The organism is Pseudomonas sp. CH235 (assembly GCF_004368175.1).
In the GTDB taxonomy this organism is placed as follows: Bacteria; Pseudomonadota; Gammaproteobacteria; order Pseudomonadales; family Pseudomonadaceae; genus Aquipseudomonas; species Aquipseudomonas paraglycinae.
Map to the genome: position 1 here is coordinate 111,359 of NZ_RRZJ01000004.1, position 56,598 is coordinate 167,956.

Here is a 56,598-nt window from a genome sequence, read left to right on the forward strand (position 1 = left end):
CTTTTCGACGGACCTGAAGGTTGAATGCAGCACCGGCGCACGCGCCGGATCGACAGGACGCACCGCCAGCCTGCCTTTTTTCAGGTCGACATCAAAACCGATATGGCGCGGCGGGCTAGCGAGAGGGTCTTCGTTTTTATGTTTGCCTTGCAGCCAGAGCAGGTCGGTGCCGTCACCACCGGACAGCTCACTGACGGTGGTCGGGTCATCAGACAGCGCTTCGGAAGCCGACTGAAACAGAAAGGAGTCATCCTTGTTGCCGCCGTCCAGGGTTTTACGGCCACTGGCATAGCTGAAGAAATTCGGCTTGTCCTCGACGCCTTGCACCGTGTCATGGCCGCCGCCCAGATTCCAGAAGACCCCTTTCGCCGGGTCGCTTTTCCCACTGGCGATGACAGCGTCGGAGTCGGGTAATCCTTTCCTGGCGTCGTAGGTGTCATCCGTGTCGCTGACGACAGGGCGGTTTTCGCTGGTATAGGGCGTTTCGCCTTTGCTTTCATCCCATTGCAAACGATGGAGGCGAGTGGGCTGCAACGTAACCTCGAAACGGCCATTGACGATCACATCGACGCTTTCCTTGAACTCATTGTCGAGCCAGCCGAGACTGCGCGTCTTCAAGGCTTTGGCGTAGTCGCTTGTGGTCTTGGCGACCAGGTAGCGCTCCATCAGCGCCTTGTCCTGGCTTTGTCCGGTGAACGCGAACCAGCCGGCACGCCAGCGTTCGTGCACGGTCAGTTCGATGTAATCGTCGATGTCGTCGACCATGCGCGCGGCGCCGTAGATTCGGGCACCGACAATCATGATCGCCGCTGCTGCGATCCCCACCGGGCCAGCCGCCTGAAAACCCATCAGTGCTGCGCAGCCAAGGGCAATGGACAGGGCACCGCTGAACACGCTCAAGCCGCCGGTGACGTACAGATCCTGAGCTTCCTTGCCCTGGGCCCTGGCCGCATCGTTGAAGGATTTGATGGCGGTGTAGATGTCGAAGGGCAACGTCAGCACGCTGGCGATCAGGCCTGCGCCCCGGCACAGCCATTTGCCCATGGTGGTCTTGCCGAATTGCTCAAGGGCCATGGAGCCCTGACGGATCATCTGTTCGCCGGTCTTGTTCAGCGCATATTCGAGGCCCAGTGAAGTGATCTCGGCGAGAGCGCCGCCCACATTGATCAGCACTTCTCCCATCTGACCTTTCTTGAGGCCGTCGATGGCGCCCATGTAGGCGCTGTACAAACCGTAGGCCTGCAGCCCGGCGCCCATACTGGTCATGCCGCGACTCTTGGCTTTGTCTACCCAGCCCGGCAAATGTTCGGGCAGCGGGCTTCTGTGGATATCCAGGTGTTGGGTGGCGGTCAGCAGTTTGCTGATTTTCTGCATGGGGTGCCCGGCGTCACTTGTGGACATTTCACGCAGAAGCGGTGCTGCTCCCGGAGAACGGAGCGTGACGATTTCGTAGAGCAATTGCGGGACCCGTTGGTGCTCCTGACCATCGACTGACTTGATCCGCTGCTCAACCTGGGCGGGATCGAATTGCAGCCCATCGATAAAGGCCTGATCGGGCTCGGGGAAGTACGTGTTGGCTGCTGTAATGGCCTCGCCGTTGACCCGGGCACCCAGCGCCTGAAGTGTCTGGCGGCTCACGGTCAGTTCGCCAAATCGCAGGGGCCCGAACAGTTTGTCCAGATCGTTCAGGTCCGACATTTTGCCGGACGGTACATCGGTTTCCGCCGTTGCTGAATTTGATGGAGTGATAATGTCGGAAATTGTTATGGAGGCTGTAAGAATAGTTTCAGGATTGATGTTAAAGGGTTTGGCCAAAATCAATACTCTTTGATGAAGTGTCGGGTGACTTTGGCATGAAGGATGGTTGTGTTTGGTTGTTATTGTTTTGCTGATTGTATTGTTGTTTTTTGTATTGCCTTTGAAGTGGTCTGTCGGGTGTTTTTGATTTAGCGTTGAACCCGACTCGCAGGAAGCGGGTTTCATGAACAAGGAGAGCGATGTGACAATTTATGAAGATGAATGGGCGTTCTGGGATGATATTGCCGGGAAGTATATTTTTAAACATGCAGGCGTTGATCTGAATACCGACATTGTCCTCAAGGCCGCCGGCTACTACGCGGATTCCATGGTGCTTGAGCGCCGCAAACGCAGACGTGTGAAGAACGATCCGGCCCAGGTTGCTGGTAAATGAAATCCTGTCTGTTGTTCAGTCCGTTTTTAACAAGAAGAGAACCTTCACATGTCTGATGGCAATAATATTACCTTCACGGGGCAACTGTTCGCGGATGGACTTCCGCTGGTGCTCAATTATCAAGTCATGGAACAACGTTTGAAGCAGCCGCGGATCACCACGGGGCAGAGGTTGAATGCGGAGATTTCCCTGAATGACGAAATCAGTTCGCCAATCGTGACACTCGCGGATCATGACGATGCCGAGCCGCTGTTATTGGAGTTTGTTCCGGATTATCAGGGGCGATATGCCCTTAATGTCAAAACGGCCGGTCGTTACTTTAATTGGCAGCTGCGACTTGATCAAAGTACAAGGCATCTTCTGGCCGCGAAAAGTGGTGGTAGTTACTTTGAGCTGGAAACGTATGCCGGAAAGCTCAAGTCGTTTGGTGACTTGCCGTCCAATCCGGTTTCTGTGGCGCTGTTCAGCGTAGAGAAGAAGATGCGCCTGTTTCAGCATGAGACAAAGGAAGGGCTCACCTACTTCCTGGACAAGAATCCGAACGACACCGGGCACAATGCCTACAACCCTTCGTCGGTATCGTTCGTTTTGAGGAGCAATCCTTCGCTGCTGTCTGCCGTCGCCTAGTACGAATAGCGCAGCATGGTATGCGGCAAGTGTCGCAGCACGAAGAAACCGAACAGGGCGACCAGCGCCGGCAACACCAGCCACCAGACTCTCTGCGGCATGGCGCCGAGCGGTGATTGCCGCTGGCTGAGCCAGAGCCCGGCGGCACACACGCACGCGGCAAGCATGGCGCCGGCCAGCACATCCGTCGGCCAGTGCGCGCCCAGATACACCCGCGACAAGGCAATCGCCAGTGCCGGAATGCAGCCGATCAGCAACCATGTCAGTCGCAGTCTCGGCGGTTGCCCGCGTCCGGCGAGTACGGCCAGGGTCAGGAACAGCGCGAACGATCCGGACGCATGGCCGCTGGGCATGCTGTAGCTGGTGAGCGGATCGGTCAGGACTTCCGGGCGCACCCGGGCGAAAAACATCTTGGTGCCGGTGTTGGCCAGGGCCGTGACGAGCAGGGTGCCGCCCACGAAGATCGCGTGGCGCCACTGACGGCACAGCAACAGCAGCGCGGTCAGCAGGGCACTGAACAGCAGCATGTTGCGGAACTCGCCGATCAGGGTGAACACCACCGCCACCTCATCCAGCGCCGGGCGGCGGTGTTCCTGCACCAGGGTCATGACGCCCTGATCGAGGGCGGTCAGATACGGGTAACCGATGAACAGGCCGATCAGGATCAACAGGCTCATGCTGCTGATCCAGATCGTCGCCCGCCGATGGCGGCGCAGGCTGCTGTTGGCGCTCAGGCCGACCATCACCGCGATGCTGCCGGCGACAATCCCGGCCTGCAGCCAGAAACCTTCCGGCAACGGCAGGCGAATCGCCGCCCCGGTGGCCCAGCCCGGCAGCAGGTAGGCGAGGCTCCAGCCGGCCGCTGCCAGCAGACTCACGGCCGCGAAGCGCGGGAAGGGCATGTCGCACATCCCGGCGACCATCGGCAGCATCGGCCGCAGCGGGCCGATGAAACGTCCGACCAGCAGGCTGGCGATGCCGTAGCGTTGGAAGTAGGTTTCCGCGCCGGCCATCCATTCCGGGTGATGGCGCAGGCCCGGCAGACGCCGGATGTTCTGGTGGAAGTGGCGACCGAGGAAATAAGAAATCACATCGCCGAGAATCCCGCCGAGGAAACCCAGCAACAGGGTTTCGCTCAATGACAATGCACCGCTGCCGGCCAGCACCGCCACAGCAAACAGCAGCACCGTGCCGGGCACGATCAAACCGGCAATCGCCAGGCATTCCACGCAGGCCACGACAAACACTGCAGCGGCCAGCCACTGCGGATTGGCGGCCAGCCACCCGGTCACGCTATCGAGCCATGGGCCCATACAAACCACTCCATTTCATTGATGTCCCTGATCGGCGAGCCGAAGGGTGTGCATTCACAGCAAAAAATAATCGCGACCTTCGACCTGACCCCGGCGCAGCGGGTTCCGCGTGCACCACTGGGCATAGGCGGCATCGACGAAGCGATACATCAAGTGTTCGTCACGGCCATGGGGAATGCCCAGGCGGGTGGTCTGAATCACATGAGTTGGCGCAGGGCCGGTGTCTTCCACCAGCAGAATTTCGTGGTCGAAGCGCTTGGCATCCCACACCGGCACTTTCAGCCCCAGCGCCTTGCACAGCAACGTCTGCCCGGCACAGAGTTTCTGCGACGGGCGCGGTCGGCCTTGGGCGTCGGGGTTGTTCAACAGCATCTGCGCCAGACTGGCCGGGCCGCTGATCTCGTCGACCCACGGATAGGCCGATTTGATCAGCACCGCATTGCCCGGGCCCTGCGCGCTGAAGTTCAGCGAATCGCCGCCACGGGCGTAGTACATATAGATGTGGCCGCCGTCCAGAAACAAAGCCTTACGCTTTTCTGTGTAGCCGAGGGACGCGTGGCTGCCTTTTTCTTCGCAGTAATACGCTTCGGTTTCGATGATTCGGGCGCTGAGCCACAAATCGCCGACGCGGTGGCGGATGACTTTGCCGAGCAGATCGCGGGCCAGTGTCTGGGCGTCGCGGTCGAAAAAGGCGTCCGCAAGGCCGACAGGCTGGCGCGCGGAGGTGGCGCGAACGGTCAGGTTGGACATGGCAAACAATGTTTATCCAGGCGAAGGAGGTCGTGATGATAACAATTCACGGCTTAATCCCGGCTGAACGTCGGCAAATCGCCGTCCATTTCGACCATCCGCCCGTCACCGCTGTTAGTCCCGGGACGCGACAGCTATAATCTGCCGCTTTCCTCTTTGCCAAGACCCCAGCAGACCATGACTGAGTCCGTTCTTGACTACATGACCCGATTGGGTCGCGCCGCCCGCGAAGCTTCCCGCGTCATCGGCCGTGCCAGCACCGCGCAGAAAAACCGCGCCCTGCTGGCTGCCGCCAATGCCTTGGACGCCGCCCGCGCCGAGCTTGCGGCAGCCAATGAACAGGATCTGGCCGCCGGTCGCGCCAACGGTCTGGAGCCGGCGCTGCTGGAACGTCTGGAACTGACCCCGGCGCGCATCGACGGCATGATCGTCGGTCTGCGTCAGGTCGCAGCGCTGCCGGATCCGGTCGGTGCAATCCGCGACATGAGCTTCCGTCCGTCGGGCATTCAGGTCGGCAAGATGCGCGTACCGCTGGGCGTGATCGGGATCATCTACGAATCCCGTCCCAACGTGACCATCGATGCCGCGAGCCTGTGCCTTAAATCCGGCAACGCGACCATCCTGCGCGGCGGTTCCGAAGCGATTCATTCCAACCGCGCGATTGCCGCCTGCATCCAGCGTGGCCTGGCCGAAGCCGAACTGCCGGCCGCCGTGGTGCAAGTGGTGGAAACCACCGACCGCGCCGCCGTCGGCGCGTTGATCACCATGCCCGAGTACGTCGACGTGATTGTGCCGCGCGGTGGTCGGGGCCTGATCGAGCGCATCAGCCGTGACGCCCGGGTGCCGGTGATCAAGCATCTTGACGGCATCTGCCACGTCTATGTCAGCGAACACGCCGACCTGCCGAAAGCCCAGCGCATCGCCTTCAATGCCAAGACCTACCGCTATGGCATCTGCGGTGCGATGGAGACCTTGCTGGTCGATCAAAGTGTTGCGAAGGATTTCCTGCCGTCGATGGCGAAGCAGTTCCGCGAAAAAGGTGTCGAGCTGCGCGGTTGCGAACGCACCCGGGCGATCATCGAGGCCGTAGCGGCAACCGAGGAAGACTGGAGCACCGAGTACCTGGCGCCGATTCTGTCGATCCGCGTGGTGGATGGCCTGGATCAGGCCATCGAACACATCAACCATTTCGGCTCCCACCACACCGACTCGATCGTCAGCGAAAACCTCGCCGACACCCGCCAGTTCGTGGCTCAGGTCGACTCGGCGTCGGTGATGATCAACACCCCGACCTGCTTCGCCGACGGATTCGAATACGGATTGGGTGCCGAGATCGGCATTTCTACTGATAAGCTGCACGCCCGTGGCCCGGTGGGCCTGGAAGGACTGACCTGCGAGAAGTACATCGTGGTCGGTGATGGCCAGTTGCGCGGCCAGGCGACGGTCTGACTTGTCCGACCTCGACCTGAAAGCGCCGAAACCCGGCAAGAGGTCCCGTCCCCGGCGCATTGGCGTTCTGGGCGGGACGTTCGACCCGGTGCACGTCGGCCATTTGCGTGGCGCGCTGGAAGTCGCCGAAGCGCTGGGGCTTGATGAGCTGCGCATGATGCCCAGCGCCCGGCCGCCGCACCGCGATACGCCGCAGGTGTCGGCGCAGGACCGGCTGGCAATGGTTGAATGTGCGGTGGCCGGTGTGCCGCCGCTGGTGGTGGACGCCCGCGAATTGCAGCGGGACAAACCGTCCTGGACCATCGATACCCTGGAGTCGCTGCGTGCCGAAATGGCCGCCGAGACCCAGGTTTTTCTGCTTCTGGGCTGGGACGCATTTTGCGGCCTGCCCACTTGGCACCGCTGGGAAGAGTTGCTCCAGCATTGCCACATCCTGGTGCTACAGCGCCCGGACGCCGACAGCGAACCGCCGGATGCCTTGCGCAACCTGCTGGCAGCGCGTTCGGTGAGCGACCCGCTGGCCCTGAAGGGGCCGAGCGGACAGATTGCATTCGTCTGGCAGACACCGCTCGCGGTTTCCGCCACCCAGATCCGTCAACTGCTGGCCAGCGGTAAGTCGGTACGTTTCCTGGTGCCCGACGCGGTCCTGGCCTACATCGATGCGCACGGTCTGTACCGTGCGTCGAACTGAACAAGGCGTGCTTCACTGATACGAATCCACGTGTCGCCAAGCCGCCGAAAATATGAGCAAAACGAGTTTTATATGACTGACAAAGACCAAACCAAAGTAAAGCGCAAAGGCACATTCAAGAGCGCCCCGCTGCCAGAACCGGTCAACACCAACGAACCGCTGAAGGGCGACGAGCTGGTCAAGGTGGCCGTTGCAGCCCTGGAAGACGTGAAGGCCCAGGATATCCAGATCATTGATGTGCGCGACAAGCAGAGCATCACCGACTACATGATCATCGCCACCGGTACTTCCAACCGCCAGATCAACGCGATGCTGGACAAGGTTCGCGAAGAGGTCAAAAAGAACGGCGCCAAGCCGCTGGGCGAAGAAGGCAAGGGCGACAGCGACTGGGTGCTGCTGGACCTGGACCTGGTGATCGTGCACATGATGACCGCCTCGGCACGTCAGTTCTACGACCTGGAGCGCCTGTGGGCCGGTGCCGAGCAAAGCCGTGCGGCGGACGCCAAGCACCACAGCCCGGAAAACACCCACGAGCATTTCACCAAGCTCAACAAAGACCAGCTGTAAGGGATTGCTGTGCGACTGCGACTGATCGCCGTCGGTTCACGCATGCCCAAGTGGGTGGAAGAAGGCTGGCATGAATATGCCAAGCGTCTTCCGTCCGAGCTGGCGCTGGAACTGGTGGAAATTCCGCTCAATACCCGTGGCAAGAACGCCGACGTGGCCCGCTTCATCCGTCAGGAAGGCGAAGCCATGCTGGCCAAGGTCGGGCCGAACGAGCGGATCGTCACTCTCGAAGTTCATGGCAAGCCGTGGAGCACCGAGCAACTGGCGGTCGAACTCGATCGCTGGCGCCTGGACTCGCGCACGGTCAACTTCATGGTCGGTGGCCCGGAAGGGCTGGCGCCGGAAGTGTGTGCCCGCGCGGATCAGCGCTGGTCGTTGTCGCCGCTGACGCTGCCGCACCCGCTGGTGCGCATCCTCATCGGCGAGCAGTTGTATCGTGCCTGGACCGTGCTGTCCGGCCACCCTTACCACAAGTAATCCGCCCTCATGTCTCAGCCGATCCGCATCAAGGACCACGAAAAAGACGCCCGTCTGGTGCGTGGTCGCGTCGTGTTCGGCGCAATTGCGGTGGTGGCGCTGATCTGCGTGCTGATTGCGCGGCTGTATTACCTTCAGGTGATTCAGTACGAATATCACTCGACCTTGTCGGAAAACAACCGGGTGCATGTCCAGCCGATCCCGCCGACCCGTGGCCTGATTTTCGACCGCAACGGCGTGGTGGTGGCGGACAACCGTCCGAGCTTCAGCCTGAGCATGACCCGCGAGCGCTCCGGCGACTGGCAGCAGGTGCTCGACGTAATCGTCGAGGTCTTGCAGCTGACGCCGGAAGACCGGGTGATCTTCGAAAAACGCATGCGTCAGGGTCGCCGGCCGTTCGAACCGGTGCCGATCCTGTTCGAGCTGAGCGAAGAGCAGATCGCCCGGATCGCGGTGAACCAGTTCCGTCTGCCGGGCGTCGAGGTGGTCGCGCAACTGGTGCGTCATTACCCGCAGGGCGCGCATTTCGCGCACTCGGTGGGTTACATGGGGCGGATCAACGAGAAAGAGCTGAAGACCCTCGATCCGGTCAATTACAGCGGCACCCACCACATCGGCAAGACCGGCATCGAGCGCTTCTATGAAGCCGAGCTGCACGGTCAGGTGGGTTACGAAGAGGTCGAGACCAACGCCCGTGGCCGCGTCCTGCGCGTGCTCAAGCGTACCGATCCGGTGCCGGGCAAGGACATTGTCCTGAGCCTCGACATCAAATTGCAGGAAGCTGCCGAGGCCGCGCTTGGCGGTCGACGTGGGGCGGTGGTGGCGCTCGATCCGAAAACCGGCGAAGTGCTGGCGATGGTCAGCCAGCCGAGCTTCGACCCGAACCTGTTCGTCACCGGCATCAGCTTCAAGGCTTACGCCGAGCTGCGCGATTCGATCGACCGGCCGCTGTTCAACCGCGTGCTGCGCGGCCTGTACCCGCCGGGCTCGACGATCAAACCGGCGGTGGCGATTGCCGGTCTCGATGCGGGCGTCGTGACAGCGTCGAGCCGGGTGTTCGATCCCGGTTATTACATGCTGCCCAACTACGATCACAAGTACCGCAACTGGAACCGTACCGGCGACGGCTTCGTCGACCTCGACACGGCGATCATGCGTTCCAACGACACCTACTTCTATGACCTGGCACACAAGCTGGGCATCGACCGGTTGTCGGCCTACATGAACAAGTTCGGCATCGGCCAGAAGGTCTCGCTGGACATGTTCGAAGAGTCCCCCGGCCTGATGCCGTCCCGCGAGTGGAAACGCGCGACCCGGCGTCAGGCGTGGTTCCCCGGCGAAACCCTGATTCTCGGGATCGGCCAGGGCTACATGCAATCGACCCCGCTGCAACTGGCCCAGGCCACGGCGCTGGTGGCCAACAAGGGCGTGTGGAACCGCCCGCACCTGGCCAAATCCCTCGAAGGCGTGAAACCGGTCGATGAGAATCCGATGCCGGACATCATACTGCGCGATCCGTCGGACTGGACCAAGGTCAACCATGGCATGCAACAGGTGATGCACGGTGCACGGGGTACGGCGCGTAAAGCGGCCATCGGCGCGCAATACCGGATCGCCGGCAAGTCCGGTACGGCGCAGGTCGTGGCGATCAAGCAAGGTGAAAAGTACGACCGCTCCAAGGTTCAGGAACGCCACCGCGACCACGCCTTGTTCGTCGGTTTCGCGCCGGCGGATGACCCGAAAATCGTGGTGTCGGTGATGGTCGAGAACGGTGAGTCCGGTTCCGGCGTCGCTGCACCGGTGGTGCGGCAGGTCATGGATGCCTGGCTGCTGGATCAGGACGGACGGTTGAAGGCCGAATACGCCAGCCCTATCAGTGCGGAGGCTACGGCCCGTGATGAATAATTTCGATCGCATGCTCTCCAGCGAGGATGTGATGCGTCGCCGGGCGACGCTGTTACAACGTTTGCATATCGACGGTCCGTTGCTGGTGCTGCTGCTGATTCTCGCGGCCGGCAGCCTGTTCGTGCTGTATTCGGCCAGCGGCAAGAGCTGGGATCTGCTGGCCAAACAGGCCACGTCGTTCGGCATCGGTCTGGTGTCGATGATTGTCATCGCCCAGTTCGAGCCAAGGTTCATGGCGCGCTGGGTGCCGCTCGGCTACGTGATCGGGGTGGTGCTGCTGCTGGTGGTGGACATCATGGGCCACAACGCCATGGGTGCCACCCGCTGGATCAACATTCCCGGGGTGATCCGCTTCCAGCCCTCGGAATTCATGAAGATCCTGATGCCGGCGACCATCGCCTGGTACCTGTCCAAACGCACGCTGCCGCCGCAGCTCAAGCATGTCGGCATCAGTCTGCTGTTGATCGGCGTGCCGTTCGCCCTGATCGTGCGTCAGCCGGATCTCGGCACTTCGCTGCTGATTCTGGCCGGCGGCGCCTTCGTACTGTTCATGGGCGGGCTGCGCTGGCGCTGGATTCTCAGCGTGCTGGCGGCGGCGATTCCGGTGTCGGTGGCGATGTGGTTCTTCATCATGCACGACTACCAGAAGCAGCGGATCCTGACGTTCCTCGACCCGGAAAGTGATCCACTCGGCACTGGCTGGAACATCATCCAGTCGAAAGCCGCCATCGGTTCCGGCGGCGTATTCGGCAAGGGCTGGCTGCTGGGCACCCAGTCGCACCTGGACTTCCTGCCGGAAAGCCACACCGACTTCATCATCGCCGTGCTCGGCGAAGAGTTCGGCCTGGTGGGCATCTGCGCACTGTTGCTGATCTATCTGTTGCTGATCGGTCGCGGCCTGGTGATTACCGCCCAGGCGCAGACGCTGTTCGGCAAATTGCTGGCCGGCGCTCTGACCATGACGTTTTTTGTTTACGTTTTCGTCAACATCGGTATGGTCAGTGGCCTGCTGCCGGTGGTGGGGGTGCCGTTGCCGTTCATTAGCTACGGCGGAACTTCGCTGGTGACGCTGCTGTCAGCGTTTGGGGTTTTGATGTCGATCCATACCCATCGCAAGTGGATCGCACAGGTTTGAATAAGGTGAAGAGTTCAATGCAAGTAATGCGTGACTGGGCGACACGATACGCACCGTGGCTCGGCCTGGTAGGCATCCTTGGCAGCGCGCAGGAAGCGTTGGCCGGCGATTACGAAGGCTCGCCCCAAGTGGCCGAATTCGTCGGTGAAATGACCCGCGACTACGGTTTTGCCGGCGAACAGCTGATGGCTGTGTTCCGCGAGGCCCAGCGCAAACAGGCGATTCTCGACGCCATTTCCAAACCGGCCGAACGGGTCAAGCAGTGGAAAGAATACCGGCCGATGTTCATCACCGACGCGCGCATCGCCCGCGGTGTGGACTTCTGGCGCCAGCATGAGGCGACCTTGGCCCGCGCCGAGCAGGAATACGGCGTTCCGGCCCAGGTGATCGTGTCGATCATCGGCGTTGAGACCTTTTTCGGACGTAATACCGGCAATTACCGGGTGATCGATGCCTTGTCCACGCTGGGTTTCGACTATCCTCCCCGTGCCGAATTTTTCCGCAAGGAGCTGCGTGAGTTCCTGCTGCTGGCGCGCGAAGAGCAGGTTGACCCGCTGACCCTCAAGGGTTCCTACGCCGGGGCGATGGGCTTGCCGCAGTTCATGCCGAGCAGTTTCCGTGCCTACGCGGTGGATTTCGACGGCGACGGCCACATCAATATCTGGAACAACCCGGATGATGCGATCGGCAGCGTTGCCAGCTATTTCAAGCGTCACGGCTGGGTCGCCGGTGAACCGGTGGTCAGTCGCGCGGATGTCCGTGGCGAGCAGGTGGATGAAGGCCTGACCACCGGCATCGAGCCGACGAAAACCGTCGGGGAGTTGCGAGCGCTGGGCTGGTCGAGTCATGATGCGCTGCGCGATGACATGCCGGTCACCGCATTCCGCCTCGAAGGCGACAATGGCCCGGAATACTGGATGGGCCTGAAGAATTTCTACGCGATCACGCGTTATAACCGCAGCGTGATGTACGCCATGGCCGTACATCAACTGTCTGAACAGCTGGTACAAGCACGGGGCGTCAAGTAATGCGGGCATTGCCTATCAATAAACCCCTGAAGCTGGTGGCTTTCGCTGCGTTGGCGGTGCTGGTCGCCAGTTGTTCGACCAGCCGTTCGCCGAGCCAGAAGCCGACCACCGCCGTTCGCTCGCAGCCGGGCCTGGACATCAACCGGGCCCACAAGGACGGCGCGCCGTGGTGGGACGTCGACGTATCGCGCATCCCGGATGCCACGCCGACCCTGCACACCGGCCCGTACAAGGCCAACCCGTACACCGTGCTGGGCAAGACCTACTTCCCGTTGCAGGAATCCAAGACGTACGTGGCTTCCGGCACCGCGTCCTGGTACGGCACCAAGTTCCACGGTCAGAACACCGCCAACGGCGAGGTCTACGACCTGTACGGCATGAGTGCCGCCCACAAGACATTACCGCTGCCGAGTTACGTTCGGGTGACCAACCTGGACAACAACAAGAGCGTGATCCTGCGGGTCAATGACCGCGGGCCGTTCTACTCGGATCGGATCATCGACCTGTCCTACGCCGCCGCCAAGAAGCTCGGTTATGCCGAAATCGGTACCGCGCGGGTCAAGGTCGAAGGCATCGACCCGCAACAATGGTGGGCCGCCAAGGGCCGCCCGGCGCCTTTGATGCTCAACGAGCCGCAAGTCGCGCAGAATAGCGCCCCGGTGATCACGGCGTCGGCCGGTACCGTCGAGCAATGGACTCCGCCGCCGCAGCAGCACGCCGCGGCCGTCGTGCCAGTCCAGCTCGATGCAAAAAAAAACGCTTCTGCACCAGCGTCTGGCCAGTATCTGCAGGTGGGCGCGTTCGCCAACCCGGACGCTGCAGAACTCCTGAGGTCGAAGCTCAGCGGGATGGTGAGCGCTCCGGTGTTCATCAGCTCGATCGTGCGCAATCAGCAGACCCTGCACCGGGTTCGCCTGGGACCGATCGGTTCGCCGGGTGAAATTGCCCAGGTACAGAACAGCGTGCGCCTGGCCAACCTGGGTTCGCCAAGTGTGGTCACCGAGTAAACGTAGGACTTGATTGACGGTTCACCAGCGATTGGGGGGTGAACCAGGTTGTTGGCTCGTCGAAGAACAAAAGCCCGGCAAGGGTGACTGGAGTGAGCAACTGAACACGCGATGGCCCGTTAGAAAGCCATCTGATTAATTTTGCCCGCAAGGGCAGTTTCCATTAGCGATTTCGAGAGACGGATGAACATCACCACCTTTGCCAAACGCCTGTGTCTGCTAGTCCCGCTGCTCCTCTCGCCTGCCGCGTTCGCGGCCGAGATGATGCCGTCGCCACCACAACTGGCCGCCAAATCCTACGTGCTCATGGATGCCAACAGCGGCAACGTGCTGGTGGAGAACAACGGTGACCAGCGCCTGCCACCGGCCAGCCTGACCAAGCTGATGACTGCGTACATTGCCACGCTGGAAATCCGTCGCGGCCAGATCGGTGAAAACGACCCGGTGACCGTCAGCGAAAACGCCTGGCGCACCGGCGGTTCGCGGATGTTCATCAAGGTCGGCTCACAAGTCACTGTCAGCGACCTGCTGCACGGCATCATCATCCAGTCCGGCAACGACGCCAGCGTCGCGGTGGCTGAACACATCGCCGGCAGCGAAGACGCGTTCGCCGACCTGATGAACAAGACCGTCGCCGATCTGGGCATGACCAATACCCACTTCATGAACCCGACCGGTCTGCCGAACCCTGAGCACTACTCGTCGGCTCACGACATGGCGATCCTGGCGCGCGCGATCATCCACGAAGACCCGGCTCACTACGCGATCTACTCGCAGAAAGAGTTCTTCTGGAACGGCATCAAACAGCCTAACCGCAACCTGCTGCTGTGGCGCGACAAGACCGTCGATGGTCTGAAAACCGGTCACACCGACGAAGCCGGTTACTGCATGGTGTCCTCGGCCGTACGTGACGGCATGCGCCTGATCGCCGTGGTGTTCGGCACCAACAGCGAAGTGGCCCGCGCCGCCGAGACCCAGAAGCTGCTGACCTACGGTTTCCGCTTCTTCGAAACCCAGACCTTCTACCAGAAGGGCACCGAACTGGCTCAGGCCCCGGTGTGGAAAGGCACCACCAGTCAAGTCAAGGCCGGCCTGGCACAAGACCTGACCATGACCCTGCCTAAAGGCCAGCTGAAGAAGCTCGCTGCCAGCATGACCATGAACCCGCAACTGACCGCGCCAATCGCCAAGGGCGACGTGATCGGTAAAGTCGAAGTGAAACTGGACGACAAGGTGGTGCACAGCGCCGACCTGATCGCCCTGGACGCTGTCGAGGAGGGTGGTATCTTCCGCCGCATGTGGGATAGCATCCGTCTATTCTTCTACGGCTTGTTCAACTGATTCGAGTTGACCTGCATGGCCCCGTTCCGGTCCGGAGCGGGGCCTTGTTCGTTACCGGGCTTACGCTTACGAGGCCGTTACGCCATGACCGATACCGAAGTAAAGGCGCCAAAGATCGAATTTCCCCAGGTTGATTATCCGGTTAAGGTGATCAGCGATACGGGCGTCGGCAACAAAGACAGGATCATCGACATCGTCAAGAAACACGCCAAGATCAACGATGAGCGTGTCGACGAGCGTCAAAGCAGCAACGGCAAGTACACCACCATCCAGTTGCACATCGTCGCGACCGACCAGGATCAGCTGTACAACATCAACAGCGAACTGCGGGCCACCGGTTTCGTGCACATGGTGCTGTGATGCCGGGCACGCTGGGCTTTCGCGAGCTTGGCCAGATGGCTTACGAGCCGGTCTGGCAGGCCATGCAACGTTTTACCAACGAGCGTGGCACCACGGCCCCGGACGAAATCTGGCTGGTGGAACACCCGCCGGTGTTCACCCAGGGCCAGGCCGGCAAGGCCGAGCACCTGTTGCTGCCGGGGGATATTCCGGTGGTGCAGGTCGACCGCGGCGGTCAGGTGACCTACCATGGCCCAGGCCAGTTGGTAGCCTATCTGCTGCTGGACGTGCGCCGACTCGGTTTCGGCGTGCGCGATCTGGTCAGCCGCATGGAGCGCTGCCTGATCGAACTGCTGGCCAGCTACGGCGTGACCGCCGTGGCCAAGCCGGATGCTCCCGGCGTCTACGTCGACGGAGCGAAGATCGCTTCTCTGGGTTTGCGGATTCGCCATGGTTGTTCCTTTCATGGCCTGGCCCTGAACGTGGACATGAACCTGGAGCCGTTTCGACGGATTAATCCCTGCGGCTATGCCGGGCTGGCGATGACCCAGCTGAGCGAGCACGCAGGATCGATTGAATTTGCCGAGGTAAGTGCCCGGCTGCGCGCGCAGCTCGTCAAACACCTCGACTATGCTGAGCAGACGACCCTGACGGGCGGAATCGACTGATATGACTACTGATGCAGTGCAAACCATGATCCCGACGCTCGACGTGACCGAGCGCCCGGCCCCGCGTCCCAAGGTTGAAGCCGGCGTCAAGCTGCGCGGCGCCGAGAAGGTTGCACGCATCCCGGTGAAGATCATTCCGACCACCGAACTGCCGAAGAAACCCGACTGGATCCGCGTGCGCATACCGGTTTCGCCGGAAGTCGACCGCATCAAGAGCCTGCTGCGCAAGCACAAGCTGCACAGCGTCTGCGAAGAGGCCTCCTGCCCGAACCTGGGCGAGTGCTTCTCCGGCGGCACCGCGACCTTCATGATCATGGGTGACATCTGCACCCGTCGTTGCCCGTTCTGTGACGTTGGCCACGGTCGTCCGAAGCCACTGGACGTCAACGAGCCGGAAAGCCTGGCCATCGCCATCGCCGACCTGAAACTCAAGTATGTGGTGATCACCTCGGTTGACCGCGACGACCTGCGTGACGGCGGTGCCCAGCACTTTGCCGACTGCATCCGCGAAATCCGCAAACTGTCGCCGAACGTGCAGCTCGAGACCCTGGTCCCGGACTACCGTGGCCGCATGGACATCGCCCTGGAAATCACCGCGGCCGAGCCGCCGGATGTGTTCAACCACAACCTGGAAACCGTACCGCGCCTGTACAAGGCTGCGCGTCCGGGTTCGGACTACCAGTGGTCGCTGACCCTGCTGCAACGCTTCAAGCAGATGATGCCGCACATCCCGACCAAATCCGGCCTGATGCTGGGTCTGGGCGAGACCGACGACGAAGTCATCGAAGTCATGAAGCGCATGCGCGAACACGACATCGACATGCTGACCCTGGGCCAGTACCTGCAACCGTCCCGCAGCCACTTGCCGGTGCAGCGTTTCGTGCACCCGGACACCTTCGCCTGGTTCGCCGAGGAAGGTTACAAGATGGGCTTCAAGAACGTCGCGTCCGGCCCGTTGGTGCGTTCTTCGTACCACGCCGACGAACAGGCGAAACTGGTCAAGGCCGAGCTGCTCGGTTCCTGATTCAGCGCTGAATAAAAAATGCCCGCCGGGGTTTATCGCCCGGCGGGCATTTTTTTGCCTGGCTTACACTCGTTACTGACCTTTCCTGCAATTTGCGGCGCGGCCGAGCCTCTTCTGTTTGTCGCCGTTCCTGACTACTGTATGAGCATGACTTCACACAGGGAGATCCATGGATGACCGTTCGACCGACCCACACCCTTTTTCCGCACAAGCCCGTGCCCGCGCTGCCGTCGGAAGGGCTGATAGGCGTCATTGCGCCCGCCGGCCCCGGCACGCTGGATACCGAAAAGGCCGTTCAGTGGATGCGCGCCCGGGGTTACGGTTTGCGGGTGTTCCCTGGCGTCTACGAGAAGGATGGCTATCTGGCCGGCAGCGACGAGGTGCGGCTCAACGATCTGCACGCGGCGTTCGCTGACGAGGAGGTGGATGCAATCATTTGCCTGCGCGGTGGTTACGGCACGCCAAGGTTGCTGGACCGGATCGACTACGACTTGCTGAGCCGCCATGCCAAGCCCTTCGTCGGTTACAGCGACATCACCGCACTGCATCTGGCCATCAGTCGCTACGCCGGGTTCGTGACCTTTCATGGGCCGTTATTGAATGCCGATCTGCTGGGTGACAAGGAACCGCCGACGGTGACGTCGTTCTTCGCCATGCTGCGCGGTCAGTTGAAGGCCGGCAGTGTGCTGAGTCATCCGGCGGCTTATCCATTGACCACCGTGGAGCCCGGCATTGCTCACGGGCGTTTGCAGGGTGGCAATCTGGCGATGATCGCCGCGACCCTGGGCACGCCTTACGAAATCGACGTCGAAGGGGTGATTCTGCTCATCGAGGACATCAACGAGCCGCTGTACCGGATCGACCGCTTGCTGACCCAGATGCGTCTGGCGGGCAAGTTGGCCAGATTGCGTGGCGTGCTGGTCGGGGATGTGGCGGGCGTGGATGTCGAGGCCTTGAACCGCTTGCTCAAACAGACCTTTGAACCACTGCGGATTCCGGTGCTGTCCGGCTGGCGCAGCGGACACTGCGATCCGAACCTGACGCTACCGCTGGGGGCGCTGGTTCGACTGGATGCGGGTAAGAAGGAATTGATGCTGGAGCAGGATGTGGTGATTCGCTGAGCGAGTCACAAAAGAAGACCGCCGCCTGAAGAGGCGGCGGTCTTTTTGTTTTTACTGGTTGCGCAGGCTTTCCAGCAGCTTGTGCGTCGGATAACCGTCCGCCGGCCAGCCGAATGACTGCTGCGCAGCGCGAATCGCCTTGCGCGTATTGGCACCGATGATGCCGTCGGCGGTGCCTGCGTCGTAGTTGCGCGCGGTCAGCAGGTTTTGCAGTTCGATCCGTTCGGTGCGGCTCAACGGCAGATCGTCTTTTGGCCAGCTGCCATTGATCAGGCCGGCACCGTTGAAGCGCTCGGACAACAGGCTGACGGCCAGTGCGTAGGACGACGAGTTGTTGTATTTGAGGATCGCCCGGAAGTTATCGAGGATCAGGAACGCCGGGCCGCGGTAGCCGGCCGGCAGCAGCAGGGCGGCGGACAGTTGCTCGGAGCCGGCCGGCACCTGGCCGCCGTTCGGCAGGATCACACCCAGTTGCCGCCATTCGGCGACGCTCTTGCGAATTGCGCCGTCGGCCAAGGTGTAGTTGAAACCGCTCGGCAGCTGCACTTCGAAGCCCCACGGCTGGCCACGCTGCCAGCCGGAGCTTTGCAGGTAATGCGCGGTGGAGGCCAATGCGTCAGCGGGGCTGCCCCAGATGTCGCGGCGACCGTCACCGTCGAAGTCCACGGCATGAGTGTTGTAGGTGGTCGGGATGAACTGGGTCTGGCCCATGGCGCCGGCCCAGGAGCCGAGCATTTTCTCCGGCGTGATGTCGCCCTGTTGCAGGATCTGCAGCGCCGCAATCAGCTGCGCATGGGCAAAGCCCGGGCGGCGGCCTTCATAGGCCAGGGTCGCCAGCGAGTTGATCACCGACTTGCTGCCCTGGAACTGGCCGAAGTTGCTTTCCATTCCCCACACCGACACCAGTGCCTGACGATCGACGCCGTAACGCTGTTCGATGCTTTGCAGAATATCGGCGTACTGGCTGATCAGCGCCTGGCCTTTGCGCACGCGCAAGGGCGAAAGGGCGCCGTCCAGGTATTCCCATACCGGCCGGGCGAACTCCGGCTGGCTGCGGTCGGCGCGAATCACGCTGGCATCGAAACTGACATTGGCGAACGCGCGGTCGAACAGGTCGGCACGAATGCCGGCAGCCAGAGCTTCCTTGCGGAAACCGGCCTGCCATTCGGCAAAGGTCTGGGTCGGTTGCAGGTCGAGGTTGTCACCGGACGGCACTACCGGCGGGATGACCGCTGGGGCTGTGGCAACGGGAACGGTCTGAAGCGGTTGAGCGTCGGCGGCGGTGGGTTTTTCCGCGCAGGCGACGAGCAGTACGAAGCTGGAGGCAGCGATCAGTTGGCGCAAGGGCCAACGACGGGAAAGACTGAGGGGCATGCACGGGTCCAGGGAATACGAATCAGGTGCAGACCTTAACATGAGGAAGGGGTGCTGCGCTTTAAGCGGCCAGAAAGTAAGAAGCCTCCCAGCTGTCAGACTGGAAGGCTTCGCGGCGGTAGCTGCCTTTACCCTTGGTTGGTCGTTCCTGGCGGCTGCGGAACAGGGGTTGGGCGACGATGGATTTGGCCTTGTTGTGGCCATGTTTCGCTGGCTTTTTACTCATGATGATTCTCTCGATTGAGTGAGGTTTTGCGCGGCAGATAATCTGCCGATCCAGAGCGTCTGTCTATAGGACCGACGGTGGGATGTTCTGTAGGAAATGGACTCGGTAAAAAAACGGGATCACAGCGCGCGATCCCGGATTTCATTCGGCAGGCAAGGTCAGACGCTGACCGGCCATCAGCAACGCCAGTCGGCTCAGACTCATCCACGGCGAGCCCGCCGCCTGGCCCTTGATCTGTGCATCGATGCGCTGGGCTTCGAGCAGCAACTGCGCCCAGCGTTGCGCCGAGTAGCGTTGCAGGGCCTTGCTCATCAGCGGTTTACGCTTGTCCCAGACCGGCGGCTTGGCCTGACTGAAGCACTTGTCCAGCGGTGTGCCCTGACTGTATTGCAACGAGATGTTGGCCAGCAGGCGCAACTCACGGGCCAGGGCCCAGAGAATCACCGGCGGCTCGACCCCTTCACCGCGCAGCCCTTCGAGCATGCGCAGGGCGTGGGCTGGTTCGCCGTTGAGCACCGCGTCGGTCAGGCCGAACACGTCGAAGCGCGCACTATCGGCCACGGCCGCCTGCACGGTTTCGACGGTAATCTGCCCGCCCTCGGCCATCAGCTTGAGCTTTTCGATCTCTTGCGCAGCGGCCAGCAGGTTGCCTTCGACCCGCGCGGCAATCAGCTCGACCGCGTCCTGGCTGGCTGACAGGCCGGCCTGGGACAGGCGCTGACGAATCCAGCTCGGCAACTGGTTGGCGTCCACCGGCCAGATCTGCACGAACTGGGTCTGCTGACCTTCGACCAGCGCCTTGCCCCACTTGGTTTTCTGCGCGCTACCGTCCAGCTTCGGCAGGCTGATCAACAGCACCGTGTCTTCTGCCGGGCGCGAGCAGTATTCGATGAGGGCGGCCGCGCCCTTGTCACCGGGCTTGCCCGAAGGCAGGCGCAGTTCCAGCAGGCGTTTTTCGGCGAACAGCGACATGCTGGCGCCAGCCTGCAGCAACGTGCCCCAATCGAAATTGGCGTCGGCGGCAAAGACCTGGCGTTCGTCGAATCCTTGCTGACGGGCGGCAGAGCGAATGGCGTCGGCAGCTTCCTGGCACAGCAGCGGGTCATCGCCGCTGATGATGTAGACCGGCGCGAGAGCGCCTTGCAGGTGTTTGCCGAGTTGGGCGGGAGCGAGCTTCATAAGAGAGGGCGAACGGGGCGCCTGAGCGCCCCGAACGTCTTACTGCTGCGGCAGTTCGAGCGGCGACTGGCGCGGGGTTTCCGCTTCAGCCTTCTGTGCCGCTTCGAGGGCGTCGGCTTCTGCCTTGGCCCGTGCATTGGCGGTTTGCTGCAGAGCGTCAAGCTGTGCCGGCGTCAGTTGTTGCAGACGCAGCATCATGCGCTGTACCAGCTCGCGGCGGGTTTCACGGCGGGCATCGTTGGCTTCCTGGTCGGAACCCACCAGGTTGTTGCCGTCGTGGATGAACACTTTCTGCACTTCAAGCTTGTCGCTTTTCAGCAGCAGATCTTTTTCGCCACGGATATCGTAGGTAAGGACGGTGCTGACCTGGTACTCGCCGGTACGACCGGCGCCGGCGTAGCTGAGAATCCGCTGGGATTCCTGCTCATCGGCCAGATACAGCTTGTACGGTGCACCGGTAACGACCTTGACGCCGCTGGACTCCAGCACCTGACGCAGTTGCGTCACGGTTTCGCCGTAGGCGTTGCGGGCGCTCAGGTCGAGCTCCTTGATCGATAGCTCATTGGTGCCGGTGCCACGCAGCTGGAAACCGCAGGCGCTCAACAGGACGGCGAGGCCCATCACCAGCAGATTGCGTTTGATCATTGTGTTGCTCCCCTTGAAACCATGTGGGCCGACTCTGTGGCCCGAAAGGTTTTACTGGGCGTCAGGCACACCTGACGCCCGATCCAATTAGCTGGCGACGATATTGACCAGTTTCCCGGGCACTACGATCACTTTGCGAATCGTCAGGCCGTCAACGAAACGCAGCACGTTTTCGTTGGCGCGCGCTGCCGCTTCGACTTCTTCACGGGTGGCGGCGGCCGGCATTTCGATCTGGCCACGCAGCTTGCCGTTGACCTGGATCACCAGGGTCAGGCTGTCCTGGACCAGCGCGCTTTCGTCCAGCACCGGCCAGCCGGCGTCGATCACCGGATCGGCGTGGCCCAGACGGTTCCACAGCTCGTGGCTGATGTGCGGCGTGATCGGTGCGAGCAGCAGCGTCACGGTTTCCAGACCTTCCTGAACCAGTGCGCGATCCTGTTCGGTCGCTTGCGCGGCTTTTTCCAGCACGTTCATCAGCGTCATCACCTGGGCGATGGCGGTGTTGAATTTGTGGTTCTGGCCGACGTCGTGGCTGGCCTGCTTGATCGCCTGGTGGATCGCACGACGAATGACTTTCTGTTCGTCATTCAGTGCGGCGATGTCCAGTTTGCCCGGCAGACCCTGAGTGACATGGGCCTGAGCCAGACGCCAGACGCGCTTGAGGAAGCGGTGCGAGCCTTCCACGCCGGAGTCCGACCATTCAGCGCTCATGTCAGGTGGCGAGGCGAACATCATGAACAGACGGCAGGTGTCGGCGCCGAACTGGTCGATCATCGACTGAGGGTCGACGCCGTTGTTCTTCGACTTGGCCATCTTCTCGGTGCCGCCGATTTCCACCGGCAGGCCGTCGGCGATCAGCTTGGCGCTGATGACCTTGGCCTTGCTGTCGCGCTCGAGTTCCACGTCCGCCGGGTTGAACCAGGTGTAGGCACCGTTGGCTTCACGACGATAGTAAGTCTCGGCGACCACCATGCCCTGGGTCAGCAGATTCTTGAACGGCTCGTTGGAGCTCACCAGGCCTTCGTCACGCATCAGCTTGTGGAAGAAGCGCGCGTAGAGCAGGTGAAGAATGGCGTGTTCGATACCGCCGATGTACTGATCCACCGGCAACCAGTGGTCGGCCGCGGACTTTTCCACCAGGCCGCCTTCGAAGTGCGGCGAGGCGTAACGGGCGTAGTACCAGGACGACTCGACAAAGGTGTCCATGGTGTCGGTTTCACGCTTGGCAGGCTGACCGCATTTCGGGCAGGCGCACTCGTAGAACTCGGGCATGCGCGCCAGCGGCGAACCGGCGCCGTCCGGCACCACGTCTTCCGGCAGGACGACAGGCAGTTGATCTTCCGGCACCGGCACGTCACCGCAGGCATCGCAGTGGATGATCGGGATCGGGCAACCCCAGTAGCGCTGGCGGCTGATGCCCCAGTCGCGCAGGCGGAACTGGGTGCGCGAGGCGCCGAGGTTTTTCTTGATCAGGGCGACTTCCATGGCGTCGAACGCGCCAGCGAAGTCCAGACCGTCGAACTCGCCGGAGTTGATCAGCGTGCCGTGCTCGCCGTAGGCGTCCTGCCATGGCGCCGGGTTGGTGTCACCGGAGCTGGTGCGCACCACGGATTTGACCGGCAGGTTGTACTTGTGGGCGAATTCGAAATCGCGCTCGTCGTGCGCCGGCACCGCCATGACCGCGCCGTCGCCGTAGTGCATCAGCACGTAGTTGGCGACCCACACCGGCAGTTTTTCGCCGGTCAGCGGGTGCTCGACGAACAGGCCGGTCGGCAGGCCTTTCTTCTCTTGAGTGGCGACGTCGGCTTCGGCGACGCTGCCGCCCTTGCATTCGGCGATGAACGCTTGCAGCTCAGGGTTGTTCTTGGCGGCGAGAGCAGCCAGGTGGTGCTCGGCAGCCACGGCGACATAAGTCGCGCCCATCAGGGTGTCCGGGCGGGTGGTGAAGACTTTCAGGGTGCCGCTTTCGCCGATCGAATCGACGTTGTACGGGAACTGCACCTCCATCCCGCGCGACTTGCCGATCCAGTTGCGCTGCATGGTCTTGACTTGCTCGGGCCAGCCGGTCAGTTCGTCGAGGCTCTCCAGCAGCTCATCCGCGTAAGCGGTGATCTTGAAGTAGTACATCGGGATTTCGCGCTTTTCGATCAGCGCGCCGGAACGCCAGCCGCGACCGTCGATCACCTGTTCGTTGGCCAGAACGGTCTGGTCGATCGGGTCCCAGTTCACGGTGCCGTTCTTGCGGTAGATCACGCCTTTTTCGAACAGGCGAGTGAACAGCCATTGTTCCCAGCGGTAGTAATCCGGTTTGCAGGTGGTGACTTCGCGCGACCAGTCCACCGCCAGGCCCAGGCTGCGCAGCTGGGATTTCATGTAGGCGATGTTTTCGTAGGTCCACTTGGCCGGAGCCACGTTGTTCTTCATCGCGGCGTTTTCCGCCGGCATGCCGAAGGCGTCCCAACCCATCGGTTGCAGAACGTTCTTGCCGAGCATGCGCTGGTAGCGGGAGATCACGTCGCCGATGGTGTAGTTGCGCACGTGCCCCATGTGTAGCTTGCCGCTGGGGTAAGGGAACATCGACAGGCAGTAGTAAGTCTCCTTGCCTGGCTGTTCACTGACTTCAAAGGACTTTTGCTCGTCCCAGAAGGACTGGGCGGCGGCTTCGATTTCACGGGGCTGATATTGTTCGTGCATGGCTACTTTTGTACTGGATAGGGGTGGCCTAATCCTCTTCAATGCGACGTTCGGGACGTGCCGGACGAGCTGGAAGTGGAGTTACAGGAAGCGCCGTAGCATACATGACCGCGCTCGGCCTAGGGAAACCCTGATTGCAGCCGTTTGACCGGCTGAAATTGCGGCGAGGGCCGTTGGTCGCGGCGTGCAGCCGGTTTGTGCAGCGAAGCTAAGCTCTAACTGGGGAGTGAGTCTTATCTTCAATGAGGTGAGGGATGGTGGAGTCACAGCAAAAAAACGTTACCAAACCCGAGTTGTACGAGCGGTTGATCGATCGTCTGGGTATGGCCCTGGACGCGGCAAAAACCGCTGGAAGGCTGCGCGACGAGCGCCCCCTGGAGCTGGAATTGCGTGGCTTGAGTCCCGCCGAGTTCAAACTGGTCAAGGCCTATCTGGATCGCAGTGAGCGTGAAACCCACGGATACCTGTCACAAGCAGTGAAACAGCTCGATGCTGCCCATTCGGCGAAGGTCATCTGGCTCAAGGACAAGGCACCCGGCAGAGATACCGTCAAAGTGCGGACTCTGCAGGCCAAGTAAACGCATGGCAGGTCAAAAAGCGGATCTTTTTCAACGGGATCCGACCCTACTGGTTGTCGCGCTGCATCAACCCACTTAGGCTTCGGGCATCTTTGGAGATGCTCGATGCCTTTTCGTTATTTCATTAAACAACTTCTGTTGCCGCCCGGCCTTCTTTTGCTGCTGTTGCTGGCGGCCTGGTGGCTGCGTCGCTCGCGGCCACGGCTGGCGGGGCTGTGTTTTGCCCTGGGGTTTGGCGGCTTTTGGCTGATGAGTCTGCCGGTGGTCGTGCAATGGGGCGCCAAGGCTCTGGAGCGCGAACCGCCGCTGGCCCGGGAAGCATGGACAAGTCTGGCGCAGCGCGCGGATGCGATTGTGGTGCTGGGCTCCGGTCGCGAACGCGGCGATGTGGCCTGGGGCGAAGATCAGCCGACTGGTGTCGGGCTTGAACGGCAGCGTTACGCGGCGCGACTGGCCAAGGCGTCGGGGTTGCCGATTCTGACCAGCGGTGGCCTGCATTACGGTACACCGCCGACCGAAGCCAAATTGATGGCCGATTCGCTACGCGATGATTTCGGTGTGACGGTGCGTTGGCAGGAAGGGGAGAGCCGCACCACGTGGGAAAACGCCGAATTCAGCGCCAAAGTGTTGTTGCCGGAAGGCGTCAAACGCATCGTGCTGGTGACCCAGGCCTGGCACATGCCGCGAGCGGTGTGGAGTTATCAACAGGCTGGATTTGAAGTGGTGCCGGCGCCGGTTGGTTTTCTCGGCACGGACAATGCCCGGCCGTTTGGCGGCTGGCTGCCGGAGTTCAAATCGATCTGGCAGAGCGGGCAGTTGATGAACGAAGCGGTGGGGCAGATCGGTTATTCGATGTTCTATCGAGGGGGTGACAGCGCCGATTGACGGGGGTGTCGTTGGTGGCGCCTTCGCGAGCAAGCTCGCTCCCACAGCGGTCATCTGTGGGAGCGGGCGATATCTCAGAGTGTCTTGGACATCCGGTTGGTCATCAGCGCCCAGCCGAACAGCACCACGCACAGGATGATCAGCGGCCACGAGCGCCATTGCAGATACGGCGTCAGGTTGTGCATCGGCACCACTTCGCCGTACAGCACGCCCTGTTCGAACTGCGGAATGCGCTCGGTGATCTGGCCAAACGGGTTGATCAGTCCGGTCACGCCGTTGTTGGTCGCACGAATCATCCAGCGTCCGGCTTCAAGCGCGCGCATCTGCGCCATTTGCAGGTGTTGCAACGGGCCGATGGACGTACCGAACCAAGTGTCGTTGCTGATCGTCAGCAGCAGATCGCTGCGTGCCGCCAGGCCTGCGGCGAACTCCGGATACACCACTTCGTAGCAGATGAACGGCGCGATCTGATATCCCTTGGCCTGCAACAAGGCCTGATCGGCAGGGCCGCGGGCGAAGTCGGACATCGGCAGGTCGAAGAATGCGATCAGCCCGCGCAGGATGTCCTGCAACGGTACGTACTCGCCGAACGGCACCAGTTTTTGCTTGAGATAGGTGCCATCGCCTTCGCCAACCACGGTGATGCCGTTGTAGAAGCGTCTCTCGTGGTGAACCATTTCGCGGATCGGTACGCCGGTGATCAGCGCCGATTTACGCTCGGCGGCGAAGTTGCCCATCATGGTCAGGTAGCCCTCGGCGGACTCCTTGAGCACCGGGACGGCGGTTTCCGGCCAGATCAGCAGGTCCACCGGTTTGGAGCGGAAACTCAGGTCGCGGTACAGCGCCAGTTGCGCATTGAGTTCGGCCGGGTCCCATTTCATGCTTTGCGCGACGTTGCCCTGAATCGCGGCAACGGTCAGCGGCGCGCCCGCCGGGCTGGTCCAGGCATGGCCCTTGAGCGCAATGCCCGCCGCCCATGGCCCGATCAGCAATACCAGGCCGGCAGCGATGAAGGCTTTGCGGCGGGTTTGCAACAGGCGCGGTGCGTTGTAGATCAGTGCAGCGGTCAGTGCCAGGACGAACGACACCAGCCACATGCCGCCTACTGGCGCGAGCCCGGCCAGCGGGCCGTCGAGCTGGCTGTAACCGGAATACAGCCACGGGAAACCGGTGAGGAACCAGCCACGGAAAGCTTCCTGACCCACCCACAGCGCCGCGAACGCCAGGGCGTCGGCCACCGGCGCTTCATTACGCCGCAACCAGCGCGCCCAGAGCCACGCAGGCAGAGCGAAGAACCAGGCAATGGCCGCCGTGAAGATCAGCATCAGGAACCCGGCCAGCAGCACCGACGCGCCGCCGAAGTGGTGGATGCTGTAATAGATCCAGCTGGTGCCGGCGCCGAACAGGCCGAAACCGAAGCACCAGCCACGGCCCAGGGCTTGTCGCGGGCTCAGCTCGCGCAGGCCGGCATAGAACAGGCCGACCGCCAGCAAGGCCAGCGGCCAGAGATCGAACGGTGCCAGAGCGAAGGTGGTGATTGCACCGGCCGCCACGGCCAGCAGGTTACCGGGCCAGCCGGGGCGGGTTGTCCAGCGCATTTCAATCCTTAGATTTTTTACCGGGCGATTGGGGTCAGTCGCAGCAAATGAATCCGACGGCTGTCGGCATTCAGGATGCGGAAACGATAGGCGCCGATTTCAGTGATTTCGTTGCGCTTTGGCAAGTGCCCGAACGCGCTCATCACCAGCCCGCCGACGGTGTCGAACTCGTCGTCGGAGAATTCGCTGTCGAAGAACTCGTTGAAGTTCTCGATCGGCGTCAGGGCCTTGATCAGGAAATCACCGCTGGGCAGCGGCTTGATGTAGCTGTCTTCTTCGACGTCGTGCTCGTCTTCAATGTCGCCGACGATTTGTTCAAGCACGTCTTCGATGGTCACCAGACCGGCCACGCCGCCGTATTCGTCGATCACGATGGCCATGTGGTTGTGGTTGGCGCGGAATTCACGCAGCAACACGTTCAGACGCTTGGACTCCGGCACGAACGTGGCCGGGCGCAGCAGGTCCTTGATGTTGAAGCTGTCGCCGTTCTCCTTGAGGATCAGTGGCAGCAGATCCTTGGCCAGCAGCACGCCCATCACGTCGTCATGGCTTTCGCCGATGACCGGGTAGCGCGAGTGGGCCGAGTCGACCACGGCAGGGAGGAATTCGCGGGGTGTCTGGGTCGCCTTGATGCTGATCATCTGCGAGCGCGGCACCATGATGTCGCGAACCTGCAGGTCAGCCACCTGGATGGCGCCTTCGACGATGGCCAGCGCTTCGCTGTCCAGCAGTTTGTTCTGATGTGCATCGCGCAGCAGCTCAAGCAGCTCCTGGCGGTTCTTCGGCTCGTGGGCAAAAGCCTGGGTCAGTTTGCCCAGCCATGACTTTTGCCCGTTGCTCGATCGATCTTCGCTCATAGCGATTACTCTGAATCCTTTGTTGTAACAGTAGGGGATGTTTCGGTTTCGTCGTCCGCGTACGGATCGGGATAACCCAATTCGGCAAGCAACTCGCGTTCCAGTGCTTCCATTTCCTCGGCTTCCTCGTCATCTATATGGTCGTAACCCAGCAGATGCAAGCAGCCGTGAATGACCAGATGTGCCCAGTGGGCCTTTAGTTCCTTGCCCTGTTCGGCGGCTTCGCGCTCGACCACCGCCACGCAGATCACCAGATCGCCCAGCAGCGGGATGTCTAGGAACTCGTCGGGCACTTCGGCGGGAAAGGACAGGACGTTGGTCGCGTAATCCTTGTGGCGCCAGGTGTGATTCAGTTCGCGGCCTTCTTCCTCGTCGACCAGACGAATGGTCATTTCCGAGTCAGCGGTGCGCTGGCGCAGGGCCAGTTCGCACCATTGGCGGAACTCGGCTTCGGTCGGCGCAGACGCTTCGGTCGCGATTTGCAGGTCAAGCTCAAGCATCGTGGCGGGTGTCCTTTGGCGCTTCATCAGCAACACGCGTCTCGAAGCGCTCGTAGGCTTCGACGATGCGTTGCACCAACGGGTGGCGCACCACGTCTTTGGGCTGGAAGTGGGTGAAGCTGATACCCGGCACATCCTTCAGGACTTCGATGACGTGATGAAGTCCGGATTTGGTGCCGCGCGGCAGGTCGACCTGGGTGATGTCGCCGGTGATCACGGCCGTGGAGCCGAATCCAATCCGGGTCAGGAACATCTTCATCTGCTCGACGGTGGTGTTCTGACTTTCGTCGAGAATGATGAAGCTGTTGTTCAGCGTGCGACCGCGCATGTAGGCCAGCGGCGCGACTTCGATCACCTGACGCTCGATCAGCTTGGCCACGTATTCGAAACCGAGCATCTCGTAGAGCGCGTCGTAGAGCGGGCGCAGGTACGGGTCGATCTTCTGCGACAGATCGCCGGGCAGGAAGCCGAGTTTCTCACCCGCTTCGACCGCCGGACGCACCAGCAGGATGCGACGGATCTGTTCACGCTCCAGCGCATCGACGGCGCAGGCGACAGCTAGATACGTCTTGCCGGTACCGGCCGGGCCGATGCCGAAGTTGATGTCGTTGCCGAGAATTTCCTTCACGTAGCGCAGCTGATTCAAGCCGCGTGGGCGAATCATGCCTTTCTTGGTGCGCAGGGCGACGGAGGCTTCAGCGGGGGCGTGGTTGTCCAGCTGCTCAACGGCCGATTCCTGAAGGAACAGGTGAACCGTATCCGGCGACAGCTCTGAACCCTTGGTTTCCCGGTACAGGCGGCGAATCAGGTTTTCCGCGGAAGTGGTGTGCTTGGGTTCGCCGATCAGCTCGAACTGATTGCCGCGGTTGCGGATCTCGATGGCCAGGCGCTGTTCGATCAGGCGCAGGTGCTCGTCGAACTGCCCGCACAGATTGGCGAAGCGGCGAGCCTCAAAGGGCTCGAGGATGAAACGATGTGGTTCGATGGGTGCGTTCAAGGTCGTATTTAGCCGCCCTGGGGCAATTAGGATGAAATCAAGGATAACGCCAGCGGCGTGGGTGCGAAAGCTCTTAAATTGATGCCGTTCCTGTGGGAGCGAGCCTGCTCGCGATGGGCATGAATGCGGTTCATCTGAAAAACCGCGTCATCGTTCATCGCGAGCAGGCTCGCTCCCACAGTTGAACAAAGGGTTTTACTGGATCAGCGAGCCGCGCAGCGAGTGCGGTTGCGCCGCGTCGATGTGGACGTCGGCGAACTGGCCGATCAGGGTCGGATTATCGCAGCGGAAGTTGACGATACGGTTATTCTCGGTGCGCCCTTGCAGCTCGCCCGGGTCTTTCTTCGAATAATCGGTCACCAGAATGCGCTGGACCGAACCGACCATTTGTCGGCTGATCTCGAACCCTTGCTGATTCAAACGGTGCTGCAAGGCGTTCAGGCGTTCTTTCTTCAGTTCTTCCGGGGTGTCGTCGGCCAGATCGGCGGCTGGAGTGCCTGGGCGCTGGCTGTAGACGAACGAGTAGGAAAAATCGAAACCGACATCGGCAATCAGCTTCATGGTCTGTTCAAAATCTTTCTCGGTTTCCCCCGGGAAGCCGACGATGAAGTCCGAGCTGATGCAGATGCCCGGTACGGCGGCGCGCAGTTTGCGCAGCTTGGATTTGTACTCCAGCGCCGTGTGGTTGCGCTTCATCGCGGCCAGGATCCGGTCCGAACCCGACTGCACCGGCAAGTGCAGGTGCTTGACCAGTTCCGGCACTTCGGCGTGGGCCTGGATCAGGCTGTCGGAAAATTCCAGCGGGTGCGAGGTGGTGTAGCGGATGCGGTCGATGCCGTCGACCGCCGCGACAACGCGGATCAGTTCGGCCAGATCCGCCAGACGACCGTCGTGGGTCAGCCCGCGATAGCCGTTGACGTTCTGCCCCAGCAGGGTCACTTCGCGCACGCCGTGTTCAGCCAGGTGAATGATCTCGGCGATCACGTCGTCGAACGGCCGGCTGACTTCTTCGCCGCGGGTGTAGGGCACCACGCAGAACGTGCAGTACTTGCTGCAGCCTTCCATCACCGACACGTAGGCGCTCGGGCCGTCGATGCGCGGCTCTGGCAGGTGGTCGAATTTTTCGATTTCCGGGAACGAGACGTCGACTTGCGGCAGCTTGCTGATGCGCGCGGCGTCGATCATTTCCGGCAGGCGGTGCAGGGTCTGCGGGCCGAACACCACGTCGACGTACGGGGCGCGATCACGGATCGCCGCGCCTTCCTGGCTGGCCACGCAACCGCCGACGGCGATCACCATGTCCGGGTTGGCCAGTTTCAGTTCGCGCCAGCGGCCGAGCTGGGAATACACCCGGTCCTGGGCGCGTTCGCGGATCGAGCAGGTGTTGAGCAGGATCACGTCGGCATCTTCGGCGCGCGCCGTGACTTCCAGGGCCTGGTGTTCGCCCAGCAGATCGACCATGCGCGAGCTGTCGTACTCGTTCATCTGGCAACCGTGGGTTTCGATGTAAAGCTTCTTGGCCATGGAATAGGGTCGTCACGTGGTTCAAAGAACCGCGCATTATAGGGAACATGTCCCCAGGTTCCTACCGCTGCGCGTCCGGTGGCTATGCTATAGTTCGCGCCCTCATTTTTACCCCGATGTCGTCCGCCCGCCATGACCAAACGCGAAGCTCCAATCTACAAGGTGATTTTCCTCAACCAGGGCCAGGTGTTCGAAATGTACGCCAAGCAGATCTATCAAAGTGATCTGTGGGGTTTCCTGGAAGTGGAAGAGTTCGTCTTTGGCGAGCGCACGCAAGTGGTCGTCGACCCGAGCGAAGAAAAGCTCAAGGCGCAGTTCGAAGGCGTGGTGCGCAGCTTTGTGCCGATGCACTCGATCGTGCGCATCGATGAAGTCGAGCGACTGGGGACGCCAAAGATCAGCGAAGCCCGTGGCGGTGTTGGCAATGTGATGCCGTTTCCGGTGCCGATGCCCGAGAAGTAAAACCGGGTTTTATGGAAGTGATCGTTCCCATGCTCTGCGTGGGAATGCCGCCTTCGACGTTCCGCGTCGGTGACGAAAAGCGCGGGAACTATCGTTAGTCAGGGCAGGGGCGAGAACGGCGTACGCCCGTCGGCGCTCTGCAGTTCCATCAGGTATTTACGGAAAATTTGCCCGAGCACCTGGGTCGCGGTTTCCAGGTCTTCGCGGGACATCTTTTCAGACACTTCGTCGGCGGTGTCGAGCGCGTCTTCGGCGCCGTTGACCGCGGCCATCTTCAGCACGATATAAGCCTGAATGTTGTTGGCCTGCACGCCTTCACCGTGGAAGAACATGGTGCCGAGCTTGAATTGCGCCTGGGCGTGACCTTGCAGCGAGGCCTTTTCGAAATAGCTCAGGGCTTGATTGAGGTCGCGCGGCGCATTCTTGCCGTCGTAGTAGAACTCACCCAACTCGTATTGCGCTTGCGCATCCCCCTCATCCGCTGCCTTTTGGCAGGCGGCGAGTGCCTGCGTGACATCTTGCGGCTGAGTATTGAGGGTGCAGCGACCCATCGCCGGGATCAACAACGAGTTGCCGCCTGCTTGTGCATGTGCGAGCAGCGGCTGAAGGAGCAACAGGCAGCCCAAGGCAAGGGTGCGGCCGGTGCGGTTCATGGGAATCGACTTACCTCTGAAGGGCGCGCGGACCCGTCGAGGGATCCAATAAGCGCGCATTATGAAATAAGCAGGGCCATCCTTACAAAGTCTTTACTCGATTTTCTGCTGCGCGGGAAATATATCGCCCACTTTATGGGAGATTTTTGGCAGGCGTGTCGGAAAAGGCGTGCGGATGTAGGAGAACGCTGACGCTGGCAATGGCCAACGTCAGCGGCGGGGCGTTTTACTTCAACTTGGCGAAGGCGCGTTCGGCGGCGTCGAGGGTCAGTTTCAGCTCGGCTTCGCCATGGGCGATCGAGGTGAAACCGGCTTCGAAGGCGCTCGGTGCCAGGTACACGCCACCTTCCAGCATCAGGTGGAAGAAGCGGCCGAACAGCGCTGCATCGCTGGCCATCACGTCTTCAAAAGTAACAATGTCGTCGGCACCGCTGAAGTACAGACCGAACATGCCGCCCGCCTGGGTGGTCACGAACGGAATGCCGGCGGCATCGGCGCGCTGTTGCAGGCCGTCGAGCAGGCGCGTGGTGTAATCGGTCAGTTCGGCGTGGAAACCCGGACGGCTGATCAGGCGCAGGGTGGTCAGGCCGGCGGCCATCGCCAGTGGGTTACCCGACAAGGTGCCTGCCTGATAGACCGGGCCCAGCGGCGCGATGCGCTCCATGATCGAGCGCTTGCCGCCGAAGCAGCCGACCGGCATGCCGCCGCCGATGATCTTGCCGAAGGTGGTCAGGTCCGGGGTTACGCCGTAGTAAGCCTGGGCACCGCCGAGGGCGACGCGGAAACCGGTCATCACTTCGTCGAAAATCAGCACCACGCCGTGCTTGTCGCACAGGCTGCGCAGGCCTTCGAGAAAACCCGGCGCCGGCGGTACGCAGTTCATGTTGCCGGCCACTGGCTCGACGATGATGCACGCCACGTCCTGACCGACTTCGGCGAGCATTTTTTCAACCGCGTCGATGTCGTTGAACGGCAGGGTCAGGGTGTGTTTGGCGAATGCCGCCGGTACGCCGGCCGAGCTTGGTACGCCCTGGGTCAGTGCGCCGGAACCGGCCTTGACCAGCAGACTGTCGGAGTGGCCGTGGTAGCAGCCTTCGAACTTGATGATGCTGTCACGGCCGGTGAAACCACGGGCCAGACGGATCGCGCTCATGGTCGCTTCGGTGCCGGAGCTGACCATGCGTACCATTTCCATCGACGGCACCAGCGAGCAGACCAGGTCGGCCATCTCGGTTTCCATCGCGGTCGGCGCGCCGTAGGACAGGCCGTGCTGCAACTGGTTGCGCACCGCATCCAGCACTTCCGGGTGGCTGTGGCCGAGGATCATCGGGCCCCAGGAGCCGACGTAATCCACATAACGCTTGTCGTCTTCGTCAGTGACGTAGGCGCCTTCGGCGTGCTTGAAGAACAGCGGCGTGCCGCCAACGCTCTTGAACGCGCGCACCGGCGAGTTCACGCCACCGGGAATGTGTTTCTGGGCGTTGGCAAACAGGGTTTCGGAACGAGACATGATCGGGCTCTCAGACTTTTAGTAATTCATTGAAGGCGCGGGCGCGGCGGGTCACTTCGGCGCTGCTGTCGGCGCCGAACAGGCCATGGACCACGGCCAGCAGATCGACACCGTGGGCCACCAGTGGCGCAGCGTTGTCGAGGGTGATGCCGCCGATCGCGCAGATCGGCAGGTGCAGGGTGCGTTTGGCCTCGTCGAGCAGATCGAGGCTGCAACTCGGTGCACCGGGTTTGGTACTGGAATTGAAGAAGCGACCGAAGGCGACGTAACTCGCGCCCTCTTTGGCGGCCTGTTCGGCCAGTTCCAACTGCGCGTGGCAGGTCGAACCGATGATCGCCTTGGAGCCGAGCAGGGCGCGGGTCGGCGACAGCGGGCCGTCGGTCTGGCCAAGGTGCACGCCGACGTTCAGGCGCGCGGCCAGTTCGGCATCATCGTTGATGATCAGTTGCGTCTTGTAGCGCTCGCACAGATCGCGCAGGGCTTCGGCCTCACGCAGACGGCGGGCCTCATCGCTGCTCTTGTCGCGGTATTGCAGCAGGGTGACGCCGCCTTCCAGCGCCGCCTCCACGTAGGACAGAAACTTGCCGGCCAGCAACTGGCTGTCGGTGATGGCATACAGGCCACGTAGTTTCATCGCGCAGACCTCAGGCTCGAAACATCAGGAACAGAAATCCAGCGGCAGACGACGCGGCACGAACTGGCCTTTGCCCAGTTGTTCGGCATCGCGCAGGGTGCGCCAGGTGTAATCCAGCGCGGTACGCACGGCGCTGGCAAGGTTTTCGCCCAGTGCCAGGCGGCCGGCGAGGGTGCTGGCCAGAGTGCAGCCGGAACCGTGATAGCTGCCCGGCAGGCGCTGGCACTTGAAGGTTTCGCGCAGGCCGTCGCGGCTGTACAGGCGATTGTGGATTTCGGTTTCGTCGCCGTGACCGCCGGTGATCAGCAGGTTCTTGATGAACGGCAGGAGTTTTTCAGCGCACTCGTCCGCGGTGCCTTCCGGCAGTTCGGCAAGGATCCGGGCTTCGGGAAGGTTGGGGGTGGCGATGATCGACAGCGGCAGCAGGCGTTCGCGCATGGCGTAGCCGACTTCGTCCTTGCCCAGGCGTCCGCCGCCGCCGGCACGCAGCACCGGGTCGCAGACCACTGGCAAGTGCGGATGCGCCTGGAGCAGTTCGACGACGGTGTCGACCATTTCCAGGGAACCGAGCATGCCCAGTTTCACCGCCGCGACTTCGGAGTCGTTGAGCACGGCATTGGCCTGGGCCAGTACCCACTCACGGTCGAGGACGCGAAAGTCAGTGACGTTGACCGTGTCTTGCACGGTCAGGGCTGTGACGGCCGGAGCCGCATGGCAACCCTGAGCGAGCAGGGCTTCGATATCTGCCTGCAGGCCGGCGCCACCACTGGGGTCGTGGCCGGAGAGACAGAGGACAACGGGGCGTGAGCTGTAGATATTCATGGTGCGCGAGCTTACCACCAAACCTGTTTTCCGGGTGTTGTGGCGCAGTGCGCGGCCGATAACACGGGTAGCGAGATCCACAGCGCTTGTCACAATCTGACCGAGCCAACAGCTCTAGTCCGGTGTTTTGCTCTGGAACGCCCGTTCTAGAGCCTTTGTAGGAAAAATTTCCATGGTGCTCAATGGCCATCAACGGCTATGCTAGAGTGGATCCAAACCAATAACAGGTAATACCGGTTTTACGTCATCTCAAAGGGAATGGGGGGCTTCCTGACACAACCGGCCAAGCCACGCTGGGGCTTCAATGCGCTATTTGTTGATGATGTTGTTCTGTTTGCCCCTCCTGGCAAACGCCGTCGAATTCGACGAGTTCACCCAGAGCCTCCCGCTGGGTCGATCCCTGCAAGTGTTCGAAGACCCGAGCGGTCAGGCGAGCATTGCCGACGTCCGCGCGCAAGCCGCCGCCGGAAACTTCAAACCCCATGACAAAGCCACGCTCAATGCCGGTTATTCGCGCTCGGCGTTCTGGCTGAAGATCGACCTGCATTACCGCCCGACCAACCCGTCGGCGCAACGCAGCTGGCTGCTGGAACTGGCGTATCCGCCGCTCGATCATCTCGATCTGTATCTGCCCGATGCGGCCGGTGACTACCGTCTGGTGCGGCAGACCGGGGACGCCTTGCCGTTCGCCAGTCGCGAGATCCGTCAGAACAATTACCTGTTCGACCTGGCGTTCAAGCCGGATCAGCAACGAACCGTTTACCTGCGGTTGTCCAGCGAGGGCTCGATCCAGGCGCCGGTAACGTTGTGGTCGAGCACCGCGTACCTTGAAGACCAGCCGGTGCGCCTGTACGTGCTGGGGGTCATTTATGGCGTGCTGCTGGGGATGCTGGTCTACAACCTGTTCATCTACCTCAGCGTGCGCGACACCAGTTACCTCTATTACATCTTCTATATCGCTTCGTTCGGCCTCTATCAGCTGTCGGTCAATGGCGCGGCGGTCGAGTATTTCTGGCCGGACAACCCATGGTGGGCCAACGCCGCCACGCCGTTCTTCATCGGTTGCGCGGGGCTGTTCGGCAGCCAGTTCGCCCGCAGTTTCCTGCAGACGAAGAACCACAGCCGTTGGCTCGATCGTCTGTTGATCGCCCTGATTGTTTTTGGCGCCGTGGTGATCGGTCTGTCGTTGATGACCAGTTATGGCCTGGCCCTGCGTCTGGCGACGACCCTGGCACTGACCTTCACCGTGGTGATCTTCGCCGCCGGGATCCTCGCTTGGTGGCGCGGCCTGCGGGTGGCGCGCTATTTCATCATTGCCTGGTCGGCGTTCCTGATCGGCGGCATCGTCAACACCATGATGGTGCTGGGCCTGCTGCCGAATGTGTTCCTGACCATGTACGCCAGCCAGATCGGCTCGGCCATCGAAGTGGCGCTGCTGTCGCTGGCCCTGGCCGACCGCATCAACGCGATGCGCGAACAACAGGCGCAGACCCTGTTCGACGCCGGCCAGAAACTTGAAGTGCTGAACCAGCAACTGGCCCACAGCAACAAGCTCAAGGACGAATTCCTCGCGACCCTGACCCACGAACTGCGCACGCCCATGAACGGGGTGATCGGTTCGCTCGAGTTGATGCAGACCGTCGAACTCGATCCGGAACTGGAGCAATACCAGCAGACTGCCGCCGGTTCGGCGCGGGACATGATGCGCATGGTCAACGGCATCCTGACCCTGACCGAATTGCAGGCCGGCAAGCTCAAGGCGACGCCGGGCAGTTTCAGCCTGCGCGGGGTGGTCGAGGCGTTGCGGATGCAGTTCGATGGCAATGCTTCGAGCAAGTCGCTGGACTTCAAGGTCGACGTGCTGCCGACCCTGCCGGATCGCCTGCATGGCGACAGCGCCAAACTCGCGCAATGCCTGGAGTGCCTGCTGGACAATGCGATCAAGTTCACCCGCGTCGGCGGTCTGGCATTGCGGGTGACGGGCAAACCGTCGACGGACAATCGGCTGGCGCTGTCCTTTGCGGTGATCGACACCGGCATCGGTTTTACCGATCTGGGCGAGGCGACGATGTATCAGCGCTTCTTCCAGCTCGACGGTTCGATGACCCGCGAATACGGCGGGCTGGGCGTCGGTCTGGCGATCTGCCGTCAATTGGTGGAGTTGCTCGGTGGCAAGCTCACACACCGCTCCGAACCGGGGAGTGGCAGCCGCTTTCAACTGGATGTCGAGTTTGAGTTGCCGGAAGTGGAAACCGTGCCCGCGTTCAGCCGCGACACCGTGCGTGCGCCGCAGGATTGCACCGTGCTGCTGGTGGACGACAACAGCGTCAACCAACTGGTGATGCGCGGCATGTTGCTCAAGCTCGGTTTCCGCGTGCGCACCGCCGACCACGGCGCGGCGGCGCTCGACTGTTTGCAGCGCGAGCGCTTCGATGCCGTGCTGATCGACTGCCAGTTGCCGCCGCTCGATGGGGCATCGCTGTGTTGCCAGATTCGTGACCTGCCGGGATGCGCCCATCTGCCGGTGTTCATGATCGCGCTGGGGGCGGATCGCGAGCATTGCGCGTCGGGTGGCTCGATCGATTATCTGAGCAAACCGGTGAAATTCGAGGATCTGCAGGTTGCGATGCAGCGGCGGGTGTTGAGTTGCTGATAGGGTGAAAGCGCCGGTATTTAGGCCGATATGACACTTTGATCGGTTCGGGGGCGGTGCTTAACTGAAGCTCTGGCCGATCAAGGAGCCCCGTCATGAACCTGCATCAGTTCGCCGAAACTCACGAAGTCACCAACCAGCCACCGTCGCTGGACGGCACCAATCTATACCGCATCGACCTGCCGTTGCAGGAGTGGTCGCGGCGGTTCGGTGCCGGCTGGGCCGAGTCGCGGATCGACGCCTACGGCGCGCTGGCCGGCGGGCCGCTGATGGAGGCCGGGTTCCTCGCCAACCAGAACAAACCGGTGTTCGCCAGTCATGACCGCTATGGACATCGCATCGACCTGGTGGAGTTTCATCCGGCGTATCACGAGCTGATGCGCATCGCCATTGAACATGGCTTGACGTCGTTGCCCTGGGCTCATCCACAGGACGGCGCCCATGTCGCCCGCGCTTCCATGTCCTATCTGCACAGTCAGGCCGAAGCCGGCAGTGGTTGCCCGCTGACCATGACCTTCGCCAGTGTCCCCGCGATGCGTTTGCAGCCGAATCTGGCTGAGCAATGGCTGCCGAAAATCCTCGCCACCGAATACGACCCGCGCAATGTCGGCATGGCCCACAAGGCGGGCGTCACCATTGGCATGGCGATGACCGAGAAACAGGGCGGCACCGACGTGCGTGCCAACACCACCAAAGCTTATCCGGTCGGCGCCAGCGGCCCGGGCCAGGCCTATGAACTGGTGGGGCACAAGTGGTTCTGTTCGGCGCCGATGTGCGATGCGTTCCTGACGCTGGCGCAAACCGACAAGGGCTTGAGCTGCTTCCTGCTGCCGCGCCATCGCCCGGACGACACGCGCAATCAGTTCTACATCCAGCGCCTGAAAAACAAGCTCGGCAACCAGTCCAACGCTTCCAGCGAAGTGGAATTCCGAGGCGCGCTGGCATGGATGGTCGGCGAAGAAGGGCGCGGCGTGCCGACCATCATCGAGATGGTGGCGATGACCCGTTTCGATTGCATGGTCGGCTCCAGCTCGCTGATGCGTCAGGCGCTGACTCAGGCCAGCCATCACTGCGCCCATCGCAAGGTCGGCGGCAAACTGCTCAGTGAACAGCCACTGATGCAGAACGTGCTGGCCGATCTGGCGCTGGAAAGCGAAGCCGCGCTGGCGCTGAGCCTTCGCATGGGCAAGGCGCTGGATCATCTGGACGATCGCCATGAAGCGCAGTTCGCCCGATTGGTGACGGCGGTGGGTAAATACTGGATCTGCAAACGTGCGCCGGGGATGATCAACGAAGCCGCCGAGTGCATGGGCGGTGCTGGCTATGTCGAGGAGAGCATCCTGCCGCGGCTTTACCGCGAAGCGCCGGTGAACTCGACGTGGGAAGGCTCCGGCAACGTGCAATGCCTCGACGTGCTGCGGGCGTTGTCGAAAGAGCCGGGCGTGCTTGATGTGTTGTTCAGCGAGTTGGGCGACGGTCATGGCGACAAGCGACTGGCTGCGCACATTCAGCAATTGCAGGCACAGTTCAAGGACACCAGCGACATTCAGTACCGCGCTCGGCAACTTACTGAAGACATTGCTCTGGGACTGCAAGCGAAGTTGCTGCTGGAGGCCGGGAATTCGGCGGTCAGCGATGCGTTCATCGCCAGTCGTCTGAACGGAGGCGGGCGGGCCTACGGCGCGTTGCCGCGCGGGCTGGATGTCGAAGCCATCGTCGCCCGCTCTACGCCGCAAGGTTTCTGAAGGGGGATCGCGACAAAGCCACAACGCCACTGTTTCCGTGACGCCACGATGCAGGCAAGATGAAGCTCTGCAAGTCAGAACACAGGAAGCTGATCGTGACCGAAGCGTTTATTGTCGTTCAAACCGCCGAACAGGCCGTGGATCGTCTCGCCGAGCTGCATGAGCGGGCCACCACGGCGCTGAACTCGGCGCTCAAGCGTTATCTCAAGGATCGCGTCGAGCCCGACGCCGAGCAACGTGCCCTGTTCCGTTATCCCGAACTGCGTCTGACCTACCACTGCCAGGGCGAAGTCCCGCAGACCACCCGCGCCTACGCCAAGGTGCAGTTGCCGGGCACCTACAGCGTGACCGTTACTCACCCGGCGGCGTTTCGCAAATACCTGCTGGAACAGCTCACGCCGCTGATGCACGACTTCACCGTGACCGTCGAAGTCGGGGTCAGCGAGCAGAACATTCCCTATCCGTACGTGGTCGAGCAGGGCGATGAACTGGCCGGCTCCGGCGTCACCGCTGCGGTGCTGGCACGGGTGTTCCCGAGTACCGACCTGTCCGCCGCCACCGATGGCATCGCCGACGGTCTCTACGACTGGGAAAACACCGATCCGCTGCCGCTGGCGCTGTTTGACGCCGCGCGCGTCGACTTCTCGCTGCGTCGTCTGGTGCACTACACCGGCAGCGACTGGCGCCATGTGCAGCCGTGGATTCTGCTGACCAACTACCACCGTTATGTCGACCAGTTCATCGTCCATGGCCTGGAACAACTGCGCCGCGACCCGCGTTTCGTACGCATGGTCTTGCCGGGCAACGTGATCATCGAAAAGGGCATGGATCACGGCGAAGCCTCGGCGATTGCGGCCGGTGTGGTCTGGCACCGCTACCAGATGCCGGCCTATCACCTGATCGCCAGCGATGGCCACGGCGTGACCCTGGTCAACATCGGCGTCGGCCCGTCCAACGCAAAGAACATCACCGACCACCTGGCTGTGCTGCGTCCGCATTGCTGGCTGATGATCGGTCACTGCGGCGGCCTGCGTCAGTCGCAGACCATCGGCGACTACGTGCTGGCTCACGCCTACATGCGTCGCGACGGGATTCTCGACCGCGTGGTGCCGCCGAACATTCCGATCCCGGCCCTGGCCGAAGTGCAACTGGCGCTACAACAAGCGGCAGCCAACATCACCGGCGAAAAAGGCGAAGAGCTGAAGAAGCGCCTGCGCACCGGCACTGTGCTGACCTACGATGACCGTAACTGGGAATTGCGCTGGGCTCAGGAACGACCGCTGATCAACCTGTCCCGCGCCGTGGCCGTGGACATGGAAAGCGGCACCATCGCCGCCCAGGGTTATCGCCTGCGGGTGCCGTACGGCACGTTGCTGTGTGTATCGGACAAGCCGCTGCACAGCGAAATCAAGCTGCCGGGTTCGGCCAACGCGTTCTACGAGCGTGCGGTCAGCCAGCACTTGAAGATCGGCATTGAAGCGGTGGATCTGCTGCGCACCGAACTCAATTCGCTGCACTCGCGCAAACTGCGCAGCTTCGACGAGCCGCCGTTCCGCTAACGGTTTGTCGTGGTCATTTGGCGGTCGGGGCACTAGCATTGTCAGCCCTGATCGCTAAATGTCTGCTCTCTTATGTCCCGTCCTCAACGTCCACCTTCCCGCCGCCACGGCGCGAAGCCAGCTTCTTCAGCCCCGCGCCGGGTCGCCAAGGCACCACCGGCCGAACCGAAGCTGATCCTGTTCAACAAACCGTTCGATGTGCTGACCCAATTCAGCGACGGCGAAGGGCGGGCGACGCTCAAGGATTACATCGACATTCCGGGCATTTATCCGGCCGGACGGCTGGATCGCGACAGCGAAGGTTTGCTGCTGCTGACCAACGACGGCCAGTTGCAGGCGCGGATCGCCGACCCCAAGCACAAACTGGCGAAAACCTATTGGGTGCAGGTCGAAGGCGTGCCGACAGCCGAGCAGTTGCAGCGCCTGCGTGACGGCGTCGAGTTGAATGACGGCATGACCTTGCCCGCCGAAGCGCGGCAACTGGATGAGCCCGAGCTGTGGCCGCGCAAGCCACCGGTGCGCTTTCGCGCAACGATTCCGACAACTTGGCTGGAACTGGTGATTCGCGAAGGACGCAACCGCCAGGTGCGGCGGATGACGGCGGCGGTCGGGCTGCCGACGTTGCGGCTGGTGCGGGTCAGGATTGGTGACTGGACGATCGAAGGGCTCGATCAGGGACAGTGGAAAGAAGTGCCGGCGCGCTTATAAGGCGCCGGACTCGATCAGGCCGATCACCACGCTCTTGATGATGAATGCGGCCACGCCCAGGCCCAGCACGAAAAACAGAATGAACGAGCCAAAGCGCCCGGCCTTGGACTTCTTCGCCAGATCCCAGACGATGAAACCCATGAAAATGATCAGGATGCTGACCAGACCGGTCATCATCCACTCTTCAAATACTGCTGGATCCATCGGGTTCTCCGGCACGCACGGGGCTAAAAGGGCGCGGCGAGTATACGCCAAGGGGGGCGGGGTGGCATTGATCTGGGTCTGATCCGACGACTGGCCCTCACCCTAACCCTCTCCCGGGGGGAGAGGGGACTGACCGAGGTGTCTGGCGTCATACATCGACCTGAAATTTCCAGTCGATTATGGATTCACAGCAGGGCGTTCAGGTCGGCGTACTTCTCGAGCACCCCACCGTCGGCCCCCCTCTCCCTACGGGAGAGGGCTGGGCGGGCGGCGTTCCGATGAGGGCAGCTCTTGATCAGCTACGCAGATGCGTGAGAGGCAATTCGGTGCTATTGAGCACCTGATTCAGCACAAAGCTCGAGCGCACACTGGTTACGCCTTCGATCCGGGTCAGATGCCCCAGCAGCAGCTTCTGATAGTGATCCATGTCCGGCACCACCACTTTCAGCTGATAGTCGGCATCCACCCCGGTCACCAGACTGCATTCCAGCACTTGCGGCAAGGTGCGGATCGCCGCTTCGAAGTTCTCGAAACGCTCCGGCGTGTGCCGGTCCATGCCGATCAGCACGTAGGCGGTCAGGCTCAGGCCGAGCATCTTGCGATCAAGTAGGGCGACCTGACGCGAGATATAGCCGTCGTCCTCCAGCTGCTTGACCCGGCGCGAGCACGGGGAGGGCGACAGACCGATGCGCTCGGCCAGTTCCTGGTTGGAGATGCGGGCGTCGCGCTGCAATTCCGCCAAAATACTGAGGTCGTAACGGTCGAGTTTGCTCATCAAACGGTCCTTTGTCTTAACTATTGCGGCGGATTATCTATCCAGGGTTAAAAATTGCGCAAGTGATGTTTATTTGAGCAATCTTCGCAATCATCTGTCGCGGCGCCGGGCCTATTCTTATCACCAGAATCACTGCTCGGTAACACAGTCCACGCGGCCCGCCCAATCCGGCCTGCCGCGGCCGCCACCCCCACCGGGGTTGTGCCGGCCCCCGAGCTGCACACTGTCCAGAAGACGGCGTGAGGTGAGCCGATGTCAAAAGCGTCGAGCCAGGACGAAGTTCTCTAGAAGGGAGGCCGACGGGTCTCCCTTTTTTCTTGCCCGCGATTTGACTCTTCTCGCTCAATAAATAAATGACGTGACTGATAACCTGTAGCAGAACCCGGTGTGCCCATCCCCGGTCTTAGCTACACGCCCTCTTAATTTCAGGCTCTAGTCCGCAGTGAGGAATTTCATGAAGTCGCGCATCTGGCGTCTGGCCAGTGTTGGTTTGCTGTGTGTGAGTGTCGGTGCGCAAGCGCTGGCGGATGAGCCGCAGAATCGCGGCCCGGACGGCGGTGGACGCGGGCCTGAGCATCAGGGCAACAATCAGGGCCATGGCGGCGGCAATCAGCAGCACGGCCAGAACAATCCGCAGCGGCAGAACAACGACATCATTCGTGGCGACAATAGCCGGCAGTTCGAGCACAACGGCCAGCAGAATCGCGGCCAACCGAACAACAGCCAGTGGCAGAACCAGAACCAGCCACGTCCGGCCTACAACCCCAACCCGGTGCGCCAGCCGCCACCGCCGCCGCAACTGCCGGCCAATGACCTGCCGATCCAGCCGCGCCCCGACACCGTGCGCCAGACCCAGGAACCCCGTCAGGGTTACTACCGCGACGAGCGCCCGCAGAACGGCTATCACCAGAACTGGCAGACCGGCAACCGCCCCAACGACAATCGCTGGCCGGGTCGCCCGGACGGGCATGGCAACGGCTGGGGCCCGGGCCCGCAATACCGGCCGGGCCATGTGATCGACCGTTTCCCGGATCGCGATTACCGTGTGCCGTATCGCGGCCAGGACTATTTCTACTCCGGCGGCTACTGGTATCGCCCACAAGGCCCGCGCTATATCGTGGTTCAGCCGCCGCGCGGGATCCGCATCCAATATCTGCCTGATTACGCCCGTGAAGTGTGGATCGGCGGTTCGCTGCTGTTCCTCGCCGCCGGCTCGTACTACGCCTATCAGGAGGCGACCCAGGATTACGTGGTAGTCGAGCCGCCGTCGCAGCAGCCACCGCAGCCGACCGGCAATGGTTATGACGTGGAAGCGTATCCGGCCAACGGTCAGTCACCGGAGCAGGTTCAGCGCGACGGCTATGAGTGCTATCAGTACGCGGTGCAGCAGAGCGGCTTCAATCCGCGCACCGCGACTTATCAACCGGCGCCCGAAGTGGTGCAGGCCTACCGTCAGGCCCAGGGCAATTGCCTGAGCAGTCGCGGTTATCAGGTCAACTACTGAGCCCGAGCGGCTTTGACCACTTCCTGCGGGTCGGCGTGCACCAGCACTTCGGCCCGTGGGTAGGCTTTGTGAATGGCATCCGCCGCCTGATCGCTGATGCCATGGGCGACTGACAGCGTCAGCTCCCCCGGCAATTCCAGGTGCAACTGCACGAACCAGTGATTGCCGGAAATCCGTGTGCGCAGATCGTGTGCGCCCAATACTCCCGGCACGCCGCACGCCAGTTCGAGCATGTGCTGACTGACATCCGTCGGCAGCTCTTCATCCATCAGCACCGAAAAACTTTCCCGGGCGATCTGAATCGCGCTCCACAAAATGTACGCCGCAATTCCCAGACCGAACCACGCATCCAGCTGATCGAACCCCAATCCGGCCAACACCAGCGCAATCAGAATGCTGCCGTTGAGTAACAGGTCCGAACGGTAATGCAGTGAATCCGCCCGCACGGCGTTGGAGCCGGTCTGCTTGATCACCCGATGCTGCAGCATCAACAGCGCCGCCGTCAGCAACAGGGAAAACACGATCACCCCGATGCTCAGCCAAGGCGCGCCGAGCGGCTCCGGATTTTTCAGGCGCTCATAAGCCTGAAACGCGATCAGCACCGCACTGCCGCCAATGAACAGCGCCTGCGCCATGCCCGCCAGGGATTCGGCTTTGCCGTGACCATAACGGTGATCGTCATCCGCCGGGCGCAGCGCGTAATGCACCGCCAGCAGATTGAGCAACGAAGTGACGCCATCGAGGGCCGAGTCGGTGAGGCCGGCGAGCATGCTCACCGAACCGCTCAGCCACCAGGCGATGGCTTTGGCGATGATCAGCGTACAGGCCACCGCCACCGAGGCGCGGGTCGCCAGCCGCAGCAGGCGGGCGTGTTCGGTGCTTGTGGTCATGGGTGCGTCTATTCCTTAAGCGGCAGGTTGCAGGCCGAACATCGCCAGTTGCTGGGTGCTGCCCTTGTGCTGGATCAGGCGCGGGTCGTCCAGCGGCAGATTGCGGCCCAGCTCCGTTTCGAGAATAGCCTGCAACTTCAAGTTATCGACCTGACCGTCCGGGCCGATGGCTTGCTTGAGCTTGGCCGGATCGACCTGCGCCGTGTGGCCCGGTTCGAAGTAGATCGCGCCGGTGGCGAAGTCCACGGCAAACGCGATCACGCCGGGAAGGATATAGAACAACAGGCCCACGGCATCGAGCACGGCAATCGCCGGGTCGATCTTGCCGTCGATCTGGCCGCGCCGGTCTGGGTAGAAAATCGAACCGCACGCGGTGATCTGAGTGAGCAGGGTGGCAACCAGTACACCGCCGATCAGGCGAAAAGGTAAGCGCATGGGAATCTCCTGAGTCATCTGTTAACGAAGCGTCATCGTGTGAAGTTAAGACCCTGACGAACGCGTGGCAGTTCGCCGTTATACTCGCCGCTCTGTTTGGGAGCCAGCATGATTTCTTTGCCGATCGACGAAGTTTTACCCGCCCTGCGTGAAGCGTTGGCGACACGCCACGAAGCCGTGCTCGAAGCACCGCCCGGCGCCGGTAAAACCACCCGCGTGCCCTTGGCCCTGCTCAATGAAGCGTGGCTGAACGGGCAGACCATCCTCATGCTCGAACCGCGTCGACTGGCGGCGCGTGCAGCGGCGGAGCGGCTGGCCAGCGAGCTGGGCGAGAAGGTCGGTGAAACCGTCGGTTACCGCATCCGCCTCGACAGCAAGGTCGGCCCCAACACACGCATCGAAGTCGTCACCGAAGGCATCCTCACCCGGCGCTTGCAGGACGACCCGGCACTGGAAGGCGTGGGCCTGCTGATCTTCGACGAATTTCACGAACGCAGTCTCGACGCCGATCTGGCGCTGGCCCTCAGTCTGAACGGTCGCGAGCTGTTTCGAGCTGAACAACCGCTGAAGATTCTGCTGATGTCCGCCACCCTTGAAGGCGAACGTCTGGCCGGGTTGCTCGACGACGCGCCGATCCTGCGCAGCGAAGGCCGGATGTTCCCGGTGACGATGCGCTGGGGCCGGCCGTTCCAGCCCGGCGAATACATCGATCAACGCGTCACGCAAACGGTGCTCGAAGCCCTGCACGATGAAACCGGCAGCCTGTTGGTGTTCCTGCCGGGGCAGGCGGAAATCCGACGTGTCCATCAACAATTGGCGGACGCCATCGGTGAGCGCAGCGACGTGTTGCTCTGCCCGTTGCACGGCGAACTCGACCTGAATGCCCAGCGTGCCGCCATCGACCCGGCGCCGGCAGGTCAACGCAAAGTGGTGCTGGCCACCAACATCGCTGAGACCAGTCTGACCATCAACGGTGTACGCGTGGTGATCGACGCCGGGCTGGCGCGAGTGCCGCGTTTCGATCCGGGCAGCGGCATGACCCGCCTCGACACTCAGCGCATCTCCAAAGCCAGTGCCACCCAGCGTGCCGGCCGGGCCGGGCGGCTGGAACCGGGCGTGTGTTATCGCCTGTGGTCGCAGGATCAGCACGAACAACTGGCGGCTTATGGCAGTGCGGAAATCCTCTCGGCGGATCTGGCTGGCCTGGCTTTGCAACTCGGGCGCTGGGGCGTGGCGCCGAGTGATTTGATCTGGCTGGATGTGCCGCCAGCGGCCGCTTATGCACAGGCTCAGGATTTGTTGCAGCGCCTCGGTGCGCTGGACGGTGAAAGCCTGAATCGCCATGGACAGGCCATGGCCGAATTGCCGGCGCACCCGCGCGTCGCTCATTTGCTGTTGCGCGGTCAGGCACTGGGGCTGGCGAACATGGCGTGCGACGTCGCTGCATTGCTCGGCGAACGGGATATTTTGCGCGGTGCGGGGGCTGATCTGCACAGTCGTCTGGTGCTGCTGTCCGGTGAAGAACGCGCGGCGCGCGGTGCCCAGGGCGGCGTGCAGCGCGCCCGGCAACTGGCGCGGCAATATCGCGGCTATCTGCGCGGCAAGGCCAGCGAACCAGTTGCCGATCCGGATCACCCGCGCTGGCTCGGCGCCTTGCTGGCGCTGGCCTACCCGGACCGCGTCGCTCAGCAGCGGCGTGCCGGTGGTGCCGAATATCGTCTGGCCAACGGCCGTGCGGCGCTGTTCGCCGAAGCCGACAGCCTGATGAAGGAACCGTGGATCGTCATCGCCGACCTTGGCAGCCGTCAGGGCCAGCGTGAGGAACGGATTTATCTGGCGGCAGATTTCGATCCGGCGCTGTTCGATTCGGTGCTGGCCGAACAAGTGCACAACGTCGATCAACTGGACTGGGACGAACGCGAAGGCGTGCTGCGCGCCGAGCGCCAACGCAAGGTCGGCGAACTGATCCTCAGCCGCGAACCGCTGACCGGTCTCGACGAAAACGCCCGCAGCCAGGCGCTGGTCAATCTGGTACGGCGCAAAGGTCTGGAACTGCTGCCGTGGACTCCGGAACTGCGCCAGTGGCAGGCGCGAGTCGCCTTGCTGCGCCAGCTCGACCTTGACGCCAAGGGCGACAGCCAATGGCCGGATGTCAGCGACGCCACCCTGCTGAAAACCCTCGAAGACTGGCTGATGCCGTACCTGGGCAAGGTCTCGCGCCTCAGTCATTTCGCCAACCTCGACCTGTCGAGCATCGTGCGCAATCTGCTGCCATGGCCACTGCCGCAACAGCTCGATGAACAGGCACCGCATCACCTGAGCGTGCCGTCGGGCTCGTCGATTCGACTCGACTACAGCGAACAGCCACCGATTCTCGCCGTGCGCTTGCAGGAGCTGTTCGGCCTCGCCGACACGCCGCGCATCGCCGGCGGCCGGCAGGTGGTCAAGCTGCACCTGCTGTCGCCCGCACGGCGTCCGGTGCAGGTGACGCAGGATCTGGCCAACTTCTGGCGCAGCACCTATGCCGAGGTGAAGAAGGATCTGAAGGGGCGGTATCCGAAGCACTATTGGCCGGATGATCCGCTGGTGGCTGAAGCTACCGCACGAGCCAAACCGCGCGGTACGTGAAACTCAGCGGCTGGCCTTCGCGGTCAGCTGCTCCCGGCAATAATCGGCAAACAACTGCGCCGGTTTGGTCAGTTGTCCGCGTTTGAGCCACGCGGCCACGAGGCCTGAGCCGGTGACGTCTTCGACGATGTCGACGCACACGACTTTCTTGCCGTCGTAGGTGCATTCCGAGTGCGGGCGGGTCACCAGGATCGAGAAGCCGAAACCCTGGCCGACCATGCCGCGCACCATTTCGATCGACGGCGAGCTGAAATCGATGCGTGGCGACAGCCCGAGTTCTTCGAACAGGCTGACGAAGTAGGTGCGGCTCGGTTGCACGTCGAGCAGGATCATCGGTTCCAGGCACAAGTCCCGCAGCGAAACCTGCTTGAGCTGGGCGAAGCGGTGATCTGCCGGGAGCAGGGCGTAAGGCCGTTGGGCCGGCATCAGGGGTTCGGTTTCGATGGTGGCGTCGAGGTCGTGTTTGTAGAGGATTGCCAGGTCGAAGGTGCCCGAGGTCAGGCCTTGCACCAGTTCCTGTTGTTCGCCGTCGCGGATGCGGATCTTCACCCCCGGATACAGCGCCGAGAAGCCGGCAATCAGTTGCGGCAGGTACAGCGGCGCCACCGTTTCAAAACAGCCGATATCGATCTGCCCGGCCACCACGTCGTTGTCGGCGAGGGCGTTCTGTTCGAACTCCTTGGCCATGCGCAGCAGTTCCTGGGCCTTGCGGAAGAACCGCGCGCCGCTAGGCGTTAGCGACACGCCTTGGGCGTGATGGCGGATCAGCAGTTGAACGCCGAAGCTGTCTTCCAGCCCCTTGATCGCCGTGGAAATCGCCGGTTGCGCGATGTACAGCTTGCGCGACGCTTCGGCGACGCTGCCGCATTCGACGGTGGTGATGAAGTATTTCAACTGACGCAGGTTGTAAGCGGCCACGGTGAACCTCAAAGCGAACGGATTCCACATCCAAGCAATTTGTAAGCCGCCGGCCTCCGTTCTGTCGGCGGTTTTTTTGTCTCTGAACAATAGCCCCATACGCGCGCGAAGGGGCCATCGGCTGGTTACCTTTTTTATTGTCTGCGAAGACATTTTTACTGGTTTTAGCTCGCACAAGCCTGAGCGACTATCGACTGCGCAGTGTTCGCAAAAGAATAAAAGTCCAAGGAGCAACCACCGTGTTCGAGCTTGCAGACTGGCAGCGCAAGGCCGCTGAATTGAGCTATCCGTACCAGGCCGTGATCAACGGCAAACTGCGTGCGGCGCAGTCGGGGCAGACCTTTGCCGCGATCAACCCGGCCACCGGCCAGCTGCTGGCAAACGTCGCCGCGTGCGGTGAAGAAGACGTCGATGCGGCGGTGCAGAATGCGCGACAGGTGTTCGAGGCCGGCACCTGGGCCGGGCGTTCACCGACCGAACGCAAGCAAGTGCTGCTGCGGCTGGCGGATCTGATTCTGGCCCATCGCGAAGAGCTGGCGCTGCTCGATTCGCTGAACATGGGCAAGCCGGTGATGGACGCTTACAACATCGACGTCCCGGGCGCCGCCGGGGTGTTTCGCTGGTACGCCGAAAGTCTCGACAAACTCTACGATCAGGTCGCGCCGAGCGCCTCGAATGTACTGGCGACCATCACCCGCGAAGCGCTGGGCGTGGTCGCTGCGGTGGTGCCTTGGAATTTCCCGCTGGACATGGCCGCGTGGAAACTCGCACCGGCGCTGGCCGCGGGCAACTCGGTGATTCTCAAACCCGCCGAGCAATCACCGTTCTCCGCATTGCGTTTGGCCGAGCTGGCGCTGGAAGCCGGGCTGCCGGCCGGTGTTTTGAACGTGCTGCCGGGGTTCGGCGAAAAGGCTGGCAAAGCCCTCGGCCTGCACCCGGATGTCGATTGCCTGGTGTTCACCGGCTCGACCCAGGTCGGCAAATATTTCATGCAGTACTCCGCGCAGTCGAACCTCAAGCAGGTGTGGCTGGAGTGCGGCGGCAAGAGCGCCAATCTGGTGTTCGCCGACTGCAAGGATCTGGATCTGGCGGCGCAGAAAGCCGCGTTCGGGATCTTCTTCAATCAGGGCGAAGTCTGCTCGGCCAACTCGCGGTTGCTGGTGGAGCGCTCGATTCATGACGAGTTCGTCGAGCGACTGAAGGCTCAGGCCGAACGCTGGCAGCCGGGCGATCCGCTGGACCCGGCGAGTGCGGCAGGGGCAATCGTCGATACTCGTCAGACCGAAAGCATTCTGCGCTTCATCAACCAGGCCGAACGCGAAGGCGCGACCCGCGTCTGCGGCGGGCGGCAGCTGAGTTTCAACGGTTCGGACAATTTCATTCAGCCGACGATTTTCACCGACGTGCAGCCGCACATGACCCTGTTTCGTGAAGAAGTGTTCGGCCCGGTGCTGGCGGTGATGCCGTTCGATGACGAGGCCCACGCCTTGCGACTGGCCAACGACAGCGTCTACGGTCTGGCGGCGTCGCTGTGGACCGATGATCTGCACCGCGCCCATCGGGTGGCGCGGCAATTGCGAGCCGGTACGGTGTCGGTCAACAGCGTCGATGCGCTGGACGTGACCGTGCCGTTCGGCGGCGGCAGGCAATCCGGTTTCGGCCGCGATCTGTCGCTGCACTCGTTCGACAAATACACCCAGTTGAAAACCACCTGGTTTCAACTGCGCTCATGACAGCCGCTCACAACAAGAAAGGAGATCCGGCGATGACCACCTCACGTGAAACCCGCGACTACCAGGCCGCCGATGCAGCGCACCACATTCATGCGTTCGTCGACCAGAAGGCCCTCAACGACGAAGGCCCACGGGTGATGGTGCGCGGTGACCGCCTGCATCTGTGGGACAACGATGGTCGGCGTTACCTCGACGGCATGTCCGGGCTGTGGTGCACCAACCTCGGCTACGGGCGCAAGGATCTGAACGCCGCGGCGAGCCGGCAACTGGAGCAGTTGCCGTACTACAACATGTTTTTCCACACCACCCACCCGCAGGTGATCGAGCTCTCCGAGTTGCTGTTCAGCCTGCTGCCTGGGCACTACAGCCACGCGATCTACACCAACTCCGGCTCCGAGGCCAACGAGGTGCTGATCCGTACCGTGCGCCGTTACTGGCAGGTGCTGGGCAAGCCCGAGAAGAAAATCATGATCGGCCGCTGGAACGGCTATCACGGTTCGACCCTGGCCGCGACGGCCCTCGGTGGCATGAAATTCATGCACGAAATGGGCGGGATGATTCCCGACATCGCGCACATCGACGAGCCGTACTTCTTCGCCCACGAAGGCAACCTGACCCCGGCTGAATTCGGCCTGCGGGCGGCACAGCAACTGGAAGCGAAGATCCTCGAGCTGGGTGCCGACAAGGTCGCCGGGTTCATCGCCGAACCGTTCCAGGGCGCGGGCGGGATGATCTTCCCGCCGGAAAGCTACTGGCCGGAAATCCAGCGCATCTGTCGCAAGTACGATGTGCTGTTGTGCGCCGATGAAGTGATCGGCGGCTTCGGTCGCACCGGTGAGTGGTTCGCTCACGAGTACTTCGGTTTCGAGCCGGACACTCTGTCCATCGCCAAGGGCCTGACCTCCGGATACATCCCGATGGGCGGCCTGATCCTGTCGAAGAAAATGGCCGACGTGCTGGTGGAGCAGGGCGGTGTGTTCGCCCACGGCCTGACCTATTCCGGGCACCCGGTGGCGGCGGCGGTGGCGATTGCCAACCTCAAGGCCTTGCGCGATGAAGGCGTGGTGACGCGGGTCAAGGATGACATCGGCCCGTACCTGCAACAGTGCCTGCGCGAGGTGTTCGGCAATCACCCGCTGGTGGGCGATATCCAGGGCACGGGCATGGTCGCGGCGTTGCAACTGGCCGAAGACAAGGCCACGCGCAAGCGCTTCGCCAATGAGAACGACATCGCCTGGCGCTGCCGCACGATCGGTTTTGAAGAGGGGGTGATCATTCGCTCGACCCTGGGGCGGATGATCATGGCGCCGGCGTTGATTGCCAGTCGTGAAGAGATTGACGAGCTGGTGGGTAAGACCCTGAAAGCGGTTGATCGTACGGCGCAGGAATACGGCCGGCTCTAACTCCCCCGATCGCTCGTTCCGTGTCCTGATCGTTCCCACGCTCTGCGTGGGAACGATCTCCGCCAGACTTTTTCCCAATCTGCACCCACCTCGGGCACCCCCGCTCGACGCGCCCTTTCGCGGTGCGCACTACCCAGTTTTTTCATCGTTCGCGTCTAACTATTTCCTCGTTTTCCTGACGCCAAGCCTGGGTCAACATCGATTTCGCCAGCCAAGGCATTGCCCGCCAGAGTCCAGCAGAGACCGCAGCGTGCAATCGCGACACCACGGCTGGCCGTACTGCCCATGACAACTAAATCAACAGCGTTGGGAGTGCTCCATGAACAAGTCCTTGTTTACCCGTCTTGCATGTCCTCTGGCGATTTCCGCCCTTTCAGTCACCGCCGCTCAGGCTGGCACCTTGTCGATCGGCCATACCACGTGGGTCGGTTACGGCACCCTGTATCTGGCCCAGGATCTGGGCTACTTCAAGGAAAACGGCCTGACCGTCGAATTGCCGGTGGTCGAAGAAGCGTCGATGTACATGGCCGCCCAGGCGTCCGGGCAATTGTCCGGCTCGGCCTCGACCATCGACGAAGTGCTGAAGTACCGCCCGCAGTTCTGCTTCAAGGCTGTGGCCGCGCTGGATGACAGCCATGGCGGCGACGGCGTGCTGGTCGGCAAGAACGTGAAGAGCCTGCAGGAACTCAAGGGCCAGGCCGTGGCCGTCAACGAAGGTTCGACCTCGCAGTTCTGGCTCTCGTACCTGCTGAAAAAGAACGGCATGAGCATGAGCGACATCACCGTGCAGAACATGACCGCCGACGATGCCGCCACCGCGTTCATCGCCGGTCGCGTGCCGGCCGCCGTAACGTGGGAGCCGCATCTGTCGATGGTGCGCGACAAGCAGCAGGGCAAGGTGCTGATCGACAGCAGCAGTACGCCGGGGGTGATCGTCGATGTGGTGGCGCTCAACTGTACGGTGATCGAGAAGCAGCCGGAGGACGTCAAGGCGCTGGTCGCCGGCCTCTACAAAGCCGTGCAATACACCAAGGACCATCCACAGAAAGCCTACGAAATCATGGCCAAGGGCGTCGGCGGTTACCTGTCCGATCCGAAGGAACTGGCCGTCGCCGCGCAGGGCGTGCGTTTCTACGATCAGGCCATGAGCGAAAAACTCCTTGGCTCGCCGGGCAAGCCGGGTGACAGCGCACCGCTGATCAAACTGGCCAACGAAACCGCCAGCGAATTGCAGGGCAAGCCCTACAACGTCAGCAACGACGATCTGGTGGATAACCGTTTCGTCAGCCCGCTCTAGGAGACTGGTCATGTTCAAGCGCAATTCATGGCTGAGCCGCTGCATCACGCCGAAGACCGGATTGCCGGTGCCGGTGGTGTGGAGCGCCAGCGGTCTGGCCTGGGTGTTGCTGGTCGGCCTGTGGGCCGGGTTGTCCTACGGCGGCATCGTGCCGGGGATGTTCCTGCCGACGCCCGGCGCGGTGGTCGAAGCGGCGGTGCGCCTGAGCCGCGACGGCACCCTTGGCCAGCATGTCTGGGCCAGTGTCGAAGTGGTGATGGTCGGTTTCATTGTGTCGTCGCTGGTGGCGGTGCCGTTGGGCTTGCTGATGGGCAGCTTTCGCATCGTCCAGGCGTTCCTCGAACCGCTGGTCAACTTCATCCGCTATCTGCCGGTGACCTCGTTCGTGCCGCTGTTCATCCTGTGGATCGGCATCGGTCTGGAACAGCGAGTGTCGGTGATCATTTTCGGCGTGTTCTTCCAGCAACTGGTGATGATCGCCGACGTGTCCAAAGGCATCTCCAAGGATTTGATCAACGCCTCCTACACCCTCGGCTCCAACCGGCGTGACGCGGTGCTGCACGTGATCGCCCCGGCGTCGTTGCCCGGCGTGCTCGACACCTTGCGGGTGACCATGGGCTGGGCCTGGACGTATCTGGTGGTCGCCGAACTGGTCGCCGCATCGAGCGGCCTCGGTTACTTGAGCCTCAAGGCCATGCGCGGCTTTCAGGTCGACGTGATTTTTCTCGCCATCGCGATCATCGGCCTGCTCGGCCTGGTCACCGATCAACTGTTCCGCTTCTTGCGTTTGAGGATTGCCGCATGGGCTCAGTAACCGCTGCCAACCGTCGTTTCATCGAGCCGGTCGCCGCACCGGCCCACGCCGCGCCAAGGTTGCAGGTGGACAAGGTCAGCCTGCGCTACAGCAAACCCGGCGGCGGTACGTTTACCGCGCTGGAAGAAGTGTCGTTCGAGGTGCCGGACCAGCAGTTCGCGGTACTGGTCGGGCCGTCCGGTTGCGGCAAGTCGAGCCTGCTGTACCTTACCGCCGGGCTGGCCGAGCCGACCTCCGGCGATATCTACGTTGGCGGTCAGCAAGTGCAGGGCCCCGGCGCGGATCGCGGGATGGTGTTTCAGAGCTACACGCTGTTCCCGTGGCTGACCGTGCGGCAGAACGTCGAGTTCGGCCTCAAGCGCCGGGGCATGCCGGCGGCGCGGCGCAAGGAAATCGTCGATCACTATGTGCATGAAGTCGGCTTGTCCGGGTTTGCCGACAACTACGCCAAGCAGTTGTCCGGCGGCATGATGCAACGGGTGGCGATTGCCCGGGCGCTGGCCAACGATCCGCAGATCCTGCTGATGGACGAACCCTTCGGCGCCCTCGACAGCCAGACCCGCCTGCAAATGCAGCAGCTGTTATTGCGGGTGTGGGGCAACAGCAAGAAGACCGTGTTGTTCGTCACCCACGACATCGACGAAGCGATCCTGCTCGGCGATCGGGTGTATGTGATGGGCGCCAGGCCGGGGCGGATCAAGCAGATTCTCGATGTGCCGATCGAACGCCCGCGCACGCTGGACATGGTCATGGAGCGCTCGTTCATCGACATGAAGCGGCAGATCTTCGGGCTGTTGCACGATGATCTCGAAGGGTCCCATTGAGGTCAGTTGGGTGGCAGGAGGAACTTCGCAATCACCGGTAAATGATCGGAGATGCGCAAGGTGTCGTCCTGCCGCACCGTGGCTTCGACCCGTTTGATCTTCGGGCTGTAGAACAGGTAATCGACCGTGCGGTCCGGGCCGTTGAGGCCGGGGTCGTTGGGGTAATGGGTCAGCCATTTGGCGCGGTCGATGCCGCTGGCTTCGTTGTTGGTCGGGATCATCGGGTACTTGTCCCACAGCACATGCAGCGCACTGTCGGCGGAGTACGGCGTGCGCTGCTCGGTGGGCAGGCGCCGGTACTGGCCGAGCGGCAACAGGTTGAAGTCACCACCGATCAGCCACGGCGTGCCGTGGCTTTCGTGTTTGTCGAGGACCTTGGCCACCGCTGTCACCTGCGCTTGCAAGGTGTCGTCCGGTTGGGTGGCGCGATCCAGATGGGTGTTGAACACCACCAGTTGCCCGCCATCGCTGAGCGGCAAAGTGGTGGCGAGCAGCGCATCTTTCGGCTGGAACTGACGGCTGATGAGGTTCGCTGGCTGCACCGGTAATTGCAGGCGCTCGGCGTGTTCGATGCGGTAGCGGCTGAGGGTGGCGAGTTGCCGGCCGACGCTGCCGAAGATGTGCGGATCCGGGACGAAGTCGGCCTTCCAGTCAAAGGCGTGGGCGCTGCACGGGTAGAGGTCGGTGAGGCGTTCCTGCAACAGCTTGAGCTGGTTCTGATAGTCGCTGGCCTTGGCGCCGTCATCCAGTTCCTGCAACAGCACCACGTCGGGCTGTTCGTCGCGGATCACCCGCGCCACTTCATCGAGGCTGAACGCCATGTCTTCCGGGGTCGGGGCTTCGTCTTCGCCTTGCGCCAGGTCATTCCAGAACACGTAGCGCTTGCCGGCCAGGTATTGCACGTTCCAGGTCATGACTTTCAGGGCCTGGCCGGGCACCAGCGTCGGCGGTTGCCCGGTGCAACTGACCGGCAGGGTTTCCCGGGCATCGGGGCGCCAGGTCAGGCTGTAGATCAGCGTGCCGATCAGGGCGAGGGCGAGCAGTACGGGCAACAGGATGTAGCGCAGTAGACGGGTCATGGCTCGGCTTATAGCGATACGGAAGTGGTCCCGAGCATACCCGAGACCCATCGATCACCCCAAGCGCGGCGCAGTCAGACTATTCCGTCACGTTTGTCGGGCAATTCGCTGATCAACATGAATAGGCGGAACAGCACCACGCTGGTGAACAGTTGCAGGAAGCTGTGGCCGCTGTCGATCAGCACCGCGATCAACGGATTCTGTGGATCCGGATAAACCTGCAGGGTCAGGCCCTTGAGCAGCCACAGCGGCCCCATCACACACAGGATGCACGCCAGAATCCGCAGAAAATGCCCACGGCTCAGGCGCAGGCTTTCTTTCATCGCCTGCAACGGGCCGTAACCGCGCAGCACCAGCAGATACTCACCGAAGGCCAGAGTGACCATCAGCCACAGGCCTGGCAGGAAATACAGGGACAGACCGAGCAGGATCAGCAGCGTGTTCAGCGCAGTCAGCAGGGCAAAGCGCGGCCACAGGCGAGCGGCCATCGCCAGCAGATCGCGGGTTTGCGGGGATTCGCCGCGGGTGCGGGCGTCGAGAAACAAAATCAGCGCGGCGGTGTACAGCGGATACACCAGCAGGCCGACGATCACGCTGATGGCCGAGTAACCGTCCGGGTCGCTGGCATGGTCGACCACCTGTTGCAGCACGGCTTCGA

At 62.0% G+C, this 56,598-nt stretch carries 53 protein-coding genes (2 of these 53 only partly in view); 29 read left to right on the forward strand and 24 right to left on the reverse strand.

The genetic code is table 11. The features are described 5' to 3' along the window. Nucleotides 1-1,821, reverse strand: the 5' portion of a protein-coding gene (locus EIY71_RS06085) for a calcium-binding protein (protein ID WP_256661083.1). Its footprint begins 1,635 nt before the window's first position; the window shows 1,821 of its 3,456 coding nt (coding positions 1-1,821); it begins with the start codon at nt 1,819-1,821; its stop codon lies beyond the left edge, outside the window. 160 nt (nt 1,822-1,981) lie between these two features. Here EIY71_RS06085 and EIY71_RS06090 point away from each other — a divergent pair, with 160 nt between their 5' ends. Together EIY71_RS06090 and EIY71_RS06095 are read left to right on the forward strand one after the other, a co-directional pair. Further along, nucleotides 1,982-2,191, forward strand: coding sequence for a hypothetical protein (locus EIY71_RS06090; protein ID WP_240867184.1), 210 nt, complete (start codon nt 1,982-1,984; stop codon nt 2,189-2,191). 48 nt (nt 2,192-2,239) lie between these two features. Beyond that, nucleotides 2,240-2,818, forward strand: coding sequence for a hypothetical protein (locus tag EIY71_RS06095; RefSeq protein WP_102716655.1), 579 nt, complete (start codon nt 2,240-2,242; stop codon nt 2,816-2,818). On the opposite strand, the gene EIY71_RS06100 is transcribed toward EIY71_RS06095, so the two are convergent. Further along, nucleotides 2,815-4,131 (reverse strand): bifunctional DedA family/phosphatase PAP2 family protein, encoded by a 1,317-nt coding sequence (locus EIY71_RS06100; RefSeq protein ID WP_085608764.1) that lies wholly within the window; start codon nt 4,129-4,131, stop codon nt 2,815-2,817. The genes EIY71_RS06095 and EIY71_RS06100 overlap by 4 nt on opposite strands. Nucleotides 4,132-4,185: 54 nt before the next feature. Beyond that, a complete protein-coding gene (locus EIY71_RS06105) occupies nt 4,186-4,881 on the reverse strand; it encodes a DNA-3-methyladenine glycosylase (protein ID WP_007958648.1) in 696 nt (231 codons plus the stop codon). Between the two features lie 177 nt (nt 4,882-5,058). On the opposite strand from EIY71_RS06105, the gene EIY71_RS06110 reads away from it, so the two are divergent. From EIY71_RS06110 to EIY71_RS06170, 13 genes are all read left to right on the forward strand, one after another. After that, complete coding sequence (locus tag EIY71_RS06110; RefSeq protein ID WP_007958650.1) at nt 5,059-6,330, forward strand: glutamate-5-semialdehyde dehydrogenase; 1,272 nt, start codon at nt 5,059-5,061, stop codon at nt 6,328-6,330. Beyond that, nucleotides 6,299-7,021 carry a nicotinate-nucleotide adenylyltransferase gene (nadD, locus tag EIY71_RS06115; protein WP_039771865.1) on the forward strand — a complete coding sequence of 241 codons (723 nt, stop codon included), beginning with the start codon at nt 6,299-6,301 and terminating at the stop codon, nt 7,019-7,021. Before EIY71_RS06110 ends, nadD begins: the two co-directional genes overlap by 32 nt. Before the next feature lie 72 nt (nt 7,022-7,093). Further along, nucleotides 7,094-7,588 carry a ribosome silencing factor gene (gene rsfS / locus EIY71_RS06120; RefSeq protein WP_007958654.1) on the forward strand — a complete coding sequence of 165 codons (495 nt, stop codon included), beginning with the start codon at nt 7,094-7,096 and terminating at the stop codon, nt 7,586-7,588. A 9-nt stretch (nt 7,589-7,597) separates the two neighbouring features. Beyond that, nucleotides 7,598-8,065, forward strand: a complete 468-nt coding sequence (rlmH, locus tag EIY71_RS06125; protein WP_003185785.1) for a 23S rRNA (pseudouridine(1915)-N(3))-methyltransferase RlmH — start codon at nt 7,598-7,600, stop codon at nt 8,063-8,065. 9 nt (nt 8,066-8,074) lie between these two features. Continuing rightward, on the forward strand, nt 8,075-9,970 hold the full coding sequence (mrdA, locus tag EIY71_RS06130; RefSeq protein WP_007958656.1) for a penicillin-binding protein 2: 1,896 nt from the start codon (nt 8,075-8,077) through the stop codon (nt 9,968-9,970). 31 nt (nt 9,971-10,001) lie between these two features. Continuing rightward, nucleotides 10,002-11,105: a rod shape-determining protein RodA gene (gene rodA / locus EIY71_RS06135; protein ID WP_052026248.1), complete on the forward strand. Its 1,104-nt coding sequence runs from the start codon at nt 10,002-10,004 to the stop codon at nt 11,103-11,105. 17 nt (nt 11,106-11,122) lie between these two features. Next, nucleotides 11,123-12,133, forward strand: a complete 1,011-nt coding sequence (mltB, locus tag EIY71_RS06140) for a lytic murein transglycosylase B (RefSeq protein ID WP_007958658.1) — start codon at nt 11,123-11,125, stop codon at nt 12,131-12,133. Further along, nucleotides 12,133-13,140: a septal ring lytic transglycosylase RlpA family protein gene (locus EIY71_RS06145; RefSeq protein WP_011336096.1), complete on the forward strand. Its 1,008-nt coding sequence runs from the start codon at nt 12,133-12,135 to the stop codon at nt 13,138-13,140. Before mltB ends, EIY71_RS06145 begins: the two co-directional genes overlap by 1 nt. Nucleotides 13,141-13,323: 183 nt before the next feature. Beyond that, nucleotides 13,324-14,481, forward strand: a complete 1,158-nt coding sequence (locus EIY71_RS06150) for a D-alanyl-D-alanine carboxypeptidase family protein (protein WP_011336095.1) — start codon at nt 13,324-13,326, stop codon at nt 14,479-14,481. Nucleotides 14,482-14,565: 84 nt separating this feature from the next. Continuing rightward, entirely contained in the window at nt 14,566-14,841 is a 276-nt protein-coding gene (locus EIY71_RS06155) for a DUF493 domain-containing protein (RefSeq protein ID WP_102686365.1), read from the forward strand. Then, entirely contained in the window at nt 14,841-15,488 is a 648-nt protein-coding gene (lipB, locus tag EIY71_RS06160) for a lipoyl(octanoyl) transferase LipB (RefSeq protein WP_039771855.1), read from the forward strand. Before EIY71_RS06155 ends, lipB begins: the two co-directional genes overlap by 1 nt. Before the next feature lie 25 nt (nt 15,489-15,513). Beyond that, a complete protein-coding gene (lipA, locus tag EIY71_RS06165; RefSeq protein ID WP_162130488.1) occupies nt 15,514-16,512 on the forward strand; it encodes a lipoyl synthase in 999 nt (332 codons plus the stop codon). A 173-nt stretch (nt 16,513-16,685) separates the two neighbouring features. Then, nucleotides 16,686-17,633, forward strand: a complete 948-nt coding sequence (locus EIY71_RS06170) for an LD-carboxypeptidase (protein ID WP_102716653.1) — start codon at nt 16,686-16,688, stop codon at nt 17,631-17,633. Between the two features lie 51 nt (nt 17,634-17,684). Here the strand turns inward: EIY71_RS06170 and EIY71_RS06175 are convergent, their stop codons facing one another. The 5 genes from EIY71_RS06175 to leuS all read right to left on the reverse strand — a co-directional run bounded on the left by EIY71_RS06175 (nt 17,685) and on the right by leuS (nt 23,751). Further along, entirely contained in the window at nt 17,685-19,007 is a 1,323-nt protein-coding gene (locus EIY71_RS06175) for a lytic murein transglycosylase (protein ID WP_102716652.1), read from the reverse strand. A 61-nt stretch (nt 19,008-19,068) separates the two neighbouring features. Further along, the gene (arfA, locus tag EIY71_RS06180; protein WP_134020947.1) at nt 19,069-19,233 is read right to left on the reverse strand and encodes an alternative ribosome rescue factor ArfA; all 165 of its coding nucleotides are present in this window, start codon (nt 19,231-19,233) and stop codon (nt 19,069-19,071) included. Between the two features lie 141 nt (nt 19,234-19,374). Next, nucleotides 19,375-20,412 carry a DNA polymerase III subunit delta gene (holA, locus tag EIY71_RS06185; RefSeq protein ID WP_007958673.1) on the reverse strand — a complete coding sequence of 346 codons (1,038 nt, stop codon included), beginning with the start codon at nt 20,410-20,412 and terminating at the stop codon, nt 19,375-19,377. 39 nt (nt 20,413-20,451) lie between these two features. Then, nucleotides 20,452-21,057, reverse strand: coding sequence for an LPS assembly lipoprotein LptE (gene lptE / locus EIY71_RS06190; RefSeq protein ID WP_085747653.1), 606 nt, complete (start codon nt 21,055-21,057; stop codon nt 20,452-20,454). An 87-nt stretch (nt 21,058-21,144) separates the two neighbouring features. Next, a complete protein-coding gene (gene leuS / locus EIY71_RS06195) occupies nt 21,145-23,751 on the reverse strand; it encodes a leucine--tRNA ligase (RefSeq protein ID WP_134020950.1) in 2,607 nt (868 codons plus the stop codon). A 254-nt stretch (nt 23,752-24,005) separates the two neighbouring features. On the opposite strand from leuS, the gene EIY71_RS06200 reads away from it, so the two are divergent. Continuing rightward, nucleotides 24,006-24,329 carry a hypothetical protein gene (locus EIY71_RS06200; RefSeq protein ID WP_115079318.1) on the forward strand — a complete coding sequence of 108 codons (324 nt, stop codon included), beginning with the start codon at nt 24,006-24,008 and terminating at the stop codon, nt 24,327-24,329. 105 nt (nt 24,330-24,434) lie between these two features. Further along, entirely contained in the window at nt 24,435-25,214 is a 780-nt protein-coding gene (locus EIY71_RS06205; protein WP_134020952.1) for a YdcF family protein, read from the forward strand. Nucleotides 25,215-25,288: 74 nt separating this feature from the next. Here the strand turns inward: EIY71_RS06205 and lnt are convergent, their stop codons facing one another. From lnt to miaB, 5 genes are all read right to left on the reverse strand, one after another. Next, nucleotides 25,289-26,812, reverse strand: coding sequence for an apolipoprotein N-acyltransferase (gene lnt, locus EIY71_RS06210; protein WP_102716649.1), 1,524 nt, complete (start codon nt 26,810-26,812; stop codon nt 25,289-25,291). Nucleotides 26,813-26,829: 17 nt separating this feature from the next. Continuing rightward, a complete protein-coding gene (locus EIY71_RS06215; protein WP_007909641.1) occupies nt 26,830-27,669 on the reverse strand; it encodes an HlyC/CorC family transporter in 840 nt (279 codons plus the stop codon). Nucleotides 27,670-27,674: 5 nt separating this feature from the next. Next, entirely contained in the window at nt 27,675-28,169 is a 495-nt protein-coding gene (gene ybeY, locus EIY71_RS06220) for an rRNA maturation RNase YbeY (protein ID WP_007958682.1), read from the reverse strand. Beyond that, the gene (locus EIY71_RS06225; protein ID WP_085608754.1) at nt 28,162-29,166 is read right to left on the reverse strand and encodes a PhoH family protein; all 1,005 of its coding nucleotides are present in this window, start codon (nt 29,164-29,166) and stop codon (nt 28,162-28,164) included. The genes ybeY and EIY71_RS06225 overlap by 8 nt, the downstream gene beginning before the upstream one ends. A 195-nt stretch (nt 29,167-29,361) precedes the next feature. Then, on the reverse strand, nt 29,362-30,690 hold the full coding sequence (miaB, locus tag EIY71_RS06230) for a tRNA (N6-isopentenyl adenosine(37)-C2)-methylthiotransferase MiaB (RefSeq protein ID WP_074691567.1): 1,329 nt from the start codon (nt 30,688-30,690) through the stop codon (nt 29,362-29,364). A 132-nt stretch (nt 30,691-30,822) separates the two neighbouring features. Here miaB and EIY71_RS06235 point away from each other — a divergent pair, with 132 nt between their 5' ends. After that, nucleotides 30,823-31,152 (forward strand): DUF1820 family protein, encoded by a 330-nt coding sequence (locus EIY71_RS06235; RefSeq protein WP_007958692.1) that lies wholly within the window; start codon nt 30,823-30,825, stop codon nt 31,150-31,152. A 98-nt stretch (nt 31,153-31,250) separates the two neighbouring features. Here the strand turns inward: EIY71_RS06235 and EIY71_RS06240 are convergent, their stop codons facing one another. The 4 genes from EIY71_RS06240 to EIY71_RS06255 all read right to left on the reverse strand — a co-directional run bounded on the left by EIY71_RS06240 (nt 31,251) and on the right by EIY71_RS06255 (nt 34,771). Next, nucleotides 31,251-31,805, reverse strand: a complete 555-nt coding sequence (locus tag EIY71_RS06240) for a tetratricopeptide repeat protein (RefSeq protein WP_003228518.1) — start codon at nt 31,803-31,805, stop codon at nt 31,251-31,253. 226 nt (nt 31,806-32,031) lie between these two features. Further along, a complete protein-coding gene (hemL, locus tag EIY71_RS06245) occupies nt 32,032-33,315 on the reverse strand; it encodes a glutamate-1-semialdehyde 2,1-aminomutase (RefSeq protein WP_064382167.1) in 1,284 nt (427 codons plus the stop codon). Between the two features lie 10 nt (nt 33,316-33,325). Continuing rightward, a complete protein-coding gene (gene thiE / locus EIY71_RS06250; RefSeq protein ID WP_103385486.1) occupies nt 33,326-33,949 on the reverse strand; it encodes a thiamine phosphate synthase in 624 nt (207 codons plus the stop codon). A 24-nt stretch (nt 33,950-33,973) separates the two neighbouring features. Further along, the gene (locus EIY71_RS06255) at nt 33,974-34,771 is read right to left on the reverse strand and encodes a hydroxymethylpyrimidine/phosphomethylpyrimidine kinase (protein WP_039771996.1); all 798 of its coding nucleotides are present in this window, start codon (nt 34,769-34,771) and stop codon (nt 33,974-33,976) included. Between the two features lie 304 nt (nt 34,772-35,075). On the opposite strand from EIY71_RS06255, the gene EIY71_RS06260 reads away from it, so the two are divergent. The 4 genes from EIY71_RS06260 to EIY71_RS06275 all read left to right on the forward strand — a co-directional run bounded on the left by EIY71_RS06260 (nt 35,076) and on the right by EIY71_RS06275 (nt 41,436). Next, entirely contained in the window at nt 35,076-37,424 is a 2,349-nt protein-coding gene (locus EIY71_RS06260) for a hybrid sensor histidine kinase/response regulator (protein WP_134020955.1), read from the forward strand. A gap of 95 nt (nt 37,425-37,519) precedes the next feature. After that, a complete protein-coding gene (locus EIY71_RS06265) occupies nt 37,520-39,169 on the forward strand; it encodes an acyl-CoA dehydrogenase family protein (protein WP_102686360.1) in 1,650 nt (549 codons plus the stop codon). 59 nt (nt 39,170-39,228) lie between these two features. Then, complete coding sequence (gene amn, locus EIY71_RS06270) at nt 39,229-40,728, forward strand: AMP nucleosidase (RefSeq protein WP_162130486.1); 1,500 nt, start codon at nt 39,229-39,231, stop codon at nt 40,726-40,728. Nucleotides 40,729-40,800: 72 nt separating this feature from the next. Next, the gene (locus tag EIY71_RS06275) at nt 40,801-41,436 is read left to right on the forward strand and encodes a pseudouridine synthase (protein WP_134020957.1); all 636 of its coding nucleotides are present in this window, start codon (nt 40,801-40,803) and stop codon (nt 41,434-41,436) included. Here EIY71_RS06275 and EIY71_RS06280 read toward each other — a convergent pair. Further along, on the reverse strand, nt 41,431-41,640 hold the full coding sequence (locus EIY71_RS06280; protein WP_003228500.1) for a DUF2788 domain-containing protein: 210 nt from the start codon (nt 41,638-41,640) through the stop codon (nt 41,431-41,433). The genes EIY71_RS06275 and EIY71_RS06280 overlap by 6 nt on opposite strands. A 295-nt stretch (nt 41,641-41,935) precedes the next feature. After that, complete coding sequence (locus tag EIY71_RS06285) at nt 41,936-42,415, reverse strand: Lrp/AsnC family transcriptional regulator (protein WP_007909658.1); 480 nt, start codon at nt 42,413-42,415, stop codon at nt 41,936-41,938. Between the two features lie 454 nt (nt 42,416-42,869). Between EIY71_RS06285 and EIY71_RS06290 the strand changes: the two genes are divergently transcribed. Then, nucleotides 42,870-43,919 carry a DUF6515 family protein gene (locus EIY71_RS06290; RefSeq protein WP_134020960.1) on the forward strand — a complete coding sequence of 350 codons (1,050 nt, stop codon included), beginning with the start codon at nt 42,870-42,872 and terminating at the stop codon, nt 43,917-43,919. On the opposite strand, the gene EIY71_RS06295 is transcribed toward EIY71_RS06290, so the two are convergent. Both EIY71_RS06295 and EIY71_RS06300 read right to left on the reverse strand, forming a co-directional pair. Continuing rightward, nucleotides 43,913-44,809, reverse strand: coding sequence for a cation diffusion facilitator family transporter (locus tag EIY71_RS06295; protein ID WP_134020963.1), 897 nt, complete (start codon nt 44,807-44,809; stop codon nt 43,913-43,915). The genes EIY71_RS06290 and EIY71_RS06295 overlap by 7 nt on opposite strands. Nucleotides 44,810-44,824: 15 nt before the next feature. Beyond that, on the reverse strand, nt 44,825-45,244 hold the full coding sequence (locus EIY71_RS06300; RefSeq protein WP_039771823.1) for a hypothetical protein: 420 nt from the start codon (nt 45,242-45,244) through the stop codon (nt 44,825-44,827). A 108-nt stretch (nt 45,245-45,352) separates the two neighbouring features. On the opposite strand from EIY71_RS06300, the gene hrpB reads away from it, so the two are divergent. Next, on the forward strand, nt 45,353-47,872 hold the full coding sequence (gene hrpB, locus EIY71_RS06305) for an ATP-dependent helicase HrpB (RefSeq protein WP_134020966.1): 2,520 nt from the start codon (nt 45,353-45,355) through the stop codon (nt 47,870-47,872). Nucleotides 47,873-47,875: 3 nt separating this feature from the next. Here the strand turns inward: hrpB and EIY71_RS06310 are convergent, their stop codons facing one another. Beyond that, a complete protein-coding gene (locus EIY71_RS06310; RefSeq protein WP_085747763.1) occupies nt 47,876-48,790 on the reverse strand; it encodes a LysR substrate-binding domain-containing protein in 915 nt (304 codons plus the stop codon). Nucleotides 48,791-49,029: 239 nt separating this feature from the next. Between EIY71_RS06310 and EIY71_RS06315 the strand changes: the two genes are divergently transcribed. From EIY71_RS06315 to EIY71_RS06335, 5 genes are all read left to right on the forward strand, one after another. Further along, nucleotides 49,030-50,523 (forward strand): aldehyde dehydrogenase, encoded by a 1,494-nt coding sequence (locus tag EIY71_RS06315; RefSeq protein ID WP_134020969.1) that lies wholly within the window; start codon nt 49,030-49,032, stop codon nt 50,521-50,523. Between the two features lie 32 nt (nt 50,524-50,555). Further along, nucleotides 50,556-51,926, forward strand: a complete 1,371-nt coding sequence (locus EIY71_RS06320; protein WP_064382156.1) for an aspartate aminotransferase family protein — start codon at nt 50,556-50,558, stop codon at nt 51,924-51,926. A 319-nt stretch (nt 51,927-52,245) separates the two neighbouring features. Continuing rightward, a complete protein-coding gene (locus tag EIY71_RS06325; protein WP_134020972.1) occupies nt 52,246-53,223 on the forward strand; it encodes an ABC transporter substrate-binding protein in 978 nt (325 codons plus the stop codon). A gap of 10 nt (nt 53,224-53,233) precedes the next feature. After that, nucleotides 53,234-54,037, forward strand: a complete 804-nt coding sequence (locus EIY71_RS06330) for an ABC transporter permease (RefSeq protein WP_007958721.1) — start codon at nt 53,234-53,236, stop codon at nt 54,035-54,037. Further along, a complete protein-coding gene (locus EIY71_RS06335; RefSeq protein WP_134020975.1) occupies nt 54,025-54,861 on the forward strand; it encodes an ABC transporter ATP-binding protein in 837 nt (278 codons plus the stop codon). Before EIY71_RS06330 ends, EIY71_RS06335 begins: the two co-directional genes overlap by 13 nt. A gap of 2 nt (nt 54,862-54,863) precedes the next feature. Here EIY71_RS06335 and EIY71_RS06340 read toward each other — a convergent pair whose 3' ends face one another. Beyond that, the gene (locus EIY71_RS06340; protein WP_134020978.1) at nt 54,864-55,940 is read right to left on the reverse strand and encodes an endonuclease/exonuclease/phosphatase family protein; all 1,077 of its coding nucleotides are present in this window, start codon (nt 55,938-55,940) and stop codon (nt 54,864-54,866) included. 74 nt (nt 55,941-56,014) lie between these two features. Then, nucleotides 56,015-56,598, reverse strand: the 3' portion of a protein-coding gene (locus tag EIY71_RS06345; protein WP_218191738.1) for a YciC family protein. It continues 91 nt past the right edge of the window; 584 of the gene's 675 nt are visible here — the last part of the coding sequence; its start codon lies beyond the right edge, outside the window — the gene reads right to left on this strand; it ends in the stop codon at nt 56,015-56,017.

Coding starts and splice junctions, on each gene's coding strand:
- EIY71_RS06285 (WP_007909658.1), bottom strand. CDS start 42,415: ATGAGCAAACTCGACCGTTACGACCTCAGTATTTTGGCGGAATTGCAG.
- lptE (WP_085747653.1), bottom strand. CDS start 21,057: ATGATCAAACGCAATCTGCTGGTGATGGGCCTCGCCGTCCTGTTGAGC.
- EIY71_RS06335 (WP_134020975.1), top strand. CDS start 54,025: ATGGGCTCAGTAACCGCTGCCAACCGTCGTTTCATCGAGCCGGTCGCC.
- rodA (WP_052026248.1), top strand. CDS start 10,002: ATGCGTCGCCGGGCGACGCTGTTACAACGTTTGCATATCGACGGTCCG.
- rsfS (WP_007958654.1), top strand. CDS start 7,094: ATGACTGACAAAGACCAAACCAAAGTAAAGCGCAAAGGCACATTCAAG.
- EIY71_RS06255 (WP_039771996.1), bottom strand. CDS start 34,771: ATGAATATCTACAGCTCACGCCCCGTTGTCCTCTGTCTCTCCGGCCAC.
- EIY71_RS06155 (WP_102686365.1), top strand. CDS start 14,566: ATGACCGATACCGAAGTAAAGGCGCCAAAGATCGAATTTCCCCAGGTT.
- EIY71_RS06320 (WP_064382156.1), top strand. CDS start 50,556: ATGACCACCTCACGTGAAACCCGCGACTACCAGGCCGCCGATGCAGCG.
- mrdA (WP_007958656.1), top strand. CDS start 8,075: ATGTCTCAGCCGATCCGCATCAAGGACCACGAAAAAGACGCCCGTCTG.
- nadD (WP_039771865.1), top strand. CDS start 6,299: ATGGCCAGTTGCGCGGCCAGGCGACGGTCTGACTTGTCCGACCTCGAC.
- arfA (WP_134020947.1), bottom strand. CDS start 19,233: ATGAGTAAAAAGCCAGCGAAACATGGCCACAACAAGGCCAAATCCATC.
- EIY71_RS06205 (WP_134020952.1), top strand. CDS start 24,435: ATGCCTTTTCGTTATTTCATTAAACAACTTCTGTTGCCGCCCGGCCTT.
- EIY71_RS06170 (WP_102716653.1), top strand. CDS start 16,686: ATGACCGTTCGACCGACCCACACCCTTTTTCCGCACAAGCCCGTGCCC.
- EIY71_RS06340 (WP_134020978.1), bottom strand. CDS start 55,940: ATGACCCGTCTACTGCGCTACATCCTGTTGCCCGTACTGCTCGCCCTC.
- EIY71_RS06280 (WP_003228500.1), bottom strand. CDS start 41,640: ATGGATCCAGCAGTATTTGAAGAGTGGATGATGACCGGTCTGGTCAGC.
- EIY71_RS06295 (WP_134020963.1), bottom strand. CDS start 44,809: ATGACCACAAGCACCGAACACGCCCGCCTGCTGCGGCTGGCGACCCGC.
- leuS (WP_134020950.1), bottom strand. CDS start 23,751: ATGCACGAACAATATCAGCCCCGTGAAATCGAAGCCGCCGCCCAGTCC.
- EIY71_RS06275 (WP_134020957.1), top strand. CDS start 40,801: ATGTCCCGTCCTCAACGTCCACCTTCCCGCCGCCACGGCGCGAAGCCA.
- hemL (WP_064382167.1), bottom strand. CDS start 33,315: ATGTCTCGTTCCGAAACCCTGTTTGCCAACGCCCAGAAACACATTCCC.
- EIY71_RS06095 (WP_102716655.1), top strand. CDS start 2,240: ATGTCTGATGGCAATAATATTACCTTCACGGGGCAACTGTTCGCGGAT.
- EIY71_RS06145 (WP_011336096.1), top strand. CDS start 12,133: ATGCGGGCATTGCCTATCAATAAACCCCTGAAGCTGGTGGCTTTCGCT.
- EIY71_RS06325 (WP_134020972.1), top strand. CDS start 52,246: ATGAACAAGTCCTTGTTTACCCGTCTTGCATGTCCTCTGGCGATTTCC.
- EIY71_RS06110 (WP_007958650.1), top strand. CDS start 5,059: ATGACTGAGTCCGTTCTTGACTACATGACCCGATTGGGTCGCGCCGCC.
- mltB (WP_007958658.1), top strand. CDS start 11,123: ATGCAAGTAATGCGTGACTGGGCGACACGATACGCACCGTGGCTCGGC.
- EIY71_RS06150 (WP_011336095.1), top strand. CDS start 13,324: ATGAACATCACCACCTTTGCCAAACGCCTGTGTCTGCTAGTCCCGCTG.
- EIY71_RS06090 (WP_240867184.1), top strand. CDS start 1,982: ATGAACAAGGAGAGCGATGTGACAATTTATGAAGATGAATGGGCGTTC.
- EIY71_RS06235 (WP_007958692.1), top strand. CDS start 30,823: ATGACCAAACGCGAAGCTCCAATCTACAAGGTGATTTTCCTCAACCAG.
- lipB (WP_039771855.1), top strand. CDS start 14,841: ATGCCGGGCACGCTGGGCTTTCGCGAGCTTGGCCAGATGGCTTACGAG.
- lipA (WP_162130488.1), top strand. CDS start 15,514: ATGATCCCGACGCTCGACGTGACCGAGCGCCCGGCCCCGCGTCCCAAG.
- hrpB (WP_134020966.1), top strand. CDS start 45,353: ATGATTTCTTTGCCGATCGACGAAGTTTTACCCGCCCTGCGTGAAGCG.
- EIY71_RS06290 (WP_134020960.1), top strand. CDS start 42,870: ATGAAGTCGCGCATCTGGCGTCTGGCCAGTGTTGGTTTGCTGTGTGTG.
- EIY71_RS06260 (WP_134020955.1), top strand. CDS start 35,076: ATGCGCTATTTGTTGATGATGTTGTTCTGTTTGCCCCTCCTGGCAAAC.
- thiE (WP_103385486.1), bottom strand. CDS start 33,949: ATGAAACTACGTGGCCTGTATGCCATCACCGACAGCCAGTTGCTGGCC.
- miaB (WP_074691567.1), bottom strand. CDS start 30,690: ATGGCCAAGAAGCTTTACATCGAAACCCACGGTTGCCAGATGAACGAG.
- EIY71_RS06300 (WP_039771823.1), bottom strand. CDS start 45,244: ATGCGCTTACCTTTTCGCCTGATCGGCGGTGTACTGGTTGCCACCCTG.
- amn (WP_162130486.1), top strand. CDS start 39,229: ATGAAGCTCTGCAAGTCAGAACACAGGAAGCTGATCGTGACCGAAGCG.
- ybeY (WP_007958682.1), bottom strand. CDS start 28,169: ATGCTTGAGCTTGACCTGCAAATCGCGACCGAAGCGTCTGCGCCGACC.
- EIY71_RS06100 (WP_085608764.1), bottom strand. CDS start 4,131: ATGGGCCCATGGCTCGATAGCGTGACCGGGTGGCTGGCCGCCAATCCG.
- EIY71_RS06215 (WP_007909641.1), bottom strand. CDS start 27,669: ATGAGCGAAGATCGATCGAGCAACGGGCAAAAGTCATGGCTGGGCAAA.
- EIY71_RS06265 (WP_102686360.1), top strand. CDS start 37,520: ATGAACCTGCATCAGTTCGCCGAAACTCACGAAGTCACCAACCAGCCA.
- EIY71_RS06240 (WP_003228518.1), bottom strand. CDS start 31,805: ATGAACCGCACCGGCCGCACCCTTGCCTTGGGCTGCCTGTTGCTCCTT.
- lnt (WP_102716649.1), bottom strand. CDS start 26,812: ATGCGCTGGACAACCCGCCCCGGCTGGCCCGGTAACCTGCTGGCCGTG.
- EIY71_RS06330 (WP_007958721.1), top strand. CDS start 53,234: ATGTTCAAGCGCAATTCATGGCTGAGCCGCTGCATCACGCCGAAGACC.
- EIY71_RS06105 (WP_007958648.1), bottom strand. CDS start 4,881: ATGTCCAACCTGACCGTTCGCGCCACCTCCGCGCGCCAGCCTGTCGGC.
- EIY71_RS06200 (WP_115079318.1), top strand. CDS start 24,006: ATGGTGGAGTCACAGCAAAAAAACGTTACCAAACCCGAGTTGTACGAG.
- EIY71_RS06175 (WP_102716652.1), bottom strand. CDS start 19,007: ATGCCCCTCAGTCTTTCCCGTCGTTGGCCCTTGCGCCAACTGATCGCT.
- holA (WP_007958673.1), bottom strand. CDS start 20,412: ATGAAGCTCGCTCCCGCCCAACTCGGCAAACACCTGCAAGGCGCTCTC.